This is a genomic window from Paracoccus caeni (genome assembly GCF_016629665.1).
Lineage (GTDB): Bacteria > Pseudomonadota > Alphaproteobacteria > Rhodobacterales > Rhodobacteraceae > Paracoccus > Paracoccus caeni.
The window spans coordinates 163,666-219,216 of record NZ_JAEPRQ010000005.1; the positions used below are offsets into that span (position 1 = coordinate 163,666).

General features: G+C 63.0%; 53 protein-coding genes, 1 tRNA gene and 1 riboswitch (2 of these 55 cut by a window edge). Of the genes, 30 read left to right on the plus strand and 24 right to left on the minus strand.

The genetic code is table 11. The annotated features are described in order from the left end of the window. Positions 1-29, minus strand: the 5' portion of a protein-coding gene (gene ccmI, locus JJJ17_RS14275; RefSeq protein WP_200687555.1) for a c-type cytochrome biogenesis protein CcmI. The gene continues 1,192 nt to the left of window position 1, outside the view; only the first 29 of its 1,221 coding nucleotides appear in the window; it begins with the start codon at positions 27-29; its stop codon lies beyond the left edge, outside the window. 354 nt (positions 30-383) lie between these two features. Beyond that, a tRNA-Thr gene (locus tag JJJ17_RS14280) sits at positions 384-458 on the minus strand. 134 nt (positions 459-592) lie between these two features. Between JJJ17_RS14280 and JJJ17_RS14285 the strand changes: the two genes are divergently transcribed. From JJJ17_RS14285 to JJJ17_RS14300, 4 genes are read left to right on the plus strand one after another with little or no spacing between them, the layout of a single operon-like run. Continuing rightward, complete coding sequence (locus tag JJJ17_RS14285) at positions 593-757, plus strand: hypothetical protein (protein ID WP_200687556.1); 165 nt, start codon at positions 593-595, stop codon at positions 755-757. Next, on the plus strand, positions 757-2,028 hold the full coding sequence (gene murA, locus JJJ17_RS14290) for a UDP-N-acetylglucosamine 1-carboxyvinyltransferase (protein ID WP_200687557.1): 1,272 nt from the start codon (positions 757-759) through the stop codon (positions 2,026-2,028). The genes JJJ17_RS14285 and murA overlap by 1 nt, the downstream gene beginning before the upstream one ends. A gap of 3 nt (positions 2,029-2,031) precedes the next feature. Further along, complete coding sequence (locus tag JJJ17_RS14295) at positions 2,032-2,508, plus strand: DUF2948 family protein (protein ID WP_200687558.1); 477 nt, start codon at positions 2,032-2,034, stop codon at positions 2,506-2,508. Then, a complete protein-coding gene (locus JJJ17_RS14300; protein WP_200687560.1) occupies positions 2,505-3,044 on the plus strand; it encodes a GNAT family N-acetyltransferase in 540 nt (179 codons plus the stop codon). The genes JJJ17_RS14295 and JJJ17_RS14300 overlap by 4 nt, the downstream gene beginning before the upstream one ends. Here JJJ17_RS14300 and JJJ17_RS14305 read toward each other — a convergent pair. Beyond that, positions 3,038-3,562 carry a cell wall hydrolase gene (locus JJJ17_RS14305; RefSeq protein ID WP_200687562.1) on the minus strand — a complete coding sequence of 175 codons (525 nt, stop codon included), beginning with the start codon at positions 3,560-3,562 and terminating at the stop codon, positions 3,038-3,040. The two genes, JJJ17_RS14300 and JJJ17_RS14305, sit on opposite strands and share 7 nt — an antisense overlap. A gap of 220 nt (positions 3,563-3,782) precedes the next feature. Here JJJ17_RS14305 and hisD point away from each other — a divergent pair, with 220 nt between their 5' ends. From hisD to JJJ17_RS14320, 3 genes are read left to right on the plus strand one after another with little or no spacing between them, the layout of a single operon-like run. Continuing rightward, positions 3,783-5,096 (plus strand): histidinol dehydrogenase, encoded by a 1,314-nt coding sequence (gene hisD / locus JJJ17_RS14310; RefSeq protein ID WP_200687699.1) that lies wholly within the window; start codon positions 3,783-3,785, stop codon positions 5,094-5,096. Beyond that, positions 5,093-5,572: a UPF0262 family protein gene (locus JJJ17_RS14315; RefSeq protein WP_200687564.1), complete on the plus strand. Its 480-nt coding sequence runs from the start codon at positions 5,093-5,095 to the stop codon at positions 5,570-5,572. The genes hisD and JJJ17_RS14315 overlap by 4 nt, the downstream gene beginning before the upstream one ends. A gap of 4 nt (positions 5,573-5,576) precedes the next feature. Further along, positions 5,577-6,038: an arsenate-mycothiol transferase ArsC gene (locus JJJ17_RS14320; RefSeq protein WP_200687566.1), complete on the plus strand. Its 462-nt coding sequence runs from the start codon at positions 5,577-5,579 to the stop codon at positions 6,036-6,038. A gap of 19 nt (positions 6,039-6,057) precedes the next feature. Here JJJ17_RS14320 and JJJ17_RS14325 read toward each other — a convergent pair whose 3' ends face one another. Both JJJ17_RS14325 and JJJ17_RS14330 read right to left on the minus strand, forming a co-directional pair. Then, a complete protein-coding gene (locus tag JJJ17_RS14325) occupies positions 6,058-6,954 on the minus strand; it encodes a DMT family transporter (RefSeq protein ID WP_200687568.1) in 897 nt (298 codons plus the stop codon). A 140-nt stretch (positions 6,955-7,094) separates the two neighbouring features. Beyond that, complete coding sequence (locus JJJ17_RS14330; RefSeq protein WP_200687570.1) at positions 7,095-7,325, minus strand: DUF1127 domain-containing protein; 231 nt, start codon at positions 7,323-7,325, stop codon at positions 7,095-7,097. Between the two features lie 137 nt (positions 7,326-7,462). On the opposite strand from JJJ17_RS14330, the gene JJJ17_RS14335 reads away from it, so the two are divergent. Together JJJ17_RS14335 and JJJ17_RS14340 are read left to right on the plus strand one after the other, a co-directional pair. Continuing rightward, the gene (locus JJJ17_RS14335) at positions 7,463-8,329 is read left to right on the plus strand and encodes a LysR family transcriptional regulator (protein ID WP_200687572.1); all 867 of its coding nucleotides are present in this window, start codon (positions 7,463-7,465) and stop codon (positions 8,327-8,329) included. A gap of 108 nt (positions 8,330-8,437) precedes the next feature. Next, on the plus strand, positions 8,438-10,036 hold the full coding sequence (locus tag JJJ17_RS14340; protein ID WP_200687574.1) for a tetratricopeptide repeat protein: 1,599 nt from the start codon (positions 8,438-8,440) through the stop codon (positions 10,034-10,036). 26 nt (positions 10,037-10,062) lie between these two features. On the opposite strand, the gene edd is transcribed toward JJJ17_RS14340, so the two are convergent. Then, complete coding sequence (gene edd / locus JJJ17_RS14345; protein WP_200687576.1) at positions 10,063-11,865, minus strand: phosphogluconate dehydratase; 1,803 nt, start codon at positions 11,863-11,865, stop codon at positions 10,063-10,065. Between the two features lie 168 nt (positions 11,866-12,033). On the opposite strand from edd, the gene JJJ17_RS14350 reads away from it, so the two are divergent. From JJJ17_RS14350 to pgi, 5 genes are read left to right on the plus strand one after another with little or no spacing between them, the layout of a single operon-like run. Next, positions 12,034-13,227 carry an RSP_2647 family RNA methyltransferase gene (locus JJJ17_RS14350; protein ID WP_200687578.1) on the plus strand — a complete coding sequence of 398 codons (1,194 nt, stop codon included), beginning with the start codon at positions 12,034-12,036 and terminating at the stop codon, positions 13,225-13,227. Beyond that, entirely contained in the window at positions 13,227-13,766 is a 540-nt protein-coding gene (locus JJJ17_RS14355; protein ID WP_200687579.1) for an RSP_2648 family PIN domain-containing protein, read from the plus strand. Before JJJ17_RS14350 ends, JJJ17_RS14355 begins: the two co-directional genes overlap by 1 nt. Positions 13,767-13,826: 60 nt before the next feature. Next, on the plus strand, positions 13,827-15,278 hold the full coding sequence (gene zwf / locus JJJ17_RS14360; RefSeq protein WP_200687581.1) for a glucose-6-phosphate dehydrogenase: 1,452 nt from the start codon (positions 13,827-13,829) through the stop codon (positions 15,276-15,278). A 2-nt stretch (positions 15,279-15,280) separates the two neighbouring features. After that, on the plus strand, positions 15,281-15,952 hold the full coding sequence (gene pgl / locus JJJ17_RS14365; protein WP_200687701.1) for a 6-phosphogluconolactonase: 672 nt from the start codon (positions 15,281-15,283) through the stop codon (positions 15,950-15,952). Between the two features lie 19 nt (positions 15,953-15,971). Beyond that, positions 15,972-17,582, plus strand: a complete 1,611-nt coding sequence (pgi, locus tag JJJ17_RS14370) for a glucose-6-phosphate isomerase (protein WP_200687583.1) — start codon at positions 15,972-15,974, stop codon at positions 17,580-17,582. A gap of 106 nt (positions 17,583-17,688) precedes the next feature. Here pgi and JJJ17_RS14375 read toward each other — a convergent pair whose 3' ends face one another. Further along, a complete protein-coding gene (locus tag JJJ17_RS14375) occupies positions 17,689-18,282 on the minus strand; it encodes a TetR/AcrR family transcriptional regulator (RefSeq protein WP_200687584.1) in 594 nt (197 codons plus the stop codon). A gap of 154 nt (positions 18,283-18,436) precedes the next feature. Between JJJ17_RS14375 and JJJ17_RS14380 the strand changes: the two genes are divergently transcribed. The 3 genes from JJJ17_RS14380 to ftsY all read left to right on the plus strand — a co-directional run bounded on the left by JJJ17_RS14380 (position 18,437) and on the right by ftsY (position 20,849). Beyond that, on the plus strand, positions 18,437-18,886 hold the full coding sequence (locus JJJ17_RS14380) for an abscisic acid-deficient protein Aba4 family protein (protein ID WP_200687586.1): 450 nt from the start codon (positions 18,437-18,439) through the stop codon (positions 18,884-18,886). Further along, complete coding sequence (locus JJJ17_RS14385; protein WP_200687588.1) at positions 18,883-19,686, plus strand: hypothetical protein; 804 nt, start codon at positions 18,883-18,885, stop codon at positions 19,684-19,686. The genes JJJ17_RS14380 and JJJ17_RS14385 overlap by 4 nt, the downstream gene beginning before the upstream one ends. 134 nt (positions 19,687-19,820) lie before the next feature. Beyond that, positions 19,821-20,849, plus strand: coding sequence for a signal recognition particle-docking protein FtsY (ftsY, locus tag JJJ17_RS14390; protein WP_200687590.1), 1,029 nt, complete (start codon positions 19,821-19,823; stop codon positions 20,847-20,849). A gap of 12 nt (positions 20,850-20,861) precedes the next feature. Here the strand turns inward: ftsY and hisG are convergent, their stop codons facing one another. The 3 genes from hisG to hisS are packed head-to-tail and all read right to left on the minus strand — an operon-like array spanning position 20,862 to position 24,090. Beyond that, the gene (hisG, locus tag JJJ17_RS14395; RefSeq protein ID WP_200687592.1) at positions 20,862-21,554 is read right to left on the minus strand and encodes an ATP phosphoribosyltransferase; all 693 of its coding nucleotides are present in this window, start codon (positions 21,552-21,554) and stop codon (positions 20,862-20,864) included. Beyond that, positions 21,551-22,612, minus strand: coding sequence for an ATP phosphoribosyltransferase regulatory subunit (locus tag JJJ17_RS14400; RefSeq protein WP_234464111.1), 1,062 nt, complete (start codon positions 22,610-22,612; stop codon positions 21,551-21,553). The genes hisG and JJJ17_RS14400 overlap by 4 nt, the downstream gene beginning before the upstream one ends. Continuing rightward, entirely contained in the window at positions 22,609-24,090 is a 1,482-nt protein-coding gene (gene hisS / locus JJJ17_RS14405) for a histidine--tRNA ligase (protein WP_200687593.1), read from the minus strand. Before hisS ends, JJJ17_RS14400 begins: the two co-directional genes overlap by 4 nt. Before the next feature lie 48 nt (positions 24,091-24,138). On the opposite strand from hisS, the gene JJJ17_RS14410 reads away from it, so the two are divergent. Beyond that, a complete protein-coding gene (locus tag JJJ17_RS14410) occupies positions 24,139-24,354 on the plus strand; it encodes a SlyX family protein (RefSeq protein ID WP_200687595.1) in 216 nt (71 codons plus the stop codon). A 37-nt stretch (positions 24,355-24,391) separates the two neighbouring features. On the opposite strand, the gene JJJ17_RS14415 is transcribed toward JJJ17_RS14410, so the two are convergent. The 8 genes from JJJ17_RS14415 to JJJ17_RS14450 are packed head-to-tail and all read right to left on the minus strand — an operon-like array spanning position 24,392 to position 30,459. After that, complete coding sequence (locus tag JJJ17_RS14415) at positions 24,392-25,288, minus strand: metal ABC transporter substrate-binding protein (RefSeq protein ID WP_200687597.1); 897 nt, start codon at positions 25,286-25,288, stop codon at positions 24,392-24,394. Next, positions 25,285-26,184, minus strand: coding sequence for a metal ABC transporter permease (locus JJJ17_RS14420; RefSeq protein WP_200687599.1), 900 nt, complete (start codon positions 26,182-26,184; stop codon positions 25,285-25,287). The genes JJJ17_RS14415 and JJJ17_RS14420 overlap by 4 nt, the downstream gene beginning before the upstream one ends. Then, on the minus strand, positions 26,181-26,897 hold the full coding sequence (locus tag JJJ17_RS14425; RefSeq protein ID WP_200687600.1) for a metal ABC transporter ATP-binding protein: 717 nt from the start codon (positions 26,895-26,897) through the stop codon (positions 26,181-26,183). Before JJJ17_RS14425 ends, JJJ17_RS14420 begins: the two co-directional genes overlap by 4 nt. Next, entirely contained in the window at positions 26,894-27,817 is a 924-nt protein-coding gene (locus JJJ17_RS14430; RefSeq protein ID WP_200687602.1) for a metal ABC transporter solute-binding protein, Zn/Mn family, read from the minus strand. Before JJJ17_RS14430 ends, JJJ17_RS14425 begins: the two co-directional genes overlap by 4 nt. Next, a complete protein-coding gene (locus JJJ17_RS14435) occupies positions 27,814-28,374 on the minus strand; it encodes a DUF6162 family protein (protein ID WP_200687604.1) in 561 nt (186 codons plus the stop codon). The genes JJJ17_RS14430 and JJJ17_RS14435 overlap by 4 nt, the downstream gene beginning before the upstream one ends. After that, positions 28,371-28,697, minus strand: coding sequence for a hypothetical protein (locus tag JJJ17_RS14440; RefSeq protein WP_200687606.1), 327 nt, complete (start codon positions 28,695-28,697; stop codon positions 28,371-28,373). The genes JJJ17_RS14435 and JJJ17_RS14440 overlap by 4 nt, the downstream gene beginning before the upstream one ends. Further along, on the minus strand, positions 28,694-29,239 hold the full coding sequence (locus tag JJJ17_RS14445) for a thiamine pyrophosphate-binding protein (RefSeq protein ID WP_200687607.1): 546 nt from the start codon (positions 29,237-29,239) through the stop codon (positions 28,694-28,696). Before JJJ17_RS14445 ends, JJJ17_RS14440 begins: the two co-directional genes overlap by 4 nt. Then, positions 29,236-30,459: a PepSY-associated TM helix domain-containing protein gene (locus JJJ17_RS14450; RefSeq protein ID WP_234464112.1), complete on the minus strand. Its 1,224-nt coding sequence runs from the start codon at positions 30,457-30,459 to the stop codon at positions 29,236-29,238. The genes JJJ17_RS14445 and JJJ17_RS14450 overlap by 4 nt, the downstream gene beginning before the upstream one ends. A 314-nt stretch (positions 30,460-30,773) precedes the next feature. Between JJJ17_RS14450 and JJJ17_RS14455 the strand changes: the two genes are divergently transcribed. Continuing rightward, positions 30,774-32,990: a TonB-dependent siderophore receptor gene (locus JJJ17_RS14455; protein WP_200687609.1), complete on the plus strand. Its 2,217-nt coding sequence runs from the start codon at positions 30,774-30,776 to the stop codon at positions 32,988-32,990. Between the two features lie 34 nt (positions 32,991-33,024). On the opposite strand, the gene JJJ17_RS14460 is transcribed toward JJJ17_RS14455, so the two are convergent. After that, on the minus strand, positions 33,025-34,038 hold the full coding sequence (locus JJJ17_RS14460) for a LacI family DNA-binding transcriptional regulator (protein ID WP_325168820.1): 1,014 nt from the start codon (positions 34,036-34,038) through the stop codon (positions 33,025-33,027). Positions 34,039-34,278: 240 nt separating this feature from the next. Here JJJ17_RS14460 and JJJ17_RS14465 point away from each other — a divergent pair, with 240 nt between their 5' ends. The 5 genes from JJJ17_RS14465 to JJJ17_RS14485 all read left to right on the plus strand — a co-directional run bounded on the left by JJJ17_RS14465 (position 34,279) and on the right by JJJ17_RS14485 (position 41,498). After that, positions 34,279-35,943 carry a Na/Pi cotransporter family protein gene (locus JJJ17_RS14465; protein ID WP_234464113.1) on the plus strand — a complete coding sequence of 555 codons (1,665 nt, stop codon included), beginning with the start codon at positions 34,279-34,281 and terminating at the stop codon, positions 35,941-35,943. Positions 35,944-36,325: 382 nt separating this feature from the next. Next, positions 36,326-37,351, plus strand: coding sequence for an ABC transporter substrate-binding protein (locus JJJ17_RS14470; RefSeq protein WP_200687612.1), 1,026 nt, complete (start codon positions 36,326-36,328; stop codon positions 37,349-37,351). A 73-nt stretch (positions 37,352-37,424) separates the two neighbouring features. Continuing rightward, a complete protein-coding gene (locus JJJ17_RS14475; RefSeq protein ID WP_200687614.1) occupies positions 37,425-39,623 on the plus strand; it encodes an ABC transporter permease in 2,199 nt (732 codons plus the stop codon). Beyond that, positions 39,620-40,675, plus strand: coding sequence for an ABC transporter ATP-binding protein (locus tag JJJ17_RS14480; protein WP_200687616.1), 1,056 nt, complete (start codon positions 39,620-39,622; stop codon positions 40,673-40,675). The genes JJJ17_RS14475 and JJJ17_RS14480 overlap by 4 nt, the downstream gene beginning before the upstream one ends. A gap of 10 nt (positions 40,676-40,685) precedes the next feature. Continuing rightward, positions 40,686-41,498: an inositol monophosphatase family protein gene (locus tag JJJ17_RS14485; protein WP_234464114.1), complete on the plus strand. Its 813-nt coding sequence runs from the start codon at positions 40,686-40,688 to the stop codon at positions 41,496-41,498. Positions 41,499-41,555: 57 nt separating this feature from the next. Here JJJ17_RS14485 and JJJ17_RS14490 read toward each other — a convergent pair whose 3' ends face one another. After that, on the minus strand, positions 41,556-42,212 hold the full coding sequence (locus JJJ17_RS14490; protein ID WP_200687619.1) for a GntR family transcriptional regulator: 657 nt from the start codon (positions 42,210-42,212) through the stop codon (positions 41,556-41,558). 191 nt (positions 42,213-42,403) lie between these two features. Between JJJ17_RS14490 and JJJ17_RS14495 the strand changes: the two genes are divergently transcribed. From JJJ17_RS14495 to JJJ17_RS14505, 3 genes are read left to right on the plus strand one after another with little or no spacing between them, the layout of a single operon-like run. Beyond that, positions 42,404-43,786, plus strand: coding sequence for an SLC13 family permease (locus JJJ17_RS14495; protein ID WP_200687621.1), 1,383 nt, complete (start codon positions 42,404-42,406; stop codon positions 43,784-43,786). A 41-nt stretch (positions 43,787-43,827) separates the two neighbouring features. Further along, entirely contained in the window at positions 43,828-45,201 is a 1,374-nt protein-coding gene (locus JJJ17_RS14500) for a malonyl-CoA decarboxylase (RefSeq protein WP_200687623.1), read from the plus strand. 13 nt (positions 45,202-45,214) lie between these two features. Next, entirely contained in the window at positions 45,215-46,726 is a 1,512-nt protein-coding gene (locus JJJ17_RS14505; RefSeq protein ID WP_200687625.1) for a malonate--CoA ligase, read from the plus strand. A 254-nt stretch (positions 46,727-46,980) separates the two neighbouring features. Here JJJ17_RS14505 and thiC read toward each other — a convergent pair whose 3' ends face one another. Next, positions 46,981-48,780: a phosphomethylpyrimidine synthase ThiC gene (gene thiC / locus JJJ17_RS14510; protein ID WP_200687627.1), complete on the minus strand. Its 1,800-nt coding sequence runs from the start codon at positions 48,778-48,780 to the stop codon at positions 46,981-46,983. A 110-nt stretch (positions 48,781-48,890) separates the two neighbouring features. Continuing rightward, positions 48,891-49,012, minus strand: a riboswitch (TPP riboswitch). Between the two features lie 266 nt (positions 49,013-49,278). Between thiC and JJJ17_RS14515 the strand changes: the two genes are divergently transcribed. The 3 genes from JJJ17_RS14515 (at position 49,279) to JJJ17_RS14525 (ending at position 52,017) form a co-directional block, all read left to right on the plus strand. Then, on the plus strand, positions 49,279-50,199 hold the full coding sequence (locus JJJ17_RS14515; RefSeq protein ID WP_200687629.1) for a sulfurtransferase: 921 nt from the start codon (positions 49,279-49,281) through the stop codon (positions 50,197-50,199). A gap of 94 nt (positions 50,200-50,293) precedes the next feature. Beyond that, positions 50,294-51,433 carry a YeeE/YedE family protein gene (locus tag JJJ17_RS14520; RefSeq protein ID WP_200687631.1) on the plus strand — a complete coding sequence of 380 codons (1,140 nt, stop codon included), beginning with the start codon at positions 50,294-50,296 and terminating at the stop codon, positions 51,431-51,433. 89 nt (positions 51,434-51,522) lie between these two features. After that, complete coding sequence (locus JJJ17_RS14525) at positions 51,523-52,017, plus strand: L,D-transpeptidase family protein (RefSeq protein ID WP_234464115.1); 495 nt, start codon at positions 51,523-51,525, stop codon at positions 52,015-52,017. A 113-nt stretch (positions 52,018-52,130) separates the two neighbouring features. Here the strand turns inward: JJJ17_RS14525 and JJJ17_RS14530 are convergent, their stop codons facing one another. The 3 genes in view from JJJ17_RS14530 to JJJ17_RS14540 are tightly spaced (at most 3 nt apart) and all read right to left on the minus strand, a layout consistent with a single transcriptional unit that may run on beyond the window. Beyond that, the gene (locus JJJ17_RS14530; RefSeq protein WP_200687633.1) at positions 52,131-53,501 is read right to left on the minus strand and encodes an aspartate aminotransferase family protein; all 1,371 of its coding nucleotides are present in this window, start codon (positions 53,499-53,501) and stop codon (positions 52,131-52,133) included. Continuing rightward, the gene (locus JJJ17_RS14535) at positions 53,488-54,258 is read right to left on the minus strand and encodes an NAD(P)H-dependent oxidoreductase (RefSeq protein ID WP_200687635.1); all 771 of its coding nucleotides are present in this window, start codon (positions 54,256-54,258) and stop codon (positions 53,488-53,490) included. The genes JJJ17_RS14530 and JJJ17_RS14535 overlap by 14 nt, the downstream gene beginning before the upstream one ends. A gap of 3 nt (positions 54,259-54,261) precedes the next feature. Next, on the minus strand, positions 54,262-55,551 hold the 3' portion of the coding sequence (locus tag JJJ17_RS14540) for an NAD-dependent succinate-semialdehyde dehydrogenase (RefSeq protein WP_200687636.1). Its footprint extends 168 nt past the window's final position; 1,290 of the gene's 1,458 nt are visible here — the last part of the coding sequence; its start codon lies off the right edge, out of view; the stop codon is at positions 54,262-54,264.

Below are 55,551 nucleotides of genomic sequence, written 5' to 3' on the forward strand. Positions count from 1 at the left end.
ACCAGCACTGCGCAGATGATCCAGAACATCGACTTCCTCCGTTGTCCCGTATCTCTAGTGCGGATCGCCCGCGACCGAAAGCCGGACGAAAGGCGGTGATGTGACGCAGCGGTGGTCGGAAAGGCCGCCGGTACTGGGCCACGAGCATGTTCGCGAACCACTTCGGGTCTCACAATGCGTTGCGGCCCCCCGGTGACGCTTTATGTGGACTCTCGGTTGAGGCAGAAGAATGCGCCGGTTTGGCTGGTTGCGCCGCACAGGTGTCTGGGACGCGGATTCGCTGTGCCAATTTTGTGCCGATATTCCCGTGATGTTCACGGTTCCTGGCGGATAATCGAGATCGGAAAGGGTAGCATCGAAGCCTAATGCAATCATTGGCTTACTGGTGCTGTGAGAGAGGATTGAACTCTCGACCTCTCCCTTACCAAGGGAGTGCTCTACCACTGAGCTACCACAGCGCCGGTGGAGGGCGTTTAGACAAAGGCGCGGCGGCGCGCAAGGGGTTTGGACGAAATTCCCGCAAATCGCCGAAAGCGCCGCTGACGTCGTGGCATTGCTGGACTGCGGGCGCTTGCGGCGGTAACAGGATGGGATGACAGAACGCCCCGAGGACAAGAAGAAACAGCAGACCCGCGAGGACCGGCTTCGTGCCGCGCTGCGGGCGAATCTGCAGCGCCGGAAGGCGCAGGCAAGGGCACGGGCCGACGGGACGGATAACAAAAGCGAAAACGGCGATACAGGCGGAGACGAAAGCTGATGGACCAGATTATCGTTCGGGGGAACGGAACGCTGAAGGGCGAGATACCGATTGCGGGGGCAAAGAACGCCTGCCTGACCCTGATGCCCGCAACCCTCCTGACCGACGAGCCGCTGACGCTGACCAATGCGCCGCGCCTGTCCGATATCCGCACCATGTCCGAGCTTTTGCAAAGCCTTGGCGCCGAGGTGGCAAGTCTGCAGGACGGTCAGGTTCTGGCGATGTCCAGCCATGCATTGACCAGCCATCACGCCGATTACGATATCGTGCGGAAAATGCGCGCCTCGATCCTTGTTCTGGGCCCGATGCTGGCGCGGGACGGTCATGCCGAGGTTTCGCTGCCCGGCGGTTGCGCCATTGGCGCGCGTCCGGTGGACCTGCATCTGAAAGCGTTCGAGGCGATGGGCGCAGAGCTTGATCTGCGCGACGGCTATGTGCATGCGAAGGCACCGGCAGGTGGGCTTAGAGGGGCTGTTTTCGAATTTCCGGTCGTCTCGGTCGGTGCGACTGAAAATGCGCTGATGGCGGCGACGCTTGCCAAGGGCACGACCGTGCTGAAGAACGCCGCCCGCGAGCCCGAGATCGTCGATCTGGCGCAATGCCTTCGCAAGATGGGCGCGCAGATCGAGGGTGAGGGCACCAGCACTATCACCATTCAGGGCGTCGATGCCCTGCACGGCGCAACCCACCCCGTCGTCACCGACCGGATCGAGCTTGGCACCTATATGCTTGCCCCCGCGATGTGCGGCGGCGAGGTGGAATGCCTTGGCGGGCGGATCGATCTTCTCTCCGCCTTCTGTGAAAAGCTGGACGAGGCCGGGATCAGTGTCGAAGAGACTGCGCGCGGGATCAAGGTCAGCCGTCACAACGGGCCGATCAAGGCGGTCAATGTCACGACCGAGCCTTTCCCCGGTTTCCCGACCGATCTGCAGGCGCAGTTCATGGCGCTGATGTGCATTGCCGAAGGCACCAGCGTGCTGGAGGAAACCATTTTCGAGAACCGCTTCATGCACGCCCCGGAACTGACCCGGATGGGCGCGCGGATCGAGGTTCATGGCGGCCATGCGACCGTCACCGGGGTCAGCAAGCTGCGTGGTGCGCCGGTGATGGCGACGGATTTGCGCGCTTCGGTCAGCCTGATCCTTGCGGGGATGGCTGCGGAAGGGCAGACCACGGTCAGCCGGGTCTATCATCTGGATCGCGGTTACGAACATGTCGTGCGCAAACTGCGCGGTGTTGGTGCGCATATCGAACGGATCAAGGAGGAATAAGGAATGGTCGAAGACGCCCGCTTTGCCGATGCCGATCCGCGCCCTTTGGCGCTGAAGGCCGAGGATTCGGACGATCTCAGGATCATGTCGGCGCTGTTGCAGGATTCGGTCCTGCCCGGATCGGAAATCTCTTACGATCCCAAGGCGCGGCGTCTGGCCCTTCTTCTGAACCGCTTCCGTTGGGAAGATGCGGATGCCGCCCGCGCTGAAGGGCGCGGGTTTGAGCGTGTCCGCGCGCTGCTTGTCATTGGTGATGTGCTGCGGATGACCAGCGACGGGGTCGAGCGGGATGCCGATACCGTGCTGGAACTGCTGTCGATCGACTGGCAGCCGGGCGAGGACGGAACGGGTGCGCTGTCGCTGAATTTCTCCGGCGATGGCACGCTGGTTCTGGATGTGGAATGCGTCAATCTGGATCTGCGCGACGTGTCGCAGCCCTATTACGCCATCTCGCGCAAAGCCCCCGCGCATCCCGAATGATCACCTGGCGGCTTGGTCCGGATCGCGCCGGGGAATGGCGCGATATCCGGCTGGCCGCTTTGCGTGACGCGCCAGAGGCTTTCGATGCGACTTTGGCCGAATGGCAAAACCGGCCGCTTGAAGATTTCGCGGCAAGGCTTGCCGCTGTCCCGACATTCGTCGCCGGTGACAGGGTCGGGCACGCTTTTGCCGTCGCTTCCTGGCAGGCAGGGCTGGATTCGCGCGATCCGCAGCGCGGGTGGCTGCTGTCGGTCTATTCTCGCCCGGAAGCGCGCGGCGGCGGTTATGCGGATGCGGTGATTGCTGCGGTGATCGCGGATGCCGCAGCAAATGGCGCGACCTCGATGGGGTTGAATGTCGTGGCAGGCAATCTGCATGCGCAACGCCTTTACCTTCGGCTGGGATTCCTCCCGACCGAACGGCAGGGCATCACCAATTCGCGTGGCGTGCCCGAGGTCGAAATGATCCTGCCCCGGTTAGAGCCTGCAGCGGTGACCGATACCCGGATCGGCCACCGCGACGTTTCCCGTCAATAGCCGCGACGCCTTTCGATTGGCGTCGGCGGGACCGGCTGCGTCACCAGATGGCTGCGGCGCTTTTCGTAGAAGGCGTTGCCGCCTGCGACCAGCACGTAATGCATGTTGTCATAGGGGAACGAATATCCCTGCGTGTGGAAGAACATCGCGTTCTGCACGCCGGGTTGCCGTTCTCCGCGAAGCACCGCGATTGCCGCCTCTCTGACGTCCGGCAGCGCCTTGGATTCCATTGGCCTGGTCATGATGCCGGGCGCGAATTGCCCCTTCTGGCCGACCACGCCGCAGACCGTATTCGGAAATTCCGGCGACTCGACGCGGTTCATCACCACGCTGCCGACCGCGATCATGCCTTCACGGCTTGAACGGTTCGCTTCGAAGAAAATCGCCCGCATCATGCAGTCGAGTTCGTTTCGGGAATGCCCGCCACCGCGCGATGAATCGCCACCACATCCCGCCACCGTCATCAGCGCGGTCAGTGCCGCCACGGCAAGCCGCGACTTCGTTTTTTGATTTTTCATGAGCCTGTTTTTTGTTTTACTGCCCCTGTGGATAATCTTGCCTGCCTTGAATCGTCACTTCAACTGCAATCCGGGCAGCATCGGTATCGCGCGGCGCGACCGGCAGACAAGCGCCGATGCCATGCGATCCCGCAATTTGTCAGCCCCGCTTGAGGCCGCCCCGGCATGCCTATAACAAGGCAGGATGCATCTGATGATGCTCAGGTTTGCGGGGAAGATGATGCCGATCAAGCTGAACAGCACGGACGCCGATTTCGAGGCGCGATTTGCCGAAATGCTGTCGGCCAAGCGCGAGGATTCCGCGGATGTCGGCGACACGGTTTCGGCGATCATCGCGGACGTGCGGGCGCGGGGTGATGAGGCGCTTTGCGAACTGACCGCGAAATTCGACGGGATGGAGCTTTCGCCCGAGGGCCTGCGCTTCTCACCCGAGGAAATCGCCGAACAGGTCGCCAAGGTCTCGACCGAGGATCGCGCCGCGCTGCAACTGGCGGCCGAGCGTATCCGCGCCTATCACGCCCGCCAGATCCCCGATGATGCAAGCTGGACCGATCCCGACGGCGCGACTTTGGGCTGGCGCTGGACCGCGGTTGGCGCGGCGGGGCTTTACGTTCCGGGCGGGCAGGCGGCTTATCCGTCGAGCGTGTTGATGAACGCGATCCCCGCGCGGGTCGCGGGGGTCGAGCGGCTGGTCATCACCGTGCCGACGCCTCGCGGCGTGGTCAATCCGCTGGTCTTGCTTGCGGCGCAGCTTTCCGGCGTGGATGAGGTCTATCGGATCGGCGGGGCGCAGGCGATTGCGGCTTTGGCCTATGGGACCAACACGATCCGTCCCGTGGACAAGATCACCGGGCCGGGCAACGCCTATGTTGCGGCGGCGAAGCGGCAGGTCTTCGGCAAGGTCGGGATCGACATGATCGCTGGCCCCTCCGAGGTGCTGATCATTGCCGAGGGTGAGCAGAACCCCGACTGGCTGGCGCTGGATCTGCTGGCGCAGGCCGAACACGACGCCGATGCCCAGTCGATCCTGATCACCACGGATGAGATGCTGGCCCATGCCGTTGCCGGCGCCGTGGACCGTATCCTGCCGACCCTGCCGCGGGCAGAGATCGCCGGGGCAAGCTGGCGCGACTATGGCACCATCATTGTGGTCCGCGACCTTGACGAGGCTGCGGCCCTGTCAAACCGCATCGCCCCCGAACATCTGGAGCTTTGCGTCGATGATCCCGAGGCTTTGGCGCTGAAATGTCGCGACGCGGGCGCGATCTTCCTTGGCGCGCATACGCCCGAGGCGGTGGGCGACTATGTCAGCGGCCCGAACCATGTGTTGCCGACCGCCCGCTCGGCCCGGTTTTCGTCAGGTCTGTCAGTTCTGGACTTTCTCAAGCGCACGACGATGGCGAAGCTGTCACCGGGCGCGCTGGCGGCGATTGGTCCGGCTGCCGTCCGGCTGGCCGGGGCCGAAGGGTTGCAGGCGCATGGTGCCTCGGTTCAGGCGCGGTTGTCAGTATTGAATGAAAGAGGTGCGGGATGAGCAGGATCGTTCGGGTTGAAATCGATGACAGCGCGGCGCCTCCGGCTACGCCCGAGATGGAGCAGGAACGCCGCGTCGCGATCTTCGACCTGATCGAGGATAACAGCTTCATCATCCCCGGCCGCGACGGCCAGCCCGCGCCGGAAGGCCCGTTCGTGATGGATCTCAGCATCCGCGAGGGGCGGCTGGTCTTTGACGTGCAGTCCGAAACGGCCGAGAAGGTGGCGGAATTTCACCTGTCGCTTGGCCCGTTCCGGCAGGTGGTGAAGGACTATTTCCAGATCTGCCAAAGCTATTTCGACGCGGTAAAGCGCCTGCCACCCGCCCAGATCGAGGCGATCGACATGGCCCGTCGCGGCATCCATAACGAGGGGGCGCGCACTCTGCAGGAGCGGCTGGAAAACAAGGCCGAACTGGACATCGACACGGCCCGCCGCCTGTTCACCCTGATTTGCGCGCTTATTCCGCAGAGCTGATCCGATGACGCAGAACACGTTCCCCCATTCGGTTCTGTTCTGCTGCGATCACAACGCCATCCGCTCGCCCATCGCGGAAGGCATGATGAAGAAATTCTACGGCCATACCGCCTATGTTCAATCGGCGGGGGTAAAGAACGATATGGAGGTGGACGGTTTCGCCATCACCGTCTGTGACGAAATCGGGGTCGAGATTGCCAATCATCGCAGTCGCAGCTTCGAAGAAATGATGGAATGGGGCGACGATCTGGGCGGTTTTGATCTGATCGTCGCTTTGTCTCCGGCCAGCCAGCGTCTGGCGCTGGAAATGACGCGGGTTTATCACCTTGAGGTCGAATACTGGCCGATCATGGACCCGACCGGGCTGGCCGAGGGGCGCGAGGCCAAGCTGGCCGCCTATCGCCAGACGCGGGACCAGATCCAGAAGCGGATGATCGAACGGTTCGGAAAGCCGATTCTTCCTTAGTGATGACCGGACGCTCAGCCTAGGCCGTCCTCGTTCTCCGCGCTTCTTCGGCTAGAAGCCAGCTTGACGCACCGATGATCAGCGCCGATCCCAGCCACATCGAGCCGGGCGGAACGAAGCCGAAGGCCAGAATGCCAAGCCCGACATTGAACGGCAGTTTCACATGATCGAAAGGTTGCAGGAACGCCGCGTCGGCGATGGCATAGGCGCGGGCCAGCGCGAATTGCGCCAGCGCCGTCAGCATCCCGGCGACGATCAGCGCGCCGATCACCTGCCAGCCGGTGATCGCCAACCCGCCCGCTCCCGGCACCAGCGCAAGCGCCGCATTCAACGGCGTCAGCAGGGCGAGCAGGTAGAGGGTCAGGGTCGCGGGCGTCTCGGTCGCGGTCATGCGCTTGGTCATCAACGAAGCCGCCGCCCAAAGCGCCGCCGCACCGACCGGGGCCAGCGCCCAGGGGGTGAAGGCATCCGACCATGGCGCAAGGATCACCGCGCCGCCGACAAAGCCCAGCACCACAGCCAGCCAGCGCGCCGGCGTCACCTTTTCGCCCAACAGCAACGCCGCGCCGATGGTGACGAAAAAGGGCGACAGCATGATTAGCGAAATCGCCTGCCAGATCGGGACATTGGCAAGGCCAAAGCCCCAAAGCTGCACGCCTCCGACGCCAAAGGCCACGCGCAGGATATGGGCGGGCAGGTGGCTGGTCTTGAAAGCTGATAGCCCGACCCCCTGCCATGGCAGCAGCGCGATCAGGGCGATGCCGTATTGCCAGAAGGTCGCCGTCGGTGCCGCGACGCCCAGCTTCATCGTGGTGAATTGCAGCATCGTGTTCACGCAGGCGAACATTGCGCCCGCCGCGACCATCAACAATGCGCCGGTCGCGGCGGGTCCGAGACGGGAAGGGGCAGCGGTCATGGGCGGTCCTGTGGTGGGTCCGGTATCGCCCAAAGCGCGCGGTCACGGCAGGGAAAGTGAACCCCCTTGCCCGTCTTGGTTCCGGGCCCCGCGCGCCTCAGGTAGAACCTGATAGGACGCGGCGGGACGCCTTGGCAAGCTTAGTGCCTGCGCCAGTTGTTCGGAACGTCCCAGACGGGGCGCTGCAGTTCGGTCTCGACCTGCTCACGGGTGACGCCGATGTCGCGCAATTGCTCATCGCTCAGATGCGCCAGATCAAGGCGGGTCTTGCGAACGTCGAACATGGTGATGATACGCTTCAGCCAGCTTTGCCGTGGGAGAATGCCCACATGGGTGGCGGTGCTTAGGGCTGCGGTCGATTTGTAAGCCATGGTTCAACTCCGTTCATGCATTGCATCAAGTCATGTGATGCTTTGTGCCTTTCTGATTTCCATGATTGATATTTAGGACGGATTGAGCTATTTGTGAAACGAATGGTTTTGATCTGTTCCATCATGGAGATTGAACAATGCGCAATCTGGATATTGCAACGCTGCGGTCGCTTCAGGCGGTTGCCGAATACGGTGCCGTCACCCGCGCGGCGGATGCGCTGAACATGACCCAAAGCGCGTTGTCGATGCAGATGAAACGGCTGGACGAAATCTTCGGGCAACCGATGCTGGTCAAGCAGGGGCGGGGCGTCGTCCTGTCCGATTTCGCGGTGGAATTGCTGATCGAGGGGCGCAAGCTGGTGGCGCTGAACGATGCGATTATCTCGCGTTTCACCGGCGCGCGGTCGCATACGCGGTTGCGGGTCGGGCTGACCAGCGACTGGCTGTTTGCCAAGGTGGCGCAGGCGGTGCGCGAGTTCCGGCAGGATAATGAAGGGGTCGGGCTGATTATCAATGATGGCCGCAGCAAGGATCTGCGCGAGCAGATGCGGCGTGGCGAACATGACGTGATCCTGACGACCGAATTCGACGCGCCTCCGGGGGCGATCCATTTGGCCAAGATCGATCTGGCATGGTTCGGCGCGATTGGCAGCCAAAGCTGGAAGGAACGCCCGCTGCCGGTCGCGAATTCGCCGCATTGCGCCTATTATCCGGTCGGGATGGCGGCGCTGGAAAAGGCCGGGATCGAGACCTATCAGGCGGTTGCCGATGGTGGCAGCGATACGTGGAAAGTGACGGCGGCTGCCGATCTGGGGGTCACGATCCTGCCGCGCGGGATCAATCAGGCGGGTCTGGAACCGATCGAGCATAACGGCGCGCTGCCGCCTTTGCCGCCGACCTGGCTGAACGTCTATGTGGCGGACGGTCCGGCGCGCTGCATTGCCGCCGATTTCGCGGGCTATTTGCGACGCGCGGTGTGCGAAGTGGCCGCGGCGGCGGCTTAAAGCGCGCGATTTTGCGCAATCTTCGGTAGTATTTTTATTATCGTCTTCTCTTGACCGGGGTCATCTGTCAACGTGGTTCGCGCCACGTTGCCTCCGGAGTTTTGCCCCATGGTCGATTCACTCTCACGTCTGGCGATCCTTCACGGGACCGACAAATTCGGACTGCACAGATATACGCCCCACTATTACGATATTTTGCAACATCTTCAGACGGACAGCCTGAAGATGCTGGAGATCGGGGTAGGTGGTTACGGTCACCATGACCGCGGTGGTGAATCGCTTGCGATGTGGCGGGATTTTTTCCCCAATGCCCAGATCACAGGTATCGATATCGAGCGGAAGACGATGGATCTGGGCCCGCGCGTGAAGATCATGCAGGGCAGTCAGGTCGATGCCGATTTTCTGGAGGCGGTGATCGCCGAACGCGGGCCGTTCGACATCATTCTGGACGACGGCAGCCACCTGAATGAGCATGTCGTCGAAACCTTCGATCTGCTGTTTCCGACCCTCGTGCCGGGCGGGATCTATATCGTCGAGGATGTGCAGACCGCGTTCTTTCCGCGCTATGGCGGGTCGCTTGAACTGACCGCGCCGAATACGGTGGGCTTTTTCGGTGGGATGCTGCGCGAGGTTCTTGATGGGTCGCGTCAGGATATCGTCTCGATCCATCGCTTTCATAACATGATCATCCTGCAGAAAGCCGATCCCGACGCGGGCGCTCCCGGCATCGCGGAAGATCGGCGCGTGATTGCGGCGAATGAGGCGGGGCAGTTCACGGAATTGGCCGCTCAGGGTGGCGACGATCCGGCACGGCTGCATGACGCCTTGTCCGGGGCGGGCGATGGTGCGGTCTTCTGCATCAAGGATGTCGCGGCCGACACGGCGCTGCTGGAACAGCTTTTCGCGCAGGTCGATCATCGTGAAATCCTTGTGCATTTCCCGCAGGCCGCGATCCACCCCTCGGCGTCGCGGATTTTGTCTCTGGGCGTTTATCCGGGCGCGTTTCTGATCGAGATCGGGGATAACGATTTCCCGTCGAACTTCGCCTATGACGCCAAGCAGGCGAAAGCCGCTGCGACACTGGAAGCCATGGGGCAGGCCATCCGCGATAAGGATGCCACGGTGACGGGAATCCTGAATTACGCCAATCTCGCGCAGCGGTTTTTTGGCGTCGAAGTGGCGATGGAATTCGTCGAGGAACTTGCGGCGCGCGGATCGACGGATCGGCGCTATTATCATCTGGCCAGCGGCAAGCGTCAGCGGGCAGGTGATTGGGACGCCGTCGTGGCGCTGAATACAGAGGCGCGGGCACATCATCCGCTGGACCCGCAGATCAATGCGATGCTGGGCAAGGGGCTGCGCAAACTGGGGCGGCTGGACGAGGCAGAAGAATGCCTGCGCGCGGCCTACAAATCTCATCCTCGTGTGAACAGTCTGGTGGTCACATTGGCGCAGGTGCTGGAAGCGAAGGGTGAGATCGACGAGGCGATCAGCCTGCACGAGAAATCGATCGATCTTTACAAGCCGCCGATGCGGGTCGCGCAGTTGGGCGTGCTGGTCCGGTTCTGCGAAAAGCACGGGCGACCAGAAAACGCGGTGGCAGCGGCGAAACGGTTGCTTGAGCTTTCACCGGGGGATGAGCTGGCGGTGCAGGTGATTGAAAAACATCGGCAGGCCGTCGGCGCCGACGGCAAGGCGGAGGGCTAAGACAGCCCTCCGGCCATTAGGCTGGTTTACACAACCACGCCTGCGCCTTCGGTTGCGGAACCGGCGGTGGCGCGGAAGACCGAGAACATCTCGCGGCCCATACCCTCGCTGCTGGGACCGGGATCGAACGTCGCCGGGCGGCGATTGTCGAAATCCTCGGCCAAGCAATCAATCGTGCCCATGGTGGCGTCCATCCGGATCAGGTCGCCGTCCCGAACGCGCGACAGCGGGCCACCGACCGAGGCTTCGGGCGAGATGTGGATCGCGGCAGGCACCTTGCCAGACGCTCCGGACATCCGGCCATCGGTCAGCAGAGCCACCTTCAGCCCGCGATCCTGCAGCACGGCCAGCGTCGGCGTCAGTGAATGCAGTTCCGGCATGCCATTGGCGCGCGGGCCCTGGAAACGCACGACGACGATGGTGTCTTCGGTGAACTCGCCTGCCTTGAAGGCAGCTTTGACCGCCTCTTGATCCGAAAAGACGCGGGCCTTCGCTTCGATGACGTGACGCTCGGCCGCAACGGCAGAAACCTTGATGACGCCGCGACCCAGATTGCCTTCAAGCTGTTTCAGACCGCCGGTGACGGCAAAGGGATCGCCGACCGGGCGCAGGATTTTGTCGTTCAGGGTTTCCTTGGCCCCATCTTCCCAGACCACACGCTCGCCTGTCAGTTTCGGCTCGGTCGTGTAGCCGTCAAGGCCGGTGCCGATGATCGTCTTTACGTCCTCATGCAGCATCCCTGCGTCAAGCAACTGACCGATCATGTAGCCGATACCACCTGCGGCGTGGAAATGGTTCACGTCGGCCAGACCGTTCGGATAAACCCGCGCCATCAGCGGCACCGATTCCGAGATGTCGTGGAAATCCTCGATATCGATCAGCACGCCAGCCGCCCGGGCCATTGCCGGGATATGCATGACAAGGTTGGTCGATCCGCCCGTGGTCATCAGCCCGACGATGCCGTTGACGAAGGCTTTCTCGTCAAGGATTTCGCCAGCGGGCAGGTAGTGGTTGCCCAGCTTGGTGATCGCCGCGGCGCGTTCGACGCCTGCCACGGTCAGCGCATCGCGCAAGGGCGTGTTCGGGTTGACGAAGCTGGAGCCGGGCAGATGCAGGCCCATGAACTCCATCAGCATCTGGTTGCTGTTCGCGGTGCCGTAGAAGGTGCAGGTTCCGGCGCTGTGATAAGAGGCCATCTCTGCGGCCATCAAAGCCTCGCGCCCGACCTCGCCTGCGGCGAATTGCTGGCGGACCTTGGATTTTTCGTCATTGGGCAGGCCCGAGGGCATCGGCCCGGCAGGCAGGAAGACAGCGGGGATATGGCCGAAGGTTGCGGCCCCGATCACCAGACCCGGCACGATCTTGTCGCAGACCCCCAGATACAAAGCCGCGTCGAAACAGTCATGCGACAGCGACACACCCGTGGCCAACGCGATCACGTCGCGTGAGAAAAGCGAAAGCTCCATCCCCGCGCGGCCTTGGGTCACGCCGTCGCACATGGCGGGCACGCCGCCCGCGACCTGCACCGTCGCACCGACCGCGTGAGCGGAGCGGCGAATCAGATCCGGGTAACGCTCATAAGGCTGATGCGCCGACAGCATGTCGTTATAGGCCGTCACCACACCGATATTCGGTTTGCGGGTATTGGCCATGTCGTCCTTGTCCGGCATTGCGGCATAGGCATGGGCCTGATTGCCGCAGGACAGGTGGGCTCGGCGTGGACCATCCTCGGCAGCGCGGGCGATTTTCTTCAGATAGGCGGCACGGCTGGCATGCGAACGGTTGCGAATCCGGTCGGTCACTCGATCGATGGTGGCGTTAATGCTCATGTGGCTGGCTCCCGTGACATGTCAGTAGAATAAGTTGTTAGCGTTAACAGTTCAACACCCATTCCGGGGATTTCTGACGCGAAGCGCCTTGGCCCTGTGAAATCCGGGGTTGATCGCTTGTCTGTCTCGGCGCTGCGTGTCACAGCGGGGCGCGAAAGGAATTCTGCCATGACCGATCTTCCCGTCATCCGTCTGCGCCCGAAATCGAAGCCTCAGGCGATTCGGCACGGCTTCCCGTGGGTCTTCGAGGACGAAGCGGTTCTGGACCGGCGCACCAAGGCGCTGGCGGCGGGATCGTTCGCCATTCTTGAGGATGCCGAACGAAAGGCGATGGCGGTGGTGACCGTAAACCCGGCCTCGAAGATCGTGGCGCGGGTGATGGACAGCGATCCCGAGGCGGTGATCGGCGGGGGCTGGTTGCAGGCGCGGCTGCTTCGCGCGCTGAAAATGCGCGAGCGGCTTTATGACGCGCCGTTCTACCGGCTGGTCCATGCCGAATCGGACGGGCTGCCGGGACTGATCGTGGATCGCTTCGGCGATGTGGCGGTGATGCAGCCGAACGCCGCATGGGCCGACGGGATGGCGAGTGAAATCGCCGATGCCTTGGTCGCCGTGACTGGCGTGACGACGGTGATCCTGAACGGGCAGGGACGTGCGCGCAGTCTTGAGGGACTGGCCGAGCGGATGGAGGTTCTGCGCGGCGAGGCTCCGTCAGGGCCGATCGAGGTCGCGATGAATGGCGCGATCTATCTGGCCGATGTGATGGGCGGTCAGAAGACCGGGATTTTCTATGATCAGCGCCCGAACCATGCCTTTGCGCAACGGCTGGTGGATGGGGGCGAGGTGCTGGACGTGTTCAGCCATGTCGGTGGCTTCGGGCTGGCGATGCTGGCGGCAGGGGCAGAGCGCACGACCTGTATCGATGGCAGCGCACCGGCGCTGGAGCTGGTGCGAGGTGGGGCGAAGGCGATGGGCGCGACCGACCGGGTCGAGGTTCTGCAATCCGACGCCTTCAAGGCGCTGGAAGCAATGGCAGCCGAGGGGCGGCGCTTTGACGTTGTCGTCTGCGATCCGCCCGCATTCGCGCCCTCGAAACAGGCTTTGGAGGCCGGGCTGCGCGCTTATGAGCGGGTGGCAAAGCTGGCCGCGCCTTTGGTGAAGCCAGGTGGATATCTGGCGCTATGCTCTTGCAGCCATGCCGCCGATCTGACGGCGTTTCGGAATGCCTCGGCACGGGGGATCGGGCGGGGCGGTCGGCGGTCAGTGCTGATCCATTCCGGGCAGGCCGGGCCTGATCATCCGACGCTGCCGCAACTGGCCGAAACCGGCTATCTCAAGGCGCTGTTCTTCAGGCTGGACTGATGAAGGCGGTTCTGGACGCCAATGTGCTGTTCCCGACGATTCTTCGCGAGATCCTGATCGATCTTGCAAAGGCAGGTCTGTATCAGCCGCTGTGGTCAGGCCGCATCCTTGCCGAGTGGCGACATGCGGCGGCACGGCTTGGGGCGGATCAGGATGCGGTGGCAGGGGCCGAGATCGCCTTGCTGCACGCCGATTTTCCCGATGCCGCGATGCCCGATGACGGGGTGCGGGCCATCGATCTGGATTTTCCCGACCCCGCCGACCGGCACGTGGCCGAGGCCGCGCTGGCTGGCGGTGCCGGGGTGATCGTCACCGCGAATCTGCGGGATTTTCCACAGTATTTGATGCAAGCCCTTGGCCTTCGGGCCATTCATCCCGATAGTTTTCTGCTTGATCTCCATCGCGGCAATCCGGCCCTTGTCGTGGGGGCCGTGCATGGCGCACATGAGAAAGCCACAAGAATGGGCAGCACGATGACCGTTGCCGAAATGCTGAAGCGCAGCCGACTGCCACGCCTGAACAAAGCTCTGAAAGGTTGAAGACAGTTGCTGTTAACGCTAACGAAAGATATGAGAAGTGCTGACGTCAAGGAGGACAGCATGGTTTCGCGCGTCATACCCGTGGAAGATTTCGACCTGGTGATTTTCGGTGCGACCGGCGATCTTGCCCATCGCAAGATCCTGCCCGGCCTGTTCCGCCGCTTCGAGGCGGGGCAAATTCCCGAAACCTCTCAGATCATTGGCGCGGCGCGCACGGAACAGGATGACGACGCTTTCCGCAAGGAGGCCGAGGCTTCGATTATCGAATTCGGCGGCGTCAAGAAAAGCAATCCGAATCTGGCGAAGTTTCTGCAACTGCTGGGCTATGTGCCGATCGACGCAAAGGGCGACGGCGGTTGGGAAGCGCTGAAAAGCCGCATCCGCGACGACAAGGTCCACGCCTTCTACTTCTCGGTCGCGCCCGCGCTATTCGGGGACATTGCCGAGCGGCTGGCGAATTACGGCATCGCCGATGAGGACAGCCGGATCGTCGTCGAAAAACCCTTTGGCCGCGATCTGGCCACCGCGAAGGCGCTGAACGCCACACTGGCCCAGCATTTTGCGGAACATCAGATCTACCGGATCGATCACTATCTGGGCAAGGAAACGGTTCAGAACCTGATGGCCGTGCGCTTTGCCAACGTCCTGTTCGAGCCGCTGTGGAACGCGCAATACGTGGATCACGTCCAGATCACCGTGGCCGAAACGGTGGGCGTCGCCGGGCGTGGCAGCTATTACGACAAATCCGGGGCGATCCGGGACATGGTGCAGAACCACATGATGCAGCTTCTGTGCCTGATCGCGATGGAGCCGCCCTATCACTTCGATCCGAACGCCGTCCGCGATGAGAAGTTGAAGGTGATCCGCGCGCTGGAGCCGGTAGAGAACGGCGATATCGTTCGCGGCCAGTATCAGGGCGACGGCAAAAACGGCGGCTATCTGGAAGACGCCGAAGACCCGGATTCGCGCACCGAAAGCTATGTGGCGATGAAGGTCCGCATCTCGAACTGGCGGTGGCAGGGCACGCCCTTCTATCTGCGCACCGGCAAGAAACTGCGGGCGCGGACCAGCGAGATCGCCATCATCTTCAAGGAACCGCCGCATTCGATCTTCGACGATACCGGCCATCCGAAAGCCAATGAACTTGTCATCCGCCTGCAACCCAACGAGGGTATGAACCTGAAGGTGATGATCAAGGAACCGGGGCCGGGCGGGATGCGGTTGGTGCAGGTGCCGCTGGACATGTCTTTCGCCGATGCGCTTGGGGCAGAGGGGGCCGATATGCCCGACGCCTATGAGCGGCTGATCATGGACGTGATCCGGGGCAACCAGACCCTGTTCATGCGCGGCGACGAGGTTGAGGCGGCATGGGCCTGGACCGATCCGATCATTACCGCGTGGGAAGACAGCAAACGCCGTCCCGAACCCTATGACGCGGGATCTTCGGGACCGGAAGAGGCGTTGCGCCTGATGCACCGCGACAACCGACGCTGGAGGGAGATCAGGTCATGAGCATGGAGTTCATCGAATATCCCGACCGGGAGCTGCTGTCCCTGTCGCTGGCTGACAAGCTTGCCTCGCAACTGGCGCAGCATCTGCGCTCGAACGAAAAGGCCAGCTTTTGTGTGCCGGGCGGCACCACTCCGGTTCCGATCTTCGAGACTTTGAGCGGCACCGATCTGGACTGGGACCGGGTGACGATCTTTCTGGGCGACGAACGTTGGGTGGATGGCGAACACAAACGCTCGAACGGGCGGCTCTTGCGGCGGCATCTGTTGCGCGACAAGGCGGCGGCTGCGAATTACATCGACTTCTATACCGGCGATGAAAGCCCCGACGCGGCCGAGGCGGTTCTGGCCGAACGCCTGACCCCGCATTTCCCGATCACGGTGGCGCTGCTGGGCATGGGCAATGACATGCATACCGCCAGCCTGTTCCCCGGTGCCGACCGTTTGGCCGAGGGGCTGTCGAATGACGCCCCGCCGGTTCTGGCGATGCGGGCCGAGGGCGCGGGTGAACCGCGCCTGACCCTGACCCGCCCGGTTCTGGCGAAAGCCATCAATATCCATGTCCTGATCATGGGCCCGGAAAAGCGCGAGGCGCTGGAACAGGCGCAGAAGCTGGACCCGATCGAAGCCCCGATCCGCGCCTTCCTTGACGCGGCGACCGTCCACTGGGCCGAATAACGCTGAGGAGCCTCCCCCGATGACCGATAAATGGAGCCGGTTGAAATCCTACCGTCAGTCGCAGGGGGATTGTCGGATCACCGATCTGTTCGCCCGTGATGAAGACCGGGCCGACGGTTTCTGTACCAGTGCCGATGGTCTGGCCTTCGACTGGTCGAAAACACTGATCGATGCGGGCGCGCGCGATCTGCTGATCGAACTGGCGGAAGGCGCCGACGTGGCGGGTCGCCGCGACGCGATGTTCACCGGCCAGAAGATCAATGAGACCGAGGGCCGGGCGGTCCTGCACACGGCGCTGCGCAATCTGTCGGGCAGCGTTCAGGTGGATGGTCAGGATGTCATGCCCGAGGTGCGGCGGATCCACGACCTGATGGCCGATTTCGCCCGTGACGTGCGGTCGGGCGCGTTTACGGGGCAGGGCGGCAAGATCACCGATGTCGTGAATATCGGCATCGGCGGCTCCGATCTTGGTCCGTTCATGGCGGTGCTGGCGATGGCGCCCTATCATGACGGTCCGCGGACGCATTTCGTCTCGAATGTCGATGGCGCGGATATTGCCGATACGCTGAAGGGTCTGGACCCGGCGACCACGCTGGTCATCGTGGCCTCGAAAACCTTCACCACCATCGAGACGATGACCAATGCCCGCACCGCGCGGGACTGGATGGCGAAGGTCGTCAGCGAACCTGCGGCGCAATTTGCGGCCCTGTCTTCGGCCACCGACAAGACCGCTGAATTCGGCATCGACGCATCGCGCGTGTTCGGTTTCGAAGATTGGGTTGGCGGGCGTTATTCGGTCTGGGGCCCGATCGGTTTGTCGCTGATGCTGGCAATCGGGCCAGAGCGGTTCGATGAATTTCTGGCGGGCGGCGCGGCGATGGACAGCCATTTCCGCGAGGCACCTTTCGCGGAAAACCTGCCGGTCCTGCTGGCCTTGGTCGGCATCTGGCACCACCAGATCTGCGGTTTTCCGACCCGCGCAGTTCTGCCCTATGACAACCGCCTGATCCGGCTGCCTGCCTATCTGCAACAGCTTGAGATGGAATCGAATGGCAAGGGCGTGGCGATGGACGGAGCCTCGCTTGAGGTGCCGTCAGGTCCGGTCGTCTGGGGCGAGCCCGGCACCAATGGCCAGCACGCGTTCTACCAGTTGATCCATCAGGGCACGATGCCGGTGCCTTGCGAATTCATCCTCGCCGCGAATGGCCACGAGGATGAGCTTGCCCATCACCACATCCTGCTGGCCGCGAATTGCCTCGCCCAGTCCGAGGCGCTGATGCGCGGCCGGACGCTGGACGAGGCGCTGGCGCTGATGGCGGCGAAGGGTCTGGAAGGGGCAGAGCTTGACCGTCAGGCCCGCCACCGCGTCTTCCCCGGCAACCGTCCGTCCACGACGCTGCTGATCGGGCAACTGACGCCCTTCACGCTGGGCCAGATCGTCGCGCTTTATGAGCATCGGGTGTTTGTCGAGGGCGTGATCCTTGGCATCAACAGCTTCGATCAATGGGGTGTCGAACTGGGCAAGGAACTGGCCCTGAAGGTCGAGCCGCTTCTGAAGGGCGAGGATGCACCGGGTCATGATCCCTCGACCGAACATCTGGCCGAACTGTTCCGCGAAATGCGCGGCTGAGACGAGGCGGGGGGCGATATGCCCCCCAGCCATCTTTCGCACACATTGCTTGCGTCCTCGAAATATCCAGCCTGAATGATCCGCGCGGCAGGGGCGGCGGCGCAGATCAGTCGATATAGGAAAAGCCGGGGATGACGGTCGCGACATCAGGCGGCGCGATACCGCCGCAGCGCGCCGTTCCCGCTTCCTGTGAAGCATAGAGATGCGCATAGCCGTGGACGAACGACCACAGCATCATCTCGGTCCGCAAGGCCGCGTCGGGTCCGCTGGCCTTGTCCCAGTCGATACGCTCGGCAATCCCTTTCAGCACCGCATAACTTTCCCGCGCCGCAGCAGTCAGGTCCGGGTCGCGCAAGGTGCCGCGCACAGGTGAAAACATCAGGGCGAACAGGGCGGGATTTTCCCGGGCGAACCGGACATAGCCGTGCATCGCCGCCGCCAACTGCTCAGGGCGCGATGATTCCGGCGTGATGCCTTCCTGCATATAGGCTTTGTGGCGACGGTATCCTTCCGCAGCGATTGCCGCCAGCAGACCGTTCAGACCGTCGAAGTGATTGCGCGGCGCCGCGTGGCTTACCCCTGCTTTCGCGGCGATTGCGCGCAAGGACAGGCCGGGCAATCCCTCTTCTTCGAGAATGTCGATGCCAGCCCGCAACAGCGCGTTCTTGAGATCGCCGTGATGGTATTTCCGTGCCTTCATGGGGCGGTTCTATGCCGAGTTGTTTCCACTGTCTACATTCTGCTTGTCGTAGGACGCTTTTCGCGTATGTTTACGATGTAAATATCAGTTCGATCAGGTCCATTTTTCTTACAGTCATATCCGCGTCGGCAACGACGGACTATGGAGGATTGCGATGGAATGGGAAGCCGTTTTCGGCCTTGTGAACATGCTGGCTTTGGCATGTTGGGCGGTTCTGATCGTCATGCCCCGGGCCGGCCGTTGGGCCTATCTGGGTGTCGCGCCGCGATGGGTGGTGCCGCTGGTCTTCTCGGCGCTTTATACGATGCTGGTGATGATCTATTTCGCCGAAACGGGTGGAGGCTATGACTCGGTCGCGGCGGTGCGAAGGCTGTTCGCCTCGGACCCGATGCTGTTGGCGGGCTGGCTGCACTTTCTTGCCTTCGACCTTTTGGTGGGCTGCCTGATCGCCGACCGGATGGACCGCGCAGGCGTCCACCGCGTCGTGCAGGCCGGGCCGCTTCTGGCGGTGTTCCTGTTCGGACCGGCGGGCTTGCTGTTTGGTCTGGCGGTTGAGCTGGCTTACCGTGCCCAGAACGCGCGTAGGACGGGGGGCGAGGGATGACCGTCACGGCAAAGATTACCGACGACGCCGGGCCTGCGACGCGGATATACGGCGCCTTGACGATCATCTCTCTGGCGCTTGCGGCGATCATGCTTCCACCGCTGCTGCTGGATCAGCGCCGGCTTGATGGCATCGGGGTCTGGCTCAAGCCGATGAAGTTCTCGCTGTCATTCTGCGTGTATTTCGCGACCTTGGCGCTGGTTGAAAACCGTCTGACGCCGGAGGCATTGAATGGCCGTCCGATGCGCTGGACGGGTATGGTGATCGCCGGAGCCTTCATCTTCGAGATGGGCTATATCATGACGCAGGCCGGTCGCGCCGAGCATTCGCATTTCAACGAAACCACGCCCCATCATAGCGTTATGTATATGCTGATGGGCATCGGTGCCGTCTGCCTGGTCTGTGGTGCCGCGGTCGTCGGATGGGTCGCGCGGCGCGATATCCACGCCCGCTTTGGGCCTGCCCTACGCGAGGGCGTGTTTCTTGGCCTGACCGTTTCGTTGATTCCGACGCTTCTCATCGCCGGGTATCTTGGCCGCAACGGCTCTCATTTTGTTGGGTTTCACCCCGAAAATGCGCCGGTCATACCGCTGTTCGGCTGGTCGCTGGCGACGGGCGATTTGCGCCCGGCGCATTTCCTGTCTCTGCATGCGATGCAGGTGCTGCCAATTGCCGGGTTGCTGTTTGACTGGCGGCATATCGGTATCCGCCCCCTATGGCTTGTGGCCGGTATCTACGTCCTGCTGTGCCTGGCCCTCTTCTCTCAGGCTCTCATGGGACTTCCGCTGATCCGCCTGTGAGCGCGCGTCCGATCAAAGGGCAGAGCGTTGCATGGCCCCCAATAGATATTTTCACCACCAAAGCACGCATGGCCGGGCTTTCCCTTGCCCCGACGAATGATTAGGTTCGGGCGGACCAGAAGGATCGGGGGCATATGTCGTTTTTCGGTAAACTGCGCGAGCGGCTGACACGCTCTTCGTCGAAGATCGGCGAAGGTCTGGACGGGATCGTGGGCGAAGGCGCGCCCGAGCCAGCCGCCGACCCGACCCCCGTGCCCGATCCCATCGTACCCGCCCCCGCGACCGGCTTCGTTGGCCGCCTCTTTGGTCGCGCCGATGCCCAGCCCGAGGAACCACGCCGGGCCTTGGATGACGAGATGCTGGAAGAGCTGGAGAATATGTTGGTTCAGGCCGATCTTGGCGTCGAGACCGCCCTGCGCGTGACCGCCAATATCGCCGAAGGTAGGATGGGGCGCCGCCTGTCCTCGACCGAGTTAAAGGAATTGCTGGCGGGTGAGATCGCCCGGATCATGGCCCCGGTCGCCCGTCCTTTGCCGCTATATCCGAAAAAGCCGCAGGTGGTGCTGGTCGTCGGCGTCAACGGTGCGGGCAAGACCACCACCATCGGCAAACTGGCAAGCCAGTTCCGCGCGGCGGGTAAATCCGTGGTGATTGCCGCGGGCGATACGTTCCGCGCCGCAGCGGTCGAGCAGTTGCAGGTCTGGGGTCAGCGAGCGGGTGTGCCGGTCATGGTCGCGGCGCAAGGCTCGGACCCGGCAAGTCTTGCTTTCGATGCGATGACCAAGGCCGAGGCCGACGGTGCCGATCTTCTGATGATCGACACGGCTGGTCGCCTGCAGAACCGTCAGGATCTGATGGAGGAACTGGCAAAGATCGTCCGCGTCATCCGCAAGAAAGACCCCTCGGCGCCCCATAACACGCTGCTGGTGCTGGATGCAACGACCGGGCAAAACGCGCTCAATCAGGTCGAGACGTTCCAGAAACTTGCCGATGTCTCGGGTCTCGTGATGACCAAACTGGACGGCACCGCGCGCGGTGGCGTGCTGGTCGCCTTGGCCGACCGCTTCGGCCTGCCGATCCATGCCATCGGTGTTGGCGAACAGATCGACGACCTAGACGCCTTCGATGCGAACGACTTTGCCCGCGCCCTTGTCGGTCTCTGATTTCTTCGTTGTCTAAATACCGTCTGTCGCGGCCACGCCAAGCTGCGCCAGAAATTTCCGCATCCCGCCATCCATCGCCGCGCGATTGGCGAAGAGCGTCGCCTGCGACCGCAAGATCGGCTCTCCCGCGAGTATCTTCAGATTGTTCGCCTGAAGGGTTGCGCCGGAACTGGTGATATCCGCAATCGCCTCGGCGGTCTGATTGGCCACTGTGCCCTCGGTCGCGCCTTGCGAATCGACAAGCTGGTAATCGGCCACCTCATGCTGGGCCAGCCATGCCCGGACCAGCCGGTGATATTTCGTCGCGATCCGCAGCCGGAAGCCATGCACAGCCCGGAAATCGCGGGCGATGCTGGCCAAATCGTCCAGCCCCTCGCAATCGCGCCAGCATTCCGGCACCGCAAGGATCAGATCGGCATGTCCGAAGCCCATAGGCGCCACCTCGGCCAAATCGGATGCCCAGCCGGGCAGCTTTTCCCGCACCAGATCGGTGCCGGTCACGCCCAGTTCGATCCGTCCGGCCGCCAATTCGCGCGGAATCTCGCCCGCCGACAGCAGCACCAGCGAGACACCATCCGCCCCCTCGACCCGGCCTGCATATTCGCGATCCGAACCGGCACGCGACAGCCGCACACCACGGGCCGCGAACCAGTCGAAAGTCTGCTCCATCAGTCGCCCCTTGGACGGTACGCCCAGCCGGATCATTGTCCCGCCTCCAGTTCCGCGATCAGGCCGGGACGGATGATGCCGCCGACGGCAGGAATGGCGCGGCCCTTGCCCAGCACCGCCATCAGCGCGTCATAGCGCCCGCCCGTCGCGACCGGGGGCCAGTCGGCGTGGCGGGACAGGAAGCTGAAGGTGAAGCCGTCGTAATATTCCATATTGTGCCGCCCGTGGCTGGCATCGAAGATGATCGTTGCCGGATCGATCCCCAACCGGGCGATATGGGCGAACCGATCGGCGATCCGGCTGACGGCCTCGCTGATCGCGGGGACCTCGGTGGCAAGTTCGGTCAGGCGTTCCAATGCCAGCGGCGCGATGTCCCGCACCGCGAACAGCCGCGACAGCCGGTCGGACCAGATGGCGGGCAGGGCAGGTTCAGCCCCGTCGGACTGCAATCGTGCGATCCGCGCCGCCATCTCATCCTCGCCGCGCAGCCCGGCCCAAGGCACCGCGCCCGCCGCGAAATCCCTTGAACGGGGAGGGGCAGAGAACCGGTCCAGCAACCGCTGAAACCGCCCCGGCCGCCAGATGTGGTGCAGCAGCGCATCGCAGCGCGCGGCGGGCAGGGGCAGGCCGCGCACGGCGTCCAGAAGCAGGCCCATATCGCCGGTTTCCGCCGTCAGATCGTAACCCGCAAGCTGGTGGTAGAACAAAGCAAAGGTTTCCGCATCTGCCCCAGCCTCGCGGCTGAACAGCTCGAACCCGCATTGCAGATATTCGTTGTCGCGCGGGTTCTCGGGGCGGGTATCGCCCATGTCCTGCTTGCGAAAAACCTCGCCCAGATAGCAATAGCGGGCAGGCTCGGCCCCGCCCGACATGTGCATCTGCACGACCGGCACGGTGAAATCCGGGCGCAACATCACCTCGCCCCGGATCGGGTCGGTGGTAACATAGGCGCGGGCGCGGATATCCTCGCCGTAAAGATCCAGCAGCGTTTCAGCAGGCAGCAGCAGATCGGGCGCAACCTCGACCGCCCCGGCCTCACGGAACCCGTCCAGCAGGCGCTGCCCGATCCGCTGCTTGTCGCGCTTCGGGATCATCCGAGGATCCGCTTGACTTCCGCCACCAGATCGGCGCGGGCAACCTCGGTCTGCGCGGGCTGAGCCTTCCATTCGTCAAGGCTGGCCTCGGCGGCGATCTTCGCGCCAAGGATCAGGTCTTTCACCTGCACCACGCCGCGCTCTGCCTCGTCCCCGCCCTGAATGATCGCGACCGGAGCGCCACGTTTGTCGGCATATTTCAACTGGTTGCCAAAGTTTTTCGGATTGCCCAGATAGACCTCGGCCCGGACGCCCGCCGCGCGCAGCTCGGACGCCATTGCCTGATAATCGGCCATCCGGTCCCGGTCCATGACCGTCACCACAACCGGCCCGGCTGTATCCGCGCCCGCCAGCCCCTTCGCCCGCAAAGCCGCCAACAGCCGGTCCACGCCGATGGAAACGCCAGTAGCCGGAACCTTCTGCCCTGTGAACCGCTCGACCAAACCGTCATAGCGACCACCCCCGGCAACGCTGCCGAATTGCCGCTTGCGACCCTTTTCATCAAGGATTTCAAAGGTCAGCTCAGCCTCAAACACCGGCCCGGTATAATAGCCAAGCCCGCGCACGATTGAGGGGTCAATGATCGCCCGATCTTCGCCCACGCCCATCGCGGCCAGCATGTCGCTGATCTGTGCAAGCTCATCGACGCCTTCGAGACCGATTACCGAAGCACCCACGGCCTCGCGCAGATTGACCAAGGTTTCGCCATTTGTCGCGCCCTTCGATGTCAGGAAGGCCAGCACCGGCTGCGCCTGCGCCTCGCTCAGCCCGACGCCGTCAATCTCGGCCCCGCTGTCATCCTTGCGACCGACGGTCAGCAAAGCCAGCACGCCCTCGCGTCCCACCTTGTCGAACTTGTCGATCTGGCGCAGCACATCCTCGGCCTGATCGGCGCGCACCTCGGCGGCCTCAAGCACTCCGTTCAGAACCTTGCGATTGTTGATCCGCACGATGTAATCGCCCCGCGCGATCCCCACGGCTTCCAGCGCATCGGCCAGCATGGCGCAAACCTCGGCATCCGCCGCGACCGAGGCCGATCCCACCGTATCCGCATCGCATTGATAAAACTGTCGGAATCGTCCCGGACCGGGCTTTTCGTTCCGCCAGACGGGGCCCATCGCATAGCGACGATAGGGCGCGGGCAAATCATTGCGAAACTGCGCCGCCACCCGCGCCAGAGGCGCTGTCAGGTCATAGCGCAGTGCCAGCCAGTCGCCCGAACCGCCGCCCGGAACCGCCTCTTCCTGCCATGCAAAGACACCGGCGTTCGGACGGTCCACATCTGGCAGGAATTTCCCCAAAGCCTCGACCGTCTCGACGGCGCTGGTTTCCAGCGGGTCGAAGCCGTGGCGATGATAGACTTCCGCAATACGGTCTAGCATCGTCTTGCGTTCCGTCACATCCGCGCCAAAATAGTCGCGGAAGCCCTTTGGCGTCTCGGCCTTGGGACGGGGCTGCTTTTTCTGATCTTTTGCCATGTGCGCGTCTTTCGAGGGTCCGTGGCTGCTCTAACGGAAGGGGGCGCAATGGACAAGAACGACGACCGCATCCGCCAGCTTGAAGAAGCGATGGCGCATCTGACCCGGGTGACCGAGGATCTCAGCGAAGTCATCGCGCGTCAGGACGGCGAAATCGCCCGCCTTTCGCGCCGCCTTCACCTGCTGATGCAGGCCGAGGCTGAACGCGAGGCCGATGCGTCCGGCTCGATTCCGCTGGCCGACCAACGCCCGCCCCATTACTAGGGGCAAGGCTCAATCGACCCGTGCTATGATACGCTGATCACCGCGTCAGCGCCGCGACCCCGGCGCTGATTGGGTCCTGCGGCTGATCCTTGGGCAAAGTGTCCATCGTCAGGCTGCGGATGCCCGCCTCGTTCAGCGTCGCGATCAACTCGTCGGGCATGTCGCGGGCCAGAAGCACCGTCATGATCTGGTTTTGCTGCAACCATTCGGTAATCTGCTGTGATCGCTCGGGCGTCCATTCGCGCGGGGCGGCGATGATCTGGGCGCGCAGGTCCAGCCCAAGATCGGCGGAGAAATAGCCGAATTGCGGCGACAGGGCGACCACCTCGACGGAATCGAGCGATGCAAGATCGCTATCGGCTTGCGACTTGATCGCCAGCAAATCGTGTTTCAACGCGCCCAGATTGGCCGCGATCTGAGCGGCATCTTCAGGCGCAAGGCGCGAAAGGTCGGCGGCGACGATCTCGGCCATTTCGCCAAGACGGGTGGGGGAAAGCCACGGCGCGGTTTCCTCGCCTGCGGGGGGCATCGGCTCCAGCCCAAGCTGGGCGTAAAGGGCGTCGTCCTGATCGGTTGCATCCATCAGGGCGATGCCGGGCAGGCGTTCGTCCAAGGGCTTGGCGGCGTCGATTTCGATAATGCGGATATTGGCGCGGCGGGCGGCGGGATAAAGCGGATCATCGGGCCAGAAAGACCGCAGGGTCAGCACGGCATCGGCATCCTTCGCCGCTGCCTCGACCGTTTCCTGACCGCGACCGTGAAGATATGACGCAAGCCGCGAGGCGGGAAGTTTGTCGGGCTGGACCGCGACGATGTCGATGCCGCTGCCCTTGGTCAGGGCGCGGGCAAGGGCGTTGGTGGCCGGATGGGCGGTCAGGACCGTCTCGGCGCTGGCGGGCAGGGCCAGCAGCATCAGCGCAATTGCCAGTTTCATGCGGTATCCCCCCGGAATGCGGGCATCAGCGCGCGCAGCGTCGTGCAGATAAGGAAGCAGGTGCCTGCGACAAGGATGATTGCCGCGCCGGACGGGACCGGCAGGTCGAACTCCATCGGGATCAGGATGCCGGTCAGCGTGGCGAATGTGGCGATGCCGACCGAAAGCCACCAGAACCCGGCCAGAGAGCGTGCGACGATGCGGGCGGCAGCGGCGGGGATGACCAGCAGCGCGCCGACCAGCACCGCCCCGACGATCTTCAGCGCGGCGACGGTGACGACGGTGACCAGCACCACGAAAAGATAATCCAGAGTGCGGACTGGCAGCCCGCGCACCTGCGCAAGCGCCGGGTGGAAGCTGGAGATCATGAAGCGGTTGTAAAGCACCGCCGACAGCGCTGTGACCGCGATCCCCACGATGGCAAGCACCGCCAGATCGGTGCCATTGACGGTGAGGATTGACCCAAACAGCACGTTTTCAAGGATATGGACGTTGATCCTGCCCGCGAGGATCAAGAGGATCGAGGCGCCAAGCGCCAGCGACATCGACAAAAACACCCCGATCAGCGTGTCCGCCGAAAGGCCAGTCCGTCCACGCAGATATTCCAGCGCCAGCGTGAACAGGATGCAATAGCCGAAAAGCGCGCCATAAGGGCCGGTATAAGGCTCGCCCGCGAGAATGCCGATGGCAACGCCAGTCAGGGCGGCGTGGCCCACCGCTTCGGCGAAAAAGGCGTGGCGACGGATGACGACCAGTGTGCCAAGACTGCCCAGCATCGGGCCGGTGATCAGCCCGGCCAGCAGCGCGTTGACCGCAAATCCCCAACCGAGAGAGGCGGGCAGCCAGCCCGCTTCGGCCAGCGATTGCACCCATTGGCGGAAGGCTTCGAAACTCATGCCACGGCGCTCCGCTGTGAGAAGAGGTCAAGGACGCGGTCGGCATCCAGCATCGCTTCGGGCTGGCCGTCAAAGATCACCCGACGGGCAAGGCCGGTGACGTGATCGGCAAGGCGGCGGACGGCCAGCAGATCGTGTTCGATCCACAGCACGGTCACGCCGTCGCGGCGCAGCGACTGCATCACTTCGGCAAAGATCGCGCCGCCGGATTCGTCCAGCGCCGACATCGGCTCATCAAGGATCAGCAGATCGGGCGCGGGTTCCAGCGCCTGTGCCATCAACACGCGCTGACGCTCGCCCCCCGACAAAGCGCCCATGCGGCGACCGGATTTGCCCGCCATGCCGACACGCGCCAGTTGCGCCTCGACCAGATCGCGGGTGGCGCGGCGGGGTTTCAGGAAGCCGGGGCGGTTGCCGTCCAGCGTGCCAAGGAAATCGCCGACGGTCATCGGCAGACCGGCATCGAATTGCAGCGCCTGCGGGACATAGCCGATACGGCCGGGACGGGCGGGCCAGTTCAGCGACACGGTTCCACGATGCGGCATCTGCCCCAGCAGGCAGCGGATCAGCGAGGATTTCCCGCCACCATTCGGGCCGACAAGCGCGTGAATACTGCCGGGGGCAACGGTCATATCGACGCCCGACAATACCTCGGTTCGGCCAAGGGTCAGGGACAGATTTTGGATCGCTATGCCGGGGCCACGCGCGGTCATGCCACGTTCTCGCGGATGGCGCGGACGACGGTGGCGAAATTCGCCGCCATCTCGATCTCGAATTTTTCGGGCGTGTAGGGGCCGTGGATGATGTGGGACAGGGGATACATGCTGACCCCGGTTTCCGCCTCGATCGTGTCCACATAGGTCGAGGGGAAATTCGATTCCGAGAAGATCACCGAGACATTCAGATCGCGGATCTTCTGGATCGTGCGGGCCAGTTGCGAGGGGGACGGCTCGATTCCGTGGGCGGGTTCGACCACTGCCGTCACCTCCAGCCCGAATTCGCGCAGCAGATAATCATAGGCGCCGTGGATCGTGGCGACCTTGAAGCTGGGGGCGGGGGCTTCGACCACCTGCGCCAAAGCCTCGGCCCGGATCGCGCGCAGGCGGCGGTTATAGGCGCGGGCATTGGCGGCGAAGGTTTCCGCATCATCGGGGCGCAGCACGCCAAGATCGCGCGAGATGGTCTGCACCTGCGCCATCGCCCCGGCGATCGAGATGAAGGTGTGTGAATTCACCACCCGCCCGTCGATCCGGTCGCCAAGGCCGCGTGCAAAGGCGCCGACGGCAGGCAGCAGCGGCACGTTGCGATTGGCCTCGATCACCGCGACATCGGGGTTTTCGGACGCCTCGATCATGCGCGAGGCGAAATCGTCATGGCCGATCCCGTTCAGCACCACGGCGTCCAGCGCGCCGATGCGGCGGATATCCTCGGCCCGTGGTTCATAGGCGTGAGGGTTGAAGCCCTCGGGGACCAGCGGCACCGGCTGGCCCAGATCGCCAAGGATATTGGCAAGCCACGAATAATAGGGGTGCAGCGTTACGCCGACGCGCAGGCCGGGGGCTGTCGCATGAAGGCGAGAGGCAAGGGGCAGCGCCAGCGAGGCGGCCAGAAGGCTTCGGCGGGTCAGGGTCAATGCTGGTCGTCTTTCCGTGTCACGCTGGCGTCGAAGCGGGTGATGACCTGCCGCCAGCCCGCGGCGATCAATGCCGCATCGTCAAGCGCGCTGGTCGAGGCCGCGCCATCCCGGTGCAGCCAGATCGTCGGCGTTTCTCCTGCAATCCGCATCAGCATCGCGCCTGCGACCTCTTTGGCGGCGGGCTGGCCCAGCCAGCCTTGGGCATCGGTCGTCTCGATCAGTTGCCAGTGGTGGCCGCCGCGCGCGGTGGCGGTGGCGTCGGCGAAGAAGGGGGGCAGGCCTTCGGCGGCCAGCGCCTCGGGGGTGACCTGATCCAGATAGGGCATCTCGTCCGCGGCCAGCAGCAGATCGGCGGTCAGCCCCTGTTCCGCCGCGTTCAGCCCGCTGCGCAGGTCGACCTGCCAATGCGGCAGCGAGGTTGCGGTGGCGGTGTCACGATGCAGCGCGATGAAGCCGGTCGCCGACAGCACGACGATCAGCGCCGCCAGCAGCACGGCCACCGTCTCTCGCCGCCCAGAGGCCGGGGGGACGATGACCGAGATGGCGGAACTCACTGTTCGATGCCTTCGACATCCTGCCAGTCCACCTCGACGATATGGCCGGGACCGGCATCGAAGAGGATGTAGAACTCACCTTCCGGCTTCTGGAACGAATATTTCGAGCTGGCGTCGAATTTGGCCGGGATAAGCACGTCCTCTTCATAAGAGATCACGTCCAGCTTGACCCCTTCGGCGCTGGTCCCGTCCGAGAAGCCGCCGGTGCAGATGACATCCGCGCCATGCGCCTCGCAGGTGCAGAAGGGATAATGGGCCAGCGCGGGCAGGGCCGAGGCGCCAAGAAGCGTGGCGGTCAGAAAGGTCAGCTTGCGGATGGTCATTGCTGTTTCTCCTTGCGGGCAAGCCATGCGGCGGTGGCGGGTGAGACCTGATCCACGGCGATGTCGCCATGATGAACGGTGCCGTCCCATTCCTCGACCGTCAGCCAGAGATTGTCGGAACTGTCCACGCTGGGCGGCACCTGAAGATCGGCAGTCTGGCGGACATGCGAGCCGCTGAACAACGCCCCGGCGGCGCGCAGGGAACGCGGCTTGCCAAAGCGGGCATGGATAGCGCGGATGCGATGCTCGCAGCCCTGACACAGCGAGACCGAGAACTGCTTGCGCGCGCCCGCCACGCCCATATCGATCGGCGCAGTCAGCCAGAACTCGGCGATTTGCAGATCGAAGGGGCCGACCTGCACATGTTTTGCCTCGCCACTGCCAAGCCCGGCATCGCCGGTGAACAGGCTGATATCACTGTAATATCGCGGCAAGGCGGCCAGCGGCACCAGAACCGCCAGCGCGCTGAGGTGAAAGCGCCAGTCCTGCCACCAGCGGCCCAGCCGGGTCCGCGCCTCGCCGCGTTGGACGCCCGCGCTCATTCCGCAGGCTCCAGCCGACCGGCGCGGCCTTCGCGCAGGATATCGCGGGTCTCGCGGACGGTGCGCTTGGTCCAGATCAGCATGCCCGACAGCACCATCATCGACAGCAGCAGGCCGAAGCTGAAGTAGATCACCTTGAGCCACAGCCCCATGAAATCGCCCGTATGCAGCGGTCGCATGGAATTGGTCACCAGTTCGACGACGGAATAATCCGACACCCGGCGCAGCTTCACCACCTCGCCGCTATAGGGATCGATGGTCGCGCTTTCAAAGACCAGCGGGTAAGAGCCGCGCCCGAAGATCTGGACCGGGTCAAAGGCGTTGCCGGGCATGAAGATGCTGTCGGTGCGCAGCCCGGAATGGGCGGTCTGCGCCGTCGCGATCATCCCATCAAGGCTGACCGGCGGCAGGTCGTCGCTTTGGCTGACGACGGGAATGCTTTCGCGCTCCAGCACGGTTGGAATGCCTGCGGTCGAGACGGTGACGCCGGTATCGGACAGGATCGCCTCGACAAAGAACCAGATGGCTGAGACGGCGATGATGATGATGAAGGGGATCGACCAGATGCCCGCAAGCCGGTGAAAATCGCCCCAGAACAGCCGCGCGCCCTTGCCGATGCGCAGGCGCGGTTTGAAATAAGCGCGCCAGAATTTCTTGTAGACCAGAATCCCGGTGATGACCGAGCCCAGCATCGGGATGCCCATGAAGGCGACCGCATACCAGCCCCAGGAATAGCCGGTGGTCCATGGCAGGAACAGCCAGCCATGCAGCGCCCGCATGAAGGTGCTGAAGCCGACAGAGGCGGCTTCGCCCTGCACATGGCCGTCATACGGGTTCACATACAGTCCCACGCCCCGCCCGGAGGGTTCCGAGACAAAAACCGTCGGCGCGAAATGCGTCTCGACCGGCCAGCTTACCCATTGCATCTCGCTGCCGGGGCGCTGTTCCATCACCTTGGCGATCAGCGCGTCGGCGCCCATCCGTTCCTCGATCCCGGCGGGCTGGCTGGCCCGGACGCTTGGATCGAACAGCCAGACGATCTCATGGCTGACGGTGGCGATGGTGCCGGTGACGCAGATGAAGAAGACATAGGCCCAGACCGGCAGCGCCAGCCAGCCATGCAGCAAAAGCCACAACCGCGCCATCTGCGCCTTGCGATTCTTTGGCCGGGCGACGGGTTTCCGTGTCGCCCCTGTCGGGACTGGTGCGATCGGTGACATGCTGGGCTCTCTGATTGTGCCTGCAGGTGCTTTAGGCCCAAATTAATCCGAGTGGAATAGTTGGGATTACCAAATGCGCGAAAATCAGCAAGCCCGGAAAGCCATATCGCAGCGGTTTTGCCACAAAAATTCACCGTTTTGCGGATTTGCAGTTCCGCTTGTCACTGACCGGGAGTAAGTGGCGCGCTGTCACGCACCCTCTGCGCGTCATTAGCCAGGAGCCGCCGGCAAGACCGGGCGCCCAAGCAAATCTCTGACATTCCGAGATCGCGGCTGCCCGCCGGGCAAAGCCGCATTTCCCGCAGGAGAAGTTCATGTTTCTGGCACTGAATCGTCGGCGGGCGCAGTCTCGCCTTGGCCGTCTTGGATCGCGCACCGCCTTGCCGACGCTGGCACTTGCCGGTGTGGTTGCTGCAATCCCGCTGACCTCTGAGGCGCAAGAGGGCACCGAGCCGATCGTTCTGGATCAGATCACGCTGAGCGCTGACAGCGCGACCGAAGGCACCGGTAGCTATACCAGCGGCGGCGTGTCGGGGTCGGCGGCGGGTCTGGGCCTGACCGCACGCGAGACGCCGCAATCCGTGACCATCATCACCGATCAGCGGATCCGCGATCAGGGCGATGAGACGCTCAATCAGGTGATCGACCAGACGCCGGGGCTGACGGCGATGCAGGGCAATGGCGAGATGCGCTGGTCCTATTATGCGCGCGGATCCTCGGTCGATAATATTCAATATGATGGCGTGGCAAGCTATGTGCATTTCTATGCCCGCGACGTGAACCCGCAGGACGACATGGCGATCTATGACCGGGTCGAGGTGGTGCGCGGCGCGACAGGTTTGCTTGAGGGGACGGGCAATCCCTCTGCCTCGGTCAACCTTGTGCGCAAGCTGCCCACCGCTGATGCGCAAAGCGTGGTCGAGACGGAATTGTCCAGCTTTGGCAATGTCCGGTTAAGCTATGATACCTCGCGGCCCCTGTCCGCGGATGGTCGTGTCCGCGGCCGCTTCGTCGCCTCTGGCGTGGCCGGGGATGGCTATCGCGACAATCTCAAGGACGCTCGTGGCATCCTTTACGGCGTGGTCGAGGCCGACCTGAGCGATGCAACCACGCTGAGCCTTGGGCTAAGCCATGCGCATGAAAAGATCGACGGCTATGCCTGGGGCGGGCTGTGGACGCGCCCCGATGGCAGTTTCTACGATTTCGATGGCAAAACCTCGCCCTCGCTGGATTGGGAATTTTCGGACCGCAAGCAGACCGTCGGCTATCTGAATCTGGATCATGATTTCGGCAATGGCTGGTCGCTGGATGCGCGGCTGCGCGTCTCGGAAGGCGATGCAGAGATGATGTATTCCTATATGCGCTATGAAGAGACCGGCGACCTGCTGCGCGATGGCGGCAATGATTTCTATATCAACCAGTCGCGTTCGGTGGATGTCCGTCTGTCAGGCCCGGTAAGTCTGTTCGGACGCGACCATGACTTTGTCATCGGCGTGAACGGCAGTCGCGACCGCACCCGATATGATTCGCATAAAAGCTTTACCGACATTATCGAGGACCCTTCGGTCGCCGATCCCGGTTCCTATCCCGATCCTGATTTCAAGCCGGGCAGCGATTACTGGGACATGGTGAACAAAAATTACGGCATCTATGCCTCGGCCCGCTGGAATCTTGCCGATACCACCAAGGTCATCACCGGCGCGCGTTTGGCCTGGTATGATTACATCGACGACGCATCCTGGGGCGGCAGTTCGTTCGAGGTGGACAGCCAGTTGGTGCCCTATCTGGGCGTGGTCCATGATCTGAACGACCGGGTTACGGTCTATGGCAGCTATACCGGCATCTTCGCGCCGAAATCCGAACGCGGCGTGGATGGTCAGCTTGATCCGGTTGAGGGAAGCAACCTTGAATTCGGCGCCAAGGCCGAGTTTCTGGGCGGCGATCTGATCGCCTCGGCTGCGGTGTTCCAGACCGATCAGGACGGTCTGCCCGAAAGCGATCCCGATCATCAGGACTGTGCCGGGCCGGGACCGACCTGTAGCATCGCGGCCGGTCTGATCCGCACACGCGGGGCAGAGGTGGAACTGGCAGGGGCGATCAATGATCGCTGGAATGTCTGGGCCAGCTATACCTATGCCAATTCGAAATATCGCGAAGGCGAAAAGTCCGGGCAGCGCTTCAACACCGCGACCTCGCCGGAACATCTGCTGAAGCTGGGCGCGACCTATGATCTGGCAGGGGCGCTGGAAGGGCTGACCGTCGGGGGCTCGCTTCGCTATCAAAGCGTGATCTTCGCTGACGAGCCGGGCGGCGGCTGGAGCAGCGGCGGCGTTCCTTATCGCCTGCAACAGGGCGGTTATACGCTGGTCGATCTGATGGCCCGTTATGATCTGTCGGATCAGACCTCGGTGCAGCTCAATATCGATAACCTGTTCGACAAGACCTATTACTCGGCCATTTCCGAACCAGGTTATGGCAACTTCATCGGGCCAGAGCGCAGCGTTTCGCTGGCCCTGCGTCACGCATTCTAGGATTTTCCGGGCGCGGTTCGCTGCGCCCGGATGTCTATGGCCGGACGGTCTTGCGCCAGACGATCTGCGCGGGGAAATGCGTGGTCAAATTCTCCATGCCGTCCTCATCCTCCAGCACTTTGGCGATGTGGCTGGCCATTTCGCGGACCGGCTGGCGGAAGGTGGTCAGGTCGTAACCCAGCCAGCCCGCCACCGGGATGTCATCGAAACCGATCAGGCAAAGATCCTCGGGCAGGCGCAGGCGGAATTCGACCCGTGCCACGTCCAGAAAGCCAAGGGCGATCAGGTCAGTGACGCAGAAGGCGCCATCGGGCCTGTCAGACGCCGCCAGAAGCTGCCGGGCGCCATCCGCACCCGCGCCATAGCCGGTCGGCCCGGCGCGGGCGACGCTGACCTTCAGCCCCGATTGTTCGGCAGCGGTCAGGAAGGCGGTTTCCCGCGCGATCAGGCTGGGCGTGCCTGCGGTTGAACTGACCAGCGCAAGATGCCTGCATCCGGCGCGTTTCAGGATCAGACAGGCTTCCTTTGCCGCCACCTCATTCTCGACCAGCACGAAATGCGGGCCTTTGATGGCATCGTCGCGGTTGATCAGGATCACCCGCTGACCATGCTCAATGCAGGTCTCAATCAGCGACGAGGGAGGTGAGCCCGACACCACAATCGTCGCATCGGCCCGATAATTCAGCGTCTGGCGCAAGGCGGATGCGACGTTTTCGGGCCGCCCCGCAGTGGTCAGCACCATCACCACCTTGCCCATCGCCTGCAATTCGCGGGTCGTCGCCTCGACAATGGCGGCCTGATGCGGCGCCTCCAGTTCGGCCACGATGATGCAGACGATGCCCGAGCGGTGGTGGATCAGCCCGCGTGCCAGATGGTTGACGTGGTAGCCCAGCTTCTCCGCCGCAGCCATCACCTTGGCGCGGGTTTTCGGAGAGACGCTGGCCCCATCGGTAAAGGTCCGCGACACTGCCGAGCGCGACACGCCGGCAAGTTCAGCCACCTTGTTTGCACTGACCGAGGCCTTCTTGGTCTTCGATTTTTTCGCCACTGGGTTCCGGCTTTGAATGAAGGTGTTGCGCGCAAGTCGCTGATTTGATCTTTGCGGAAGATTGCACCGGAATGCAAATAAGTTAATCGCGTTCACGTCTGAAAACGACCGAAATCATGGGGTTTTTCTGCTTATCCCTGCCGCGGCCGCACAATTCCTTGTGCAATCTTCGCAGGATATTGCAACGCTGTGCAATTGATGCCAGATTGAGGGGATGACTTATGCACCCCTTGTCGGAGGATGCCGTTGGACTCCACCATCCAGTTGATCGACCTGCTTGGCGCGGCGGCCCTGTTGCTTTGGGGGTTGCGGCTGATCAAGACCGGGGTTCTGCGTGCTTACGGTGCCACCCTGCGGCGCTGGCTGGCGCGCGGGGCGGGCAATCGCGTCATGGCGGCTTTCTGGGGGTTTCTGGCGACTTTGGGGTTGCAGTCCAGCACGGCGTCGGCGGTGATCGTGGCCTCGTTCACGGCGCGAGACATCGTGCAGCCGCGTATGGCGCAGGCGATGATGCTGGGCGCCAATCTGGGCACGGCGATCGTGACGCTGATCCTGTCGGCGGATGTGCATTGGCTGGGCAGCGCCGCCGTGTTTATCGGCGTGGTGCTGTTCCAGACCTCGAAGCTGAACCGCAACCGCAATCTGGGCCGGGCGATCCTTGGGCTGGGCCTGATGCTGCTGGCACTGCAATTGCTGGGCGCGGTGACCGAGCCATTGCGCGATTCACCGACCGTTTCGGCGATCCTGTCGGGTCTTGAGGATGCGCCGGTGTTTGCGGTCCTGATCGCGGCGGGGCTGGCGATCCTTGGTTCGTCCAGTCTGGCGGTGGTGGTGTTGGTGATGATGCTGGCTGCCGCCGGGATCGTCGGGCCAGAGCTGTCGTTGTGGCTGGTGGCCGGGGCCAATCTGGGTGGCGCGGTGCCGCCCTGGCTGGCCGTCCGGTCCGAGGGGGTTGCCGCGCAGCGGGTGACGCTGGCCAATCTGATCGTGCGGGGGATCGGCGCGTTGCTGGTCATGGTGCTGGCGGTGCCCTTGGCCGATTTGCTGGGGCGTGTGATCTCTGATCCGGCTTTGTTCGTGGTGACGGCGCATATCGCGTTCAGCGCGATCCTGCTGGTCGTGTTCCTGCCGCTGATCGGGCCGGTCGCGAAGCTGGTGGAATGGCTGCGCCCGGATGATCCGCAGGCGGGCAGGGTGGTGCCGAACTATCTGGACGAGAACCTGTTGCCGATCCCCGAAATGGCGCTGGCCGTGGCCGCGCGCGAAACGCTTCGGCTGGGCGACAAGGTCGGCGAAATGCTGGAGCAGACGCTGATCACCTTGCGCGAATCTGATGAGGCCGCCCGGGCCGAGGTCTCGGTGCTGGAGGCCGAAGTGGACCGGCTTTACGAGGCGATTAAACTTTACGTTGCGCGGATCAGCCGGGCCGAGCTTGACGCGGATGATGCACGGCGCGCGCATGAGATCATCTCTTACGCGATCAATCTTGAGCATATCGGCGATATTATCGAAGGCGGTCTGGCCGATGCGGCGGCGCGCAAGGCGCAGCAGAAGCTGGCCTTTTCGCCCGAGGGTCAGGTCGAGATCGAGGGTTTTTATCGCCACACGCAAGAGAATCTGCGGATCGCGCAGGCGATCTTTCTGTCGCGTGATCCGTCGCTGGCGCGGCGTCTGGTGGCGCAGAAGGTGGAAAGCCGGAAACTTGAGGCGCAATCTGCAGAACGGCATCTGGCGCGGATGCGCGGCGGGCGGGTCGAGACGCTGGAATCCAGCGCCATCCATCTGGACCTGCTGCGCGATCTGAAGCGGGTGAATGCCCATGTCGCCTCGGTCGCCTATCCGATTCTGGAAGAATTGGGGATGCTGAAGGAAAGCCGCCTACGAGAGGTTGGCGCGGCGGGGTAGGGTGTCTTGGCTGCTGTCTTCGGAGAGCAGAGGGCTGGGCACAGCCGCGGTTGGGCACCTGCAACAGCCGTGCTTTGCGCTTTATGGTGCCGTGTCCCCTGCCGTCTCTGTAGCGCGTAACATCCCCAAAGTGCCCAGCCGGGGGGCGGCTGTGCACTGCCCGGCGGTGCCTCCGGCACCTTGACTCCGGGCGCATCACGTCAACCGAATGACCGGGCGAGGGTCATTGCGCGGCTGTGCAAAACTGCGCTCGCACATGGCGTCACATTTCTGTTTCAAATCTGTAACATGAACGGTTGACATCACCCCGATTCGTGTCCGAACCTGATGCACGGCTTTGCAAAACAAGCGTGCCTCGGGAGAAGGCTAGGGGAGGAAGAAGATGAAATTGAGAACCGCTGCCATCGCGGCAGGCGTCGCATCATTACCGGCATTCGCAGCCCAAGCGGCAGAACTGAACCTGATCTGTTCCGCCGATGTGGTGATCTGCGAGAAGCTGGTTTCGGAATTCGGCAACAGCCACCCGGATATCAGCGTGAACATGGTGCGGATGTCCTCGGGCGAGACTTATGCCCGTGTCCGGGCCGAGGCGCGCAATCCGCAGACCGATCTGTGGTGGGGCGGCACCGGCGATCCGCATCTGCAGGCCGCTGCCGAGGAGCTGACCGCCGTTTATGAATCGCCGATGCTGCCGGAACTGCATGACTGGGCGGTGAAACAGGCGGAAATCTCTGGGAACCGGACGGTCGGCGTCTATAGCGGCGCGCTTGGCTGGGGTTACAATACGCAGATTTTCGAAAGCAAAGGGCTGAAGGAACCGGCCTGCTGGTCCGATCTGCTGGACCCGGGCCTGAAGGGCGAGATCCAGATTGCCGATCCGAACTCGTCGGGCACCGCCTATACGACGCTTGCCACGCTGGTTCAGTTGATGGGAGAGGATGAGGCGTTCGAATATCTGAAACAGCTCAACGCCAATGTCGCCCAATATACGAAATCGGGCTCGGCCCCGGTGAAGTCGGCTGCGCGGGGCGAGGCTGGTTTGGGCATCGTCTTCCTGCATGACGCGGTGTCGCAATCGGTCGAGGGTTTCCCGATCAAGCCGATGACGCCTTGCGAGGGGACCGGCTACGAGGTCGGTTCGATGTCAATCATCGAAGGCGCGCCGAACCCGGATGAGGCGAAAATCTTCTATGACTGGGTGCTGACCGCCGATGTGCAGAACCTGATGCCCGAGGCGGGCTCGTTCCAGCTTCCGTCGAACAAGGCGGCTGTGGCGTCCGAGCATGTCCCCGATCTGGGTGAGATCAAGCTGATCGATTACGACTTCGCCGAATATGGCGGGGCCGAACGGCGGCGTGAATTGCTGGCCCGTTGGGACGCAGAAGTCGGCGGGCGCGCGACCGAATAATCCGGCGCGCGATCCGAATGGCCGGGGCTGGCGACACGGCCCCGGCATCTGACGAGAACGGGACAGGCATCGAATGAATGCGGATGACAAGCGGCTGAACCGGCTGATCCTTGGCGCTGCGGCGGCATTGCTGATCCTGCCATGGTATCGCGTGCGCAGCGGTTTCTTTGGCTTCGGTTGGCTGGAGGACGTGATCTCCACCCCCGATCTGTGGCCGGGATTGGTGCAGGCCGTCATCGGGCGCTGGCAGGTTTGGCCGGTCCTGTTGCTTGTCGCCGCCACGATCTGGCTGCGCATCGCGACCCCATCGGGCGCGAAAAGAGGCCGGACGATGATCTGGATCGGCGCGCTTGGCCTGATCTGGCTGGCCGTCGAAGGTCTGTCCGTCGGCACACGCGGCTGGAACTGGGGGCTGCTTGAGGCGACGTTCGGCGAGGCGGCAGGTCAGCCTGCTTTCGGCGCGGGCGCGATCATACTGGGGCTGTTTTTCACCTGCATGATCTCGTTCGGGAATGCCGAGCGCGGCGCGCTGAAGGGGGATGCTTTCATCCTCACCGCCATTTCGATCCTGATCCTGCTGGTCGGGGTCTTTGTCTTTTACCCGATCATGTCGATCTTCACCGGCGCGTTTCAGGATTTCGACGGCTCCTTCACCTCGGAAGGGGTCCGCCGCAATATCGTCGATCCGCGCATCTGGAGCCTTGGCTGCCTGACCGGCGGCTATTGCGGTGTCGCGTGGCGGACGTTCTTCCTTGCGGTCTGCACCGCCACCGCCACCACCGCGCTTGGCCTTGCCTTCGCGCTGGTCGCCACCCGCACCCGCTTTCCCTTCAAGAAGGGGCTGCGCCTGCTGACCATTCTGCCGATCATCACCCCGCCTTTCGTCGTGGGCCTTGCGCTGATGATGCTGTTGGGCCGGTCGGGCACGCTGACGCAACTGATCGAATCCGGCACCGGCTGGGAGCTTGGACGCTGGCTTTACGGATTGACCGGCATCTGGCTGGCGCAGGTTCTCAGCTTCACGCCCATCGCCTTTCTGGTGCTGATCGGCGTGGTCGAGGGCGTCAGTCCGTCGATGGAGGAAGCCAGCCAGACCCTTCGCGCCGGGCGTTGGCGGACCTTCCGCAAGGTGTCGCTGCCGCTGATGGCACCGGGTCTGGCGAATGCGTGGCTGATCGGCTTCATCGAAAGCATGGCCGATTTCGGCAACCCCTTGGTGCTGGGCGGCTCGGGCGGGGTGCTGTCCACCGAGATTTTCTTCTCGGTCGTTGGTGCGCAGAACGATCCCTCGCGGGCGGCGGTGCTGGCGGCGGTGCTGCTGTTCTTCACGCTTTCGGCCTTTCTGGCACAGCGGCTGTGGCTGTCGGGTCGCAACTTCGCCACCGTTGGCGGCAAGGGCGACGGCGGCACCCATTCCCTGCTGCCCCGGCGGGTTGCCATTCCGGTCATCAGCCTTGTCAGCCTGTGGAGCCTCTTCACCATCATCGTCTATGCGATGATCCTGTTCGGCGGTTTCGTGAAACTGTGGGGGCTGGATCACACGCTGACCTTCGAGCATTACATCCGCGCCTTCGGGGTGACCTTTGGCGAGAACGGCATACGTTGGACCGGGGTGGCGTGGAACAGCTTCTGGACCACCATGATCATCGCACTGATCGCCGCGCCACTGACGGCGGCTGTCGGGCTGATCACCGGCTGGCTGATCGCGCGGCAGAAATTCCCCGGCAAGACCATCTTCGAATTCGTGCTGATGATGAGCTTCGCCATCCCCGGCACGGTCATCGGCATCAGCTATATCATGGCCTTCAACCTGCCGCCGATCCAGATGACCGGGACCGCGCTGATCCTGATCGTCTGCTTCGTCTTCCGCAACATGCCCGTCGGCGTGCGTGGCGGGGTGGCTGCCATGGCGCAGCTTGACGGCAGCCTTGACGAGGCGTCGCTGACCCTTGGCGCCAATTCCGGGCGCACCTTGCGCCGGGTGATCCTGCCGCTGCTGCGGCCCGCGATCATGGCGGCGCTGGTCTATAGCTTCGTTCGGGCGATCACCTCGATCTCGGCGGTGATCTTTCTTGTCTCGGCCAAATACAACATGGCCACGTCTTATATCGTCGGTCTGGTCGAAAACGGGCAATACGGGGTGGCGATCGCCTATTCCTCGGTGCTGATCGTGGTGATGATCACGGTGATCGGGGGCTTCCAGCTTCTGGTCGGCGAACGTCGGCTGCGGCGCAGGACCACACAACAAATCGCCAGGGAGGCAGCGACGTGAGCAATCCGCAAAGAGGCGCGGTCGAGTTCCGCTCGGTCCGCAAGGATTACGGGGCATTCACCGCGATCCCGCATCTGGACCTGAAGATCGAGCCGGGGCAGTTGGTGACATTGCTGGGGCCGTCCGGCTGCGGCAAGACGACGACGCTGCGGATGCTGGCCGGGCTGGAGACGCCGACCCAAGGCGCGATCCTGATCGGCGGGCAGGATGTGACACGCCTGCCGCCAAACCGGCGCGACGTGACGATGGTGTTTCAAAGCTATGCCCTTTTCCCGCATATGAGCGTGTTTCAGAACATCGCCTATGGGCTGGAATCCGGCGGGCTGCGCGCGTCCGAAGCCCGCGCCGCTGCCGGCAAGGGGCTGGAACTGGTCGGCCTCTCGGGCCTTGGCGACCGCCTGCCGTCCGAGTTGTCAGGCGGGCAACAGCAACGCGTGGCGGTGGCGCGCGCGCTGGTGCTTGAACCGCAGGTGCTGCTGCTGGACGAGCCTTTGTCGAACCTCGACGCCCGTTTGCGCCGCCGCGTCCGCACCGAGATCCGCGAATTGCAGCAAAGGCTGGGCTTTACCGCCGTCTATGTGACCCACGATCAGGATGAGGCCTTGGCCGTGTCCGACCGGATCGTGGTCATGAAGGACGGCCATATCGCCCAGGACGGCACCCCGCGTCAGCTTTACGAGACCCCCGCATCCGAATTCATCGCTGATTTCATTGGCGAGGCGAATGTGATCGGCTGCGATGTCATCTCGGTCGAAGCGGATGGCGCGCGGGTTCGTGTCGGCTCGCAGGAGATTGCCTTGCCCGCCCGATCAGCCTCGACCGGCGCGGCCAAGCTGGCGGTGCGGCCGAATGCCTTCCGCGTCCTGCAATCCGGCGAAGGGCTGGCGGGCAAGGTTCTGTCGGCGGCCTATCTGGGCGATCATTTCGAATATGAGATAGACACCGCAGCCGGACGGTTGTTCGTGGTGGATGGCGACAGCACCACAGCCGCTGCGCCGGGTGCTGACGTGGTGCTGCAATTCCGTGGCGCGGGTGTGGCGCTGATTGCCTGAGGACATGAATATGCTGGACGATACGCAACTTGCCTCACGGCTGGCCACGGTCGAGGTGATTGCGCGCAAGGCGGGTGCCTTGGCGCTGAACTATTTCAACAGCCGCGACGATCTGGAGATCGAGACCAAGCGGACATTGACCGACATGGTCTCCATCGCTGACCGCGAGGTCGAAGAGCTGATCAGGGACGAGATTGCCCGCCTCTTCCCCGGTGACGCTATGCTGGGCGAGGAATACGGGCTTCAGGAAGGCACGACCGGGCTGACCTGGGTGGTCGATCCGATAGACGGCACCGCGCCGTTCCTGAACGGCCTGCCCGCGTGGTGCATCTCGATCGGGTTGATGGATCAAAGCGGCCCGTTACTGGGCGCGATCTTCGCGCCAGTTCTGGATGAGATGTTTCTGGGTGCGCGCGGGCAGGGGACGACCTTGAACGGCAAGCCGGTTCAGGTCACCTCGCGGTTCGATCTGTCCTCGGGGCTGCTTGGCACCGGCTCGAACGACCGGGTGCCGGCCGCGCGTGTGGGGCATTTGCATGGTGAACTGGCCGAAGCCGGGGTGGCATGGGTCCGCTATGGCTCGGGCGCGCTGATGCTGGCCTATGTGGCGGCGGGGCGCGTGGTGGGCTTCTGCGAACCGCGGATGAGCCTGTGGGATTGCCTTGCCGCCTATGCGCTGATCGAGGCGGCAGGGGGCCGGGTCGGCCCGATCCCGTCCGAGGCCCGACAGGGTAAAGGGATGGGCGTGCTGGCCGCGACCCCGCAGGATTTCGAGAGGCTGGCGGCACTGACGCGGTTCGACGCCGCCGATTGGGAGCTTTGAGGGGCTAAGCGGACGGGCGGTGGCTTGAGCGCGCGGTTCTGCCTGAAAACCCTGCTTTCACGCAGGCTGCCGCATCGCCGCCACCAGATCGTGGAAGCGATCCCCCTGCACGATCACATGTTCGCGCAAGGCCAGCGCCGCAGCATCCGCATCACCGCCCCGGATCGCGGCGACCACGCTGTCATGTTCCTTGAACGACCGCATCATCCGGTTGCGCACCTGCAACTGCATCCGCCGATAGGGCTGCAGCATCGCATGCAGCCGTGACGCCTCCTGCTCCAGAAAGGCGTTATGGGTCGCGCGATAGATACAGTGATGGAAAGTGGAGTTGCGGGCATAGTAAGCCTCGACATCGCCCGCCTCGGCAGCTTCGCGGCAATGTTCATGCACCGCTTCCAGTTCTCGCAATTCGGCATCGGTCACGCGTCTCGCGGCAAGGCGGCCGCAGGTCGCCTCGATCTCGGCCATGACCTCGAACCGCTCGGCCAACTCGCTTGGATTCCACTCGGTTACGAAGGTGCCACGCTTGGGGACGACCCGGACCAGACCGGATGCCTCCAACTGATGCAATGCCTCGCGGACGGGGGTGCGGGAACAGTCGAACTCGCGCTCCAGCGCCTCGGGATCAAGCTGGCTGCCGGGCAGATAAACCCCTTTGACGATTGCGTTTTCCAGCGCGTTGCGGATCCGCACGGTATTGGAAATCGCAGCCATTACTTCCCCTCGCAAAAGACCACGCCACCATAGCCAGATCGGCAAGATTTATCCAACGTGATTTTTGTTATATACATCACGTAACGTAATACGTACAACAATAGTAGGAGGAGATTCGTGCGTCCAACGCATGGATCACATGAGGCCGGATCAACCGGCCATACGAGGTTTGCAAGGAGGAGGAGCCGCGCATGACCCCGCATCTGATATCAATCTACGCTCTGGCCGTGATGTTCGTGATCGCCACGGTCTGGCCGATCAATATGGGCGTTCTGGCCTTTGTCGGCGCTTTTCTGGTCGGCACGCTGCTGGCGGGCCAATCGACCAACGACATCATCGGCGGCTTTCCGGGCGGCTTGTTCCTGACGCTGGTCGGGATCACTTGGCTGTTCGCACTGGCGCAGAACAACGGCACCATCGACTGGCTGGTGCGGATGGCCGTGCGCGCGGTCAAGGGCAGGCTTGCGGCGATCCCGTGGATCATGTTCGGCATCTCGGCGATGCTGACGGCGGTGGGCGCGGTCAGCCCCGGCGCGGTCGCCATCGTCGCACCAATCGCGCTTGGCTTTGCCTTCCGCTATCATATCTCGCCCTTGATGATGGGCCTGATGGTGGTCCATGGCGCGCAGGCCGGGGGCTTCTCGCCCATCAGCATCTATGGCGGCATCACCAATGGCGTCGTCGAAAAGGCCGGGCTGCCGCTTAGCCCGATGACGACCTTCGCCGCCAGCTTCTTCGTCAACGCCGCCGTGGCGCTGATCCTGTTCATGGTGCTGGGCGGACGCAAGCTGATGTCAGCGCGGCTTGAAAATCTCGAGCCTGTCGATGTCCCGCATGTCGAGATCGCCCGCGCCGCCACCGGCCCGCAAATCTTTGGCGACAGCGAGGCGCAGGCGCTGACCCGCCGCGTCGGCAAGGAAGGCGGCGGCCATTCCAACAAGCTGGTGGCCGAAGTGCCCGAGGGCGATCATCCCGACGGCAACCTCTATCAGATGGTGACGCTGGCCGGGCTGGCGCTGCTTGCGGTGCTGGTTCTGGCGTTCAAGCTGGATATCGGCTTCGTTGCCCTGTCCATCGGCCTTGTGCTGGCGCTTTGGGCACCGACCATGCAGAAACGCGCGATGGCGCAGGTCGCCTGGCCCGAAATCATGCTGATCACCGGCGTCAGCACCTATGTTGCGGTGATGGAACATATGGGCACGGTCGATTTCGTGGGCGACAGTGTGGCTGGCATGGCCTCGCCGCTGCTGGCAGCGCTGATGCTGTTCTTCATCGGCGCGGTCGTGTCGGCCTTTGCCTCATCGACGGCGGTGCTTGGATCGCTGATCCCGTTGGCGGTGCCGTTCCTGCAAGGCGATACCGGCGTCGGCGCCATCGGCTTTATCGCCGGTATGGCGGTTGCGTCCACCATCGTCGATGTCAGCCCGTTCTCGACCAATGGTGCGTTGGTTCTGGCCAATGCGCATGGAATTGACCGTCAGGTCTTCTTCCGCAAGCTGCTAAGCTATGGTGCGCTGGTGACAGTGCTGGCGCCCGTGGTTCTGTGGCTGATCTTCGTGGTGCTGCCGGGTTGATCCCGGCGGCCTGAACCGACCCCGCCTGACAGGAGGCTAACGTGACAAAGCTTGATCAAAACCCGCGTCAGGCACGCCCGGCCTTCTGGTCGGAACTGCTGGGCACGCTGACTGCCAGCGGGCGGCGGATGCTGGGCCGTCGCGCCGATGGCGGCAGGGTTGAGGCGCCCGATCTGGCCGAACTGGGCGAGATCCTTCTGTCCCGGCGGGGCGAGGCTTCGGGCGTGGTCATTGCCCGCGAACTTCTGGCGGGCTTCGATCAAGCCGATGAGACGGCGCGGCTGGTGTTTCTGCAAGCACTGGCCGACCGTTTCGGAAGTGATCCAAAAAGGATAAAGAAGGCGCTTCAGGCGGTTGAAAAATCGCCTGAATCTACCGAAGCGATCGAGGCACTGCACGGTGTCTCTGAACCGAAACGGCAGGAACTGTTCCGTCGCCTGAACCTTGCGCCCGGAGGCACCGCCGCACTGGTCAGAATGCGCGAGGAGTTGCTTCGCCATTTGCGCGACAATCCCTCGCTTCGCCGCGTGGACGGAGATTTCGGGCATCTGTTTTCGTCATGGTTCAATCGGGGGTTTCTGTCCTTGCGTCATATCGACTGGAACACCCCCGCCAGCATTCTTGAGAAGATCATCCGCTATGAGGCGGTCCACGCGATCCAGAACTGGGACGATCTGCGCAACCGCCTGCAGCCGACCGACCGCCGCTGCTATGGCTTCTTTCATCCGCAACTTGTCGATGAGCCGCTGATCTTCGTCGAGGTCGCGCTGACCGAAGAAGTGCCGGGCAAGGTCGCGCCATTGCTGGATCTGAAGCGCAAGCCGATCAAGGCGGAAGAGGCGGATACGGCGGTGTTCTATTCGATCTCGAACACGCAGCGGGGTTTGGCCGGGGTGTCCTTTGGCAATTTCCTGATCAAGCAGGTGGTCGAGGAATTGAAGGCCGAACTGCCAAATATCCGCACCTTCGTCACCCTGTCGCCGGTGCCGGGCTTTGCTGCATGGCTGAAGAAACAGCGCGAGGATGAAGGCTCAGACCTGCTGACGCCGGATCAGCGTATCTCACTGGCATTGCTGGATGAGCCGGGCTGGCAGAACGACAAAACCAAGGCCGAGGCGCTGCGCGAGCCGTTGCTGGCCGCTGCCGCCACCTATTTCCTGATCGCCCGCGATGGGCGTGGCCGCGCCGTCGATCCGGTGGCGCGCTTCCATCTGGGCAATGGTGCGCGGCTGGACCGGCTGAACTATCTGGGCGATGTCTCGGATAACGGTATGGCGCAATCGCATGGGCTGATGGTGAATTACCTTTACGATCTGGGCCAGATCGAGGTGAACCATGAAATCTTCGCCGAACGTAATGAAATCGCGGCCTCGGACAGTGTGCGCCGCGCCCTGCCTGCCAATCTGAACCTGTGAACCGGGGGACAATATGAGTGCCAATCTGTTCGATATCCTTGTCAGCCGCATCGCCGATCCCGCAGCGCTGGCCATCGAGACGCTGGACGGCCAGCGGATCAGCTATGCCGATCTGGTGGCGCGGGCCGGGCGTATGGCGAATGCGCTGGCCGGGCTTGGGGTAAAGCCCGGCGACCGGGTGGCGGCGCAGGTCGAGAAATCGGTCGAGGCGATCATCCTTTATCTGGGCACGGTCAGGGCAGGGGCGATCTTTCTGCCGCTGAATACCGGCTATACCGCGACCGAGATCGATTATTTCGTCGGCGATGCGACACCTGCGGTCTTTGTCTGCGATCCCTCGCGCCAAGACGATCTGCAGGCGGTGGCCGACCGTGCGGGGGCGCGGCTGGTGACGCTGGATGCGGCGGGCAAGGGCAGTCTGACCGATGCGGTCGCTGCCGAGGGAGAGATTTTTGCGACCGTCCCGCGCGAGGCGGATGATCTGGCGGCGCTGCTTTATACATCGGGGACGACGGGGCGGTCGAAAGGGGCGATGCTGACGCATGGCAACCTTGTTTCGAACACATTGGCGCTGATCGAGGCGTGGCGCTATTCGGCCAGCGATGTGTTGATCCACGCGCTTCCGATCTTTCACACGCACGGGCTTTTCGTGGCGACCAATGTCACGCTTTTCTCTGGCGCATCAATGGTTTTCCTGCCGAAATTCGACGTTGACCGGATTTTCGAACTGATGCCGCGCGCCACCGTGCTGATGGGCGTTCCGACCTTCTATGTCCGGCTTTTGCAGGATGATATGCTGACGGCCGAGAATACCTCGAAGATGCGGCTTTTCGTGTCGGGATCGGCGCCTTTGCTGGCCGAGACGCATCGGGAATGGGAGGCGCGGACCGGCCATGCGATCCTTGAGCGCTATGGCATGACCGAGACGAACATGAACGCCTCGAACCCTTATGAGGGCGATCGGGTGGCGGGGACGGTGGGGATGCCGCTGCCGGGGGTCGAGATCATCGTGACCGATCCCGACAGCGGCGCGGAACTGCCGCGAGGCGAGATCGGGATGGTCGAGGTGCGGGGGCCGAACGTTTTCAAGGGCTATTGGCAGATGCCGGAAAAGACGGCGGCGGAACTGCGCGAGAACGGGTTCTTTATCACCGGCGATCTGGGGAAGATCGACGAGCACGGCTATCTGCACATCGTCGGGCGCGGCAAGGATCTGATCATCACCGGCGGCTACAATGTCTATCCCATTGAGATCGAGGCAGAAATCGACGAGTTGCCGGGGGTGAACGAATCCGCGGTAATCGGGCTGCCGCATCGCGATTTCGGCGAGGGGGTGACCGCGGTGGTGGTGGCTCAGAAAGGCGCGGATCTGTCCGAGGCCGATGTGCTGGCACCGCTGGAGGCGCGTTTGGCGAAGTTCAAGCTGCCGAAACGGGTGATGTTCGTCGAGGAACTGCCGCGGAACACCATGGGCAAGGTGCAGAAGAACATGCTGCGGGATCGGTTCGCGGATCTTTATCGTTAAAGGTCCGCGCAACACCTGCGGGCGTTGCAATCGGTATTTGTGCAACGAAGAAACGTCAGGGGCGCTTTTCGCAGCAAATGCTGGGGGAATGATCGCACAGGACATGCACTGCGAAGGCACAGGGCGTACACAGGCTGTACACAGCTTGCGAACGGTGGGTGTTGCGCGGGTGAGGGTGGCAGGGTGATGGACACCGCTGCCGCCGCTCATGGTCTTTCGGTTGCGGTCGTTTGCCCGACCCTATGCAGGCCGGGCTATTCCGCCGGTTCGTTCACCTTTTCGACCGGCACATACAGCGCGCCGCCCTCGCGGAATTTCTCGGCCATGGCTTCCATACCCTGATGCTTCTGCGCCTCGGCGCGGATGTCGTGGCTGATCCGCATCGAGCAGAATTTCGGCCCGCACATCGAACAGAAATGCGCCAGCTTATGCGCCTCTTTCGGCAGGGTCTCGTCATGCATCGACCGGGCCGTGTCGGGGTCAAGGCCAAGGTTGAACTGATCCTCCCACCGGAACTCGAACCGGGCGCGGGACAGGGCGTCGTCGCGGATCTGCGCGCCGGGATGGCCCTTGGCCAGATCGGCGGCATGGGCGGCCAGTTTATAGGTGATAACCCCGGTTTTCACGTCGTTGCGGTCGGGCAGGCCCAGATGTTCCTTGGGCGTGACATAGCAAAGCATCGCCGTGCCGAACCAGCCGATCATCGCCGCGCCGATGGCGCTGGTGATGTGGTCATAGCCCGGCGCGATATCGGTGGTCAGCGGCCCAAGCGTATAGAACGGCGCCTCGTCGCAGTGCTTCAACTGCTTGTCCATATTCGCCTTGATCTTGTGCATGGCGACATGGCCCGGCCCTTCGATCATCACCTGACAATCCTTGGCCCAGGCGATCTTGGTCAGCTCGCCCAAAGTCTCCAACTCGGCGAATTGGGCGCGGTCATTGGCATCGGCGATCGAGCCGGGGCGCAGCCCGTCGCCAAGGCTGAACGAGATGTCATAGGCGCGCATGATGTCGCAAATCTCGTCGAAATGCTCATAGAGGAAGCTTTCGCGGTGATGGTGCAGACACCATTTCGCCATGATCGAGCCGCCGCGACTGACGATCCCGGTCACCCGCTCGATGGTCAGCGGGATCATATGCAGGCGCACCCCCGCATGGATGGTGAAGTAATCGACGCCCTGTTCCGCCTGTTCGATCAGCGTGTCGCGATAGACTTCCCACGACAAATCCTCGGCGATGCCGCCGACCTTTTCCAGCGCCTGATAGAGGGGCACCGTGCCGATGGGGACGGGCGAGTTGCGGATGATCCAGTCGCGGATATTGTGGATATTGCGGCCCGTGGACAGGTCCATCACCGTATCCGCGCCCCAACGGATCGCCCAGACCATCTTCTCGACCTCTTCCTCCATCGATGAGGTCACGGCAGAGTTGCCGATATTGGCGTTGATTTTGACCAGAAAATTGCGGCCGATGATCATCGGCTCCAGTTCGGGGTGGTTGATATTGGCGGGGATGATGGCGCGGCCCCGTGCGATTTCGTCCCGGACAAATTCCGGCGTCACCAGATCGGGTAGTTCCGCGCCAAAGCTTTCGCCGTCGCGGCGATAGGCGGCAAGACGGCCCTCATTCTCGCGGATGGCGACATATTCCATTTCCGGGGTGACGATCCCGGCGCGGGCATAGGCAAGCTGGGTGACCGCCTTGCCGTCCCTTGCCTTCCACGGTGCGCGCTGCACCGGAAAGGCCGGGGTCAGCCGCGCGCCTTCCGCAAAGCCGTTATCGGCCGAGGTGACCGCGCGGGCCGGATATTCCTGCACATCGCCGCGTTGCTGCTGCCAGCGGCCGCGAACGGGCTTCAGGCCCTTGGCAATGTTGATCTGCGGCTCAAGGTCGGTATAGGGGCCAGAGCTGTCATAGACCACGACCGGGACTTCGTTCGAGACCGCAATTTCTCGCTGCGGGACAAGGATGTCGTGCAGCCTGCCGGGAACATAGACCTTGCGCGATGCGCTGAGCGCGCCGGTGGAAATGGTGGGTATGGTCGTCGTTTTCATCCGTGCCTCCACAAGTGACGACCCGGATGAGATGAGGCAGAAAGGCGGCCATGGGGTGCCGATACGGCATGGGCCCGATGGCCCGAACGGACCACCCCTTGATCAGGTTGCGGGATGCCCTTCGGTCTTCCTACGCCAGTATCAACTGGGTCAGGTTCAAAGGGTCGCTTCACCGGGGTTTCCCCCTCTCAGCCTCTCAGTCCCCTATGGCGGGACTCCCCTGACGTAGCGGCAGAATTGCCCGAGGCGGGGCGGGGGTCAATGGGGAAAGTGGTTTTCACCGGATGATGTCGGGCCGGGTCTGCTCGAATCATCATCGGCCAGATTTGGCTGACCTGCCGAGGGTGAGACCGGATTTTGCTTCATGGCGCCACAAGGCCGCGCGTTTCAATCTCTTCCGGTATCGAAATTAGGCCAGAACATTTCCTTGCCGAAAGCGGTCTTCCGCCGGTTAACTCGACCAAACAAGTCGTGATATGGAATGGAAAGGAAATCAGGATGGGCAAGGCTCTGCTGAAACTCGTCTCAACGGTCGGGGTGATCGCGATGACCGCAGGGGCAGCGCTGGCATCTGACGGGCCATTGGTGACGACCGAATGGCTTGAGGAAAATCTGGACAACCCCGAGGTTCGGCTGATCGAGGTCAGCGTCAATCCCGGCGTCTATGAGCGCGGCCACATTCCGGGGGCTACGAATTTCGTCTGGCACACCGATCTGGTCGATCCGATCCGCCGCGACATCGCCAGCAAAGAGCAGTTGCAGGATCTGCTGCGGCAGGCGGGCGTCGATGACGGCTCGACCGTGATCCTTTATGGCGACACCAATAACTGGTTTGCGGCCTGGGGCGCGTGGGTTCTGGACGTTTACGGCGTCGAGAATGTGAAGCTGCTGGATGGTGGCCGCGTGTTGTGGGAGGCCGAGGGGCGTCAGGTCTCGACCACCCCGCAGGAGCAGGAGCCCGGCGATATCACCCTGGCCGAGGCCGATCCGGCGCTGCGGGCGCGGATCGGCGATGTAGTGCAGGCGTCCGAGGATGGCTCGTCGGCGATTGTCGATATCCGCTCGGCTGATGAATATAGCGGCAAGGTGATCGCGCCCGAGGGCTTCAAGGAAACCGCGATCCGTGCAGGCCATGTGACCAATGCGGTGAACGTGCCTTGGTCGCAGGCGGTGCAGGAAGATGGCCGCTTCAAATCGCCCGAGGAGCTGAAAGAGCTTTATGCGGCGGCGGGTATCGATGGCAGCAAGCCGGTGATCACCTATTGCCGGATCGGCGAGCGGTCCAGCCATACATGGTTCGCACTATCGAAGATCCTCGGATACGACGTTAAAAACTATGATGGTTCTTGGACCGAATACGGCAATGCCGTGGGCGTGCCGGTGACCAATCTGGCCGGGACCGTCTGGACCGGGCAATAGGCTGCGACTTGTGGATCAGGGACAGTGATCGACGACAAGACTTCCTGTGAACTGCCGGCCCGTTCGCGCGGGCCGGATTTTTGATGAAGATGCCATGACGCTGACCTCTCGTCCCTTTGTCGCGATTTTCGCCGCATTGGCGCTGATCGTGCTGTATCTGAACCTGCCCGACAGGGACGCGCTTGGCCGGTCGCTGCCGGTATCCCTGCTTCTGGGCGGGGCGTTTGGGCTGGTGCTGCAACGGTCGCGCTTCTGCTTTTGGTGCATCAGTCGCGACTGGTTTGCCGACCGCGATCCGCGCGGCCTCTTGGGCATATTGGCGGCTCTGGCGGTCGGCATCATTGGCTACGCGGCGATCTTCGGGGTGTGGCTGCCAAACCCTGCCAGCGGGAGGTTGCCGCCCGACGCACATATCGGGCCGGTTTCGATCACCATGATCGCGGGTTCGTTCGTTTTCGGGATCGGCATGGCGCTAAGCGGGTCTTGCATCTCGGCGCATTTCTATCGGCTGGGCGAAGGGGCGTTCGGGTCGGTCATCGCGCTATTGGGGGCGTTCATCGGTTTCGGCTTGGGGTTTCTGAGTTGGAACACCCTGTATGTGCTGGATATCTATCGGGCGAAGGTGATCTGGTTGCCCACTTATCTGGGGCATGGCGGGGCGCTGCTTGTCAGCCTTGGACTGCTGGGCGTGGCGGCTTTGTGGCTGCTGTGCCAGCCGATGCCTGCCCAGCCCGAGGATCACCGCTTCGTTCTGGCGCGGCGCTGGCCTGCGGTGGTGGGCGGGATTCTGGTCGGCTGGATTGCGATGATCGCCTATTTCCGCGTCGGACCTTTGGGCGTGACCGCCGAACTGGGATCGCTGGCGCGGACAAGTGCAGATGCTGTGGGCTGGTTGCCGCAGACATTGCACGGGCTGGACAGTTTCGCGGGCTGTGCGACGGTGGTGAAAGAGGCGCTTTTCTCGCGCAACGGGGTGTTCGTGATCGGGATGGTGCTGGCATCGGCGGTTTCGGCGACTTTGGCGGGCGACTGGAAACCCGCGCCGCCTGCAATACGCACGCTGCCAAGGCTGTTCATCGGCGGGCTGATGCTGGGTTGGGGCGCGATGGTGGCACTGGGCTGCACGGTGGGCGTGCTGCTGTCGGGGATCATGGCCGGGGCGCTGTCGGGGTGGGTGTTTCTGGTCGCCTGTTTCGCGGGCGCGTGGATCGGCTGGCACCTGCGCGGCAAATAAACTCACACGATAGGGAATAATATTAATCTTTGCGGCGTATGCCGAATATCGAAGGCGCGTCCTGCGCTTCGCTATTTCGGAGAAACAACATGCGTCGTGCATTCATTGCGGCCATCGTTTTTGCGATGGCATGGTTTCCTGCGGCCTCCAAGGCGAGTGTGAACCCTCGCGGCGCCGCTATCACCCAGCTTTTGCTGGATAAATCAAAGAGAACTTTGTATCTGCTGAATGGTCGGACGGTGCTGCGGGAATATCGTGTCGATCTTGGCCCAAGTCCTGAAGGTCATAAACAGTTTCAGGGCGATGGTCGGACGCCGGAGGGTTTATATTATATTACCCACCGGAATCCGGGTTCGAGCTATTATCTTTCGCTGGGCATTTCCTATCCCAATCAGCAGGATCGGGAATATGCGCGGCAGCATGGGCGCAGTCCGGGCGGAGACATTTTTATCCACGGTCGCGGGCCCATGGTGCAATCGCCTCCGCGCGACTGGACAAGGGGATGTGCGGCGGTAACCGATCAGGAGATGACCGAGATTTTCAATCTGGTCGCGCCAGGCACGCCGATTTTCATCAAGCCATGACGGATGCTTTCGCCAGCACGGGCTGGCAGAGCAAAGGCCAGCGCCAAGCATCGCCCCGGCCCGACCTGATGTCGGGCGGGGGCTTTGTCACAAGCTACCGGCGATTTCGGCGTTCAGCCCAGCACCTCTTTGACCGCTTCGGTGGTCACGCCGACGATCGTATCGGCCTCGGCCTCGGTCAGACACAGCGGCGGGGCAAGGCCGATGATGTCGCCCTGCGGCATCGCCCGCGCGATCACGCCGCGCTTCAGCATCGCTGCGACGATCTTGCCGCCGATGGCTTGGCTGGGATCGAAGAAGGTTCGTGCCTCGCGGTCCTGCACCAGTTCGACCGCGCATAGCATCCCTTCGCCACGCACATCGCCGACATTCGGATGCGCGCCAAGCGCGGCCTGCATCCGGGTGTTCAGATAGCCGCCGACCTTGCCCGCGTTCTCGACCAGTCCCAGCTTGTCGATCAGTTCCAGATTGGCGACGCCAGCAGCCGCGCCGATGGGGTGGGCGGAATAGGTCCAGCCATGCCCCAGAACCCCGAATTCGTCGGTGCCCTGCATCAGCACATCCCACATCCTCTGGCCGACAATGCTGCCCGACAGCGGCGCATAGGCCGAGGTCAGCCCCTTGGCGATGGTGATCAGATCAGGCTTCAGCCCGTAATGGTCCGAGCCGAACATGGTTCCCAGACGGCCAAAGCCCGTCACCACCTCATCCGCGACCAGCAGAATGTCGTGGCGGTCCAGCACTTTCTGGATCGCCTCCCAATAGCCGGCGGGTGGGGGCACGATGCCGCCGGTGCCCAGAACCGGCTCGCCGATAAAGGCGGCGATGGTGTCGGCGCCCTCGGCTGCGATCAGCTTTTCAAGCTCTTCGGCGCAATGGGCGCTGAAATCGGCCTCGCTCATACCCGCATCCTTGCGGCGGAAATAATAGGGCGCTTCGGTATGGATCACCTGCGCCAGCGGCAGATCGAATTTCTTGTGGAACAGCTCCAGCCCGGTCAGCGAGCCGGTCATCAGCCCCGATCCGTGATAGCCCCGCCAGCGCGAGATGATCTTCTTCTTCTGCGGTAAGCCACGGATATTGTTGTAATACCAGATCAGCTTGATGTTCGTCTCATTCGCGTCCGACCCGCCAAGGCCGAAATAGACCCGCGCCATGTGATCGGGCGCGCGGTCCATCACCATCTTGGCAAGCGTGATCGAGGTTTCCGAGCCATGCCCGGCATAGGCGTGGTAATAGGCCAGTTCATGCGCCTGCGCGGCGATAGCCTCGGCGATCTCGGTCCGGCCATAGCCGACATTCACGCAGTAAAGCCCCGCGAACCCGTCCAGCAGCCGGTTGCCGTCGCGGTCGGTGATATGGACGCCTTCGCCCCCGGTCACGATCCGCTGCGCGGCCTCGCCCCGGGCGAACTGGCCCAGATGGGTCGAGGGGTGCATGAAATTCTCGCGATCCCATTTCGCAAGCTCGTCATTCGTCAGCATGGCAGATTTCTCCTTGCATAGTCCTGTCTTTCCGGGCCTTGGGCTGGCCAAGCTCATCCCAGTCCTCCCAACCCGGATATTTCAGCGCGGCATCGGTCCAGACATTGTCCAGCCGATCCAAAAACGCTTGCTTCAGCGCGTGAAACTGGCGCTGGAAATCATCGTCCGACACATAGCTGAAGCCATGTCCCGCGATTCCGTAAGAGGCGTGCGGCGGCAGGACATCGAAGCCCATGTAGTAAAGCGAGAATTGCGTGGACCAGAGAATCTGGTCCAGCTCGCCGCCGCGACCGCCCGCGACAAATGCCTGCGACGGGGCGCCAGAGGTGACCGAGCAGATCGCCCGCTTGCCCCGGAAATAGCCGCGATCATAGCGCATCTTGCTGGTGTAAAGCCCGCCACTGACAAAGACGCGGTCGAACCATCCTTTGAGAATGGCCGGGACCGAATGCCACCAGATCGGGAACTGGAAGACGACCAGATCAGCGGACTCCAGCATCTCGATCTGTTGGGTGATCTCGGCAGGCAGGGTTTGCGTCTGGGCGGCGTGACGCTGTTCGGCCAGCGGCGAAAAGGTCGCGGTTTCCGCGCGGTTGGCATAGTGGCTGGCACTTTCGACCGGATCGAAGCCAAGCGCATAAAGATCGGCGATGGCGACCTCGTGTCCCTGAGCCTTGAGATGCGCCGCGCCGTCCCGGACAAGTTGCGCATTGAAAGACGTTGGCTCTGGATGGGCGAGAATGAAGAGGACGTTCATCGGTCAACTCCAGTCGCGGCAGATATATTTGATGTCGGTGAAGGCTTCGAGACCGTGGCGAGATCCTTCGCGGGCAAGGCCCGATTGCTTCATGCCGCCAAAGGGGACCGGCGCGCCGGTGACTTTGGTGCGGTTGACGGCGACCATGCCGAATTCCAGCGCGCGCGACAGCCGGTAGATACGGCGCGGGTCCTGCGAATGCAGATAGGCGACAAGGCCGTATTCGGTGTCGTTGGCGATGCGGACGGCGTCGTCCTCGGCATCGAAGGGGGTGATGGCGGCGACGGGGCCGAAGGTTTCCTCGTGGAAGATTTTCGCATCTGGCGGGACATCGGCCAGCACGGTCGGCTGATAGAATAGCGGGCCCTGCGGGTCGCGCTGGCCGCCGGTCAGCAGGCGGGCGCCATGGGCCAGTGCGTCCTGCACGTGATCCTCTTGCTTCCTCACCGCGCCTTCGTTCATCAGCGGGCCAAGGTCGCGATCATCGGTGCCGGGACCAAGGGTCAGCGCCTTGACCCGATCGGTGAACCCCTTGACGAAGGCGTCATAGATCGGCCGCTCGATCAGGAAGCGGTTGGCGCCAAGGCAATCCTGCCCGGTGGTGGCGAATTTGGCCTTTACCGCCTCGTCGATGGCCTGATCCAGATCGGCCTCGGCAAAGACGATGAAGGGGGCGTGGCCGCCAAGTTCCAGCACCAGACGCTTCACCGTATCGGCGGATTGGCGATAGAGCAGCCGCCCGATTTCGGTCGAGCCGGTGAAGGACAGCGCCCGGATGCGCGGATCGGCGCACCATTCGCCGACGATCTCGGGCGCATTGCCGGTCACCACGTTGAAGACGCCGGGCGGGAAGCCCGCACGATCCGCAAGCTCTGCCAGCGCCAGCGCCGAAAGCGGGGTTTCCGCAGAAGGATGCACGACCACGGTGCAACCAGCGGCCAAAGCCGCCGCCGCCTTGCGGGTAATCATCGCACAGGGGAAATTCCACGGCGTCACCAACGCCGCCACGCCCACGGGTTCGCGCCAAAGCTCCATCTCGGCGGTCGAGAGATGCGAGGTGACGCTTTCGATATTCGGGCGTTTCGCCTCCTCTGCGTAGAACTCGATGAAGCTTGCCGCATAGCCGATCTCGCCCCGCGCCTCGGACAGGGGCTTCCCCTGTTCGGCGGTCATGATACGGGCCAGATCCTCGGCATGGTCAACGATCAGCCGATGCCAGCGCAGCAATGCGGCGGATCGGTCTTGCGGCAGGCCCCATGCCCAGTCGTGATAGGCGTCCTGCGCGGCATCGAC

Bases quoted from the DNA above. Each gene is read 5' to 3' on its own strand.
- JJJ17_RS14285 (WP_200687556.1), top strand. From the start codon at position 593: ATGACAGAACGCCCCGAGGACAAGAAGAAACAGCAGACCCGCGAGGAC.
- pgi (WP_200687583.1), top strand. From the start codon at position 15,972: ATGACCGATAAATGGAGCCGGTTGAAATCCTACCGTCAGTCGCAGGGG.
- JJJ17_RS14335 (WP_200687572.1), top strand. From the start codon at position 7,463: ATGCGCAATCTGGATATTGCAACGCTGCGGTCGCTTCAGGCGGTTGCC.
- JJJ17_RS14350 (WP_200687578.1), top strand. From the start codon at position 12,034: ATGACCGATCTTCCCGTCATCCGTCTGCGCCCGAAATCGAAGCCTCAG.
- JJJ17_RS14320 (WP_200687566.1), top strand. From the start codon at position 5,577: ATGACGCAGAACACGTTCCCCCATTCGGTTCTGTTCTGCTGCGATCAC.
- JJJ17_RS14380 (WP_200687586.1), top strand. From the start codon at position 18,437: ATGGAATGGGAAGCCGTTTTCGGCCTTGTGAACATGCTGGCTTTGGCA.
- ftsY (WP_200687590.1), top strand. From the start codon at position 19,821: ATGTCGTTTTTCGGTAAACTGCGCGAGCGGCTGACACGCTCTTCGTCG.
- edd (WP_200687576.1), bottom strand. From the start codon at position 11,865: ATGAGCATTAACGCCACCATCGATCGAGTGACCGACCGGATTCGCAAC.
- JJJ17_RS14530 (WP_200687633.1), bottom strand. From the start codon at position 53,501: ATGCTGACGAATGACGAGCTTGCGAAATGGGATCGCGAGAATTTCATG.
- JJJ17_RS14475 (WP_200687614.1), top strand. From the start codon at position 37,425: ATGAATGCGGATGACAAGCGGCTGAACCGGCTGATCCTTGGCGCTGCG.
- JJJ17_RS14495 (WP_200687621.1), top strand. From the start codon at position 42,404: ATGACCCCGCATCTGATATCAATCTACGCTCTGGCCGTGATGTTCGTG.
- hisS (WP_200687593.1), bottom strand. From the start codon at position 24,090: ATGGCAAAAGATCAGAAAAAGCAGCCCCGTCCCAAGGCCGAGACGCCA.
- JJJ17_RS14515 (WP_200687629.1), top strand. From the start codon at position 49,279: ATGGGCAAGGCTCTGCTGAAACTCGTCTCAACGGTCGGGGTGATCGCG.
- JJJ17_RS14325 (WP_200687568.1), bottom strand. From the start codon at position 6,954: ATGACCGCTGCCCCTTCCCGTCTCGGACCCGCCGCGACCGGCGCATTG.
- JJJ17_RS14410 (WP_200687595.1), top strand. From the start codon at position 24,139: ATGGACAAGAACGACGACCGCATCCGCCAGCTTGAAGAAGCGATGGCG.
- pgl (WP_200687701.1), top strand. From the start codon at position 15,281: ATGGAGTTCATCGAATATCCCGACCGGGAGCTGCTGTCCCTGTCGCTG.
- hisD (WP_200687699.1), top strand. From the start codon at position 3,783: ATGCCGATCAAGCTGAACAGCACGGACGCCGATTTCGAGGCGCGATTT.
- JJJ17_RS14295 (WP_200687558.1), top strand. From the start codon at position 2,032: ATGGTCGAAGACGCCCGCTTTGCCGATGCCGATCCGCGCCCTTTGGCG.
- JJJ17_RS14355 (WP_200687579.1), top strand. From the start codon at position 13,227: ATGAAGGCGGTTCTGGACGCCAATGTGCTGTTCCCGACGATTCTTCGC.
- hisG (WP_200687592.1), bottom strand. From the start codon at position 21,554: ATGATCCGGCTGGGCGTACCGTCCAAGGGGCGACTGATGGAGCAGACT.
- JJJ17_RS14535 (WP_200687635.1), bottom strand. From the start codon at position 54,258: ATGAACGTCCTCTTCATTCTCGCCCATCCAGAGCCAACGTCTTTCAAT.
- JJJ17_RS14465 (WP_234464113.1), top strand. From the start codon at position 34,279: ATGCCGTTGGACTCCACCATCCAGTTGATCGACCTGCTTGGCGCGGCG.
- murA (WP_200687557.1), top strand. From the start codon at position 757: ATGGACCAGATTATCGTTCGGGGGAACGGAACGCTGAAGGGCGAGATA.
- JJJ17_RS14470 (WP_200687612.1), top strand. From the start codon at position 36,326: ATGAAATTGAGAACCGCTGCCATCGCGGCAGGCGTCGCATCATTACCG.
- JJJ17_RS14300 (WP_200687560.1), top strand. From the start codon at position 2,505: ATGATCACCTGGCGGCTTGGTCCGGATCGCGCCGGGGAATGGCGCGAT.
- JJJ17_RS14340 (WP_200687574.1), top strand. From the start codon at position 8,438: ATGGTCGATTCACTCTCACGTCTGGCGATCCTTCACGGGACCGACAAA.
- JJJ17_RS14415 (WP_200687597.1), bottom strand. From the start codon at position 25,288: ATGAAACTGGCAATTGCGCTGATGCTGCTGGCCCTGCCCGCCAGCGCC.
- JJJ17_RS14400 (WP_234464111.1), bottom strand. From the start codon at position 22,612: ATGATCCCGAAGCGCGACAAGCAGCGGATCGGGCAGCGCCTGCTGGAC.
- JJJ17_RS14305 (WP_200687562.1), bottom strand. From the start codon at position 3,562: ATGAAAAATCAAAAAACGAAGTCGCGGCTTGCCGTGGCGGCACTGACC.
- JJJ17_RS14455 (WP_200687609.1), top strand. From the start codon at position 30,774: ATGTTTCTGGCACTGAATCGTCGGCGGGCGCAGTCTCGCCTTGGCCGT.
- thiC (WP_200687627.1), bottom strand. From the start codon at position 48,780: ATGAAAACGACGACCATACCCACCATTTCCACCGGCGCGCTCAGCGCA.
- zwf (WP_200687581.1), top strand. From the start codon at position 13,827: ATGGTTTCGCGCGTCATACCCGTGGAAGATTTCGACCTGGTGATTTTC.
- JJJ17_RS14505 (WP_200687625.1), top strand. From the start codon at position 45,215: ATGAGTGCCAATCTGTTCGATATCCTTGTCAGCCGCATCGCCGATCCC.
- JJJ17_RS14315 (WP_200687564.1), top strand. From the start codon at position 5,093: ATGAGCAGGATCGTTCGGGTTGAAATCGATGACAGCGCGGCGCCTCCG.
- JJJ17_RS14425 (WP_200687600.1), bottom strand. From the start codon at position 26,897: ATGACCGCGCGTGGCCCCGGCATAGCGATCCAAAATCTGTCCCTGACC.
- JJJ17_RS14490 (WP_200687619.1), bottom strand. From the start codon at position 42,212: ATGGCTGCGATTTCCAATACCGTGCGGATCCGCAACGCGCTGGAAAAC.
- JJJ17_RS14520 (WP_200687631.1), top strand. From the start codon at position 50,294: ATGACGCTGACCTCTCGTCCCTTTGTCGCGATTTTCGCCGCATTGGCG.
- JJJ17_RS14420 (WP_200687599.1), bottom strand. From the start codon at position 26,184: ATGAGTTTCGAAGCCTTCCGCCAATGGGTGCAATCGCTGGCCGAAGCG.
- JJJ17_RS14375 (WP_200687584.1), bottom strand. From the start codon at position 18,282: ATGAAGGCACGGAAATACCATCACGGCGATCTCAAGAACGCGCTGTTG.
- JJJ17_RS14330 (WP_200687570.1), bottom strand. From the start codon at position 7,325: ATGGCTTACAAATCGACCGCAGCCCTAAGCACCGCCACCCATGTGGGC.
- JJJ17_RS14385 (WP_200687588.1), top strand. From the start codon at position 18,883: ATGACCGTCACGGCAAAGATTACCGACGACGCCGGGCCTGCGACGCGG.
- JJJ17_RS14445 (WP_200687607.1), bottom strand. From the start codon at position 29,239: ATGAGCGCGGGCGTCCAACGCGGCGAGGCGCGGACCCGGCTGGGCCGC.
- JJJ17_RS14525 (WP_234464115.1), top strand. From the start codon at position 51,523: ATGCGTCGTGCATTCATTGCGGCCATCGTTTTTGCGATGGCATGGTTT.
- JJJ17_RS14485 (WP_234464114.1), top strand. From the start codon at position 40,686: ATGCTGGACGATACGCAACTTGCCTCACGGCTGGCCACGGTCGAGGTG.
- JJJ17_RS14450 (WP_234464112.1), bottom strand. From the start codon at position 30,459: ATGTCACCGATCGCACCAGTCCCGACAGGGGCGACACGGAAACCCGTC.
- JJJ17_RS14440 (WP_200687606.1), bottom strand. From the start codon at position 28,697: ATGACCATCCGCAAGCTGACCTTTCTGACCGCCACGCTTCTTGGCGCC.